General features: G+C 45.9%; 49 protein-coding genes, 2 pseudogenes and 1 riboswitch. Of the genes and pseudogenes, 43 read left to right on the plus strand and 8 right to left on the minus strand.

The window, feature by feature from the left end; translation table 11 throughout:
• Positions 1-75 precede the first annotated feature (75 nt).
• A complete protein-coding gene (locus ACOZB4_RS28630) occupies positions 76-405 on the plus strand; it encodes a four-helix bundle copper-binding protein (protein WP_379406147.1) in 330 nt (109 codons plus the stop codon).
• A 1,295-nt stretch (positions 406-1,700) separates the two neighbouring features.
• Here the strand turns inward: ACOZB4_RS28630 and ACOZB4_RS28635 are convergent.
• Entirely contained in the window at positions 1,701-2,906 is a 1,206-nt protein-coding gene (locus ACOZB4_RS28635; RefSeq protein ID WP_379405747.1) for an MFS transporter, read from the minus strand.
• A gap of 131 nt (positions 2,907-3,037) precedes the next feature.
• Between ACOZB4_RS28635 and ACOZB4_RS28640 the strand changes: the two genes are divergently transcribed.
• From ACOZB4_RS28640 to ACOZB4_RS28730, 19 genes are all read left to right on the plus strand, one after another.
• Complete coding sequence (locus ACOZB4_RS28640; protein ID WP_379405749.1) at positions 3,038-4,276, plus strand: aminotransferase class I/II-fold pyridoxal phosphate-dependent enzyme; 1,239 nt, start codon at positions 3,038-3,040, stop codon at positions 4,274-4,276.
• On the plus strand, positions 4,276-4,716 hold the full coding sequence (locus ACOZB4_RS28645; RefSeq protein ID WP_379405751.1) for a hypothetical protein: 441 nt from the start codon (positions 4,276-4,278) through the stop codon (positions 4,714-4,716). Before ACOZB4_RS28640 ends, ACOZB4_RS28645 begins: the two co-directional genes overlap by 1 nt.
• Before the next feature lie 60 nt (positions 4,717-4,776).
• Complete coding sequence (locus ACOZB4_RS28650) at positions 4,777-5,598, plus strand: DUF6597 domain-containing transcriptional factor (RefSeq protein ID WP_379405753.1); 822 nt, start codon at positions 4,777-4,779, stop codon at positions 5,596-5,598.
• 117 nt (positions 5,599-5,715) lie between these two features.
• On the plus strand, positions 5,716-6,141 hold the full coding sequence (locus tag ACOZB4_RS28655; protein ID WP_379405755.1) for a VOC family protein: 426 nt from the start codon (positions 5,716-5,718) through the stop codon (positions 6,139-6,141).
• 32 nt (positions 6,142-6,173) lie between these two features.
• A riboswitch (purine riboswitch) is annotated at positions 6,174-6,273 on the plus strand.
• Between the two features lie 68 nt (positions 6,274-6,341).
• On the plus strand, positions 6,342-7,505 hold the full coding sequence (locus tag ACOZB4_RS28660; RefSeq protein ID WP_379405757.1) for an MFS transporter: 1,164 nt from the start codon (positions 6,342-6,344) through the stop codon (positions 7,503-7,505).
• 427 nt (positions 7,506-7,932) lie between these two features.
• Positions 7,933-8,406 (plus strand): MarR family transcriptional regulator, encoded by a 474-nt coding sequence (locus ACOZB4_RS28665; protein WP_379405759.1) that lies wholly within the window; start codon positions 7,933-7,935, stop codon positions 8,404-8,406.
• Positions 8,390-9,061, plus strand: coding sequence for a nitroreductase family protein (locus ACOZB4_RS28670; protein ID WP_379405761.1), 672 nt, complete (start codon positions 8,390-8,392; stop codon positions 9,059-9,061). Before ACOZB4_RS28665 ends, ACOZB4_RS28670 begins: the two co-directional genes overlap by 17 nt.
• Positions 9,061-9,507: a nitroreductase family protein gene (locus ACOZB4_RS28675; RefSeq protein ID WP_379405763.1), complete on the plus strand. Its 447-nt coding sequence runs from the start codon at positions 9,061-9,063 to the stop codon at positions 9,505-9,507. The genes ACOZB4_RS28670 and ACOZB4_RS28675 overlap by 1 nt, the downstream gene beginning before the upstream one ends.
• Before the next feature lie 229 nt (positions 9,508-9,736).
• Complete coding sequence (gene hprK / locus ACOZB4_RS28680) at positions 9,737-10,654, plus strand: HPr(Ser) kinase/phosphatase (RefSeq protein ID WP_076321691.1); 918 nt, start codon at positions 9,737-9,739, stop codon at positions 10,652-10,654.
• Between the two features lie 158 nt (positions 10,655-10,812).
• Positions 10,813-11,607 carry a DUF2935 domain-containing protein gene (locus ACOZB4_RS28685; RefSeq protein WP_379405766.1) on the plus strand — a complete coding sequence of 265 codons (795 nt, stop codon included), beginning with the start codon at positions 10,813-10,815 and terminating at the stop codon, positions 11,605-11,607.
• 265 nt (positions 11,608-11,872) lie between these two features.
• On the plus strand, positions 11,873-12,262 hold the full coding sequence (locus ACOZB4_RS28690) for a YkvA family protein (RefSeq protein WP_379405768.1): 390 nt from the start codon (positions 11,873-11,875) through the stop codon (positions 12,260-12,262).
• A 292-nt stretch (positions 12,263-12,554) separates the two neighbouring features.
• Complete coding sequence (locus ACOZB4_RS28695; protein WP_379405770.1) at positions 12,555-14,048, plus strand: arylsulfatase; 1,494 nt, start codon at positions 12,555-12,557, stop codon at positions 14,046-14,048.
• 131 nt (positions 14,049-14,179) lie between these two features.
• Complete coding sequence (locus ACOZB4_RS28700) at positions 14,180-14,833, plus strand: SprT family zinc-dependent metalloprotease (RefSeq protein WP_339265446.1); 654 nt, start codon at positions 14,180-14,182, stop codon at positions 14,831-14,833.
• Between the two features lie 516 nt (positions 14,834-15,349).
• Entirely contained in the window at positions 15,350-15,604 is a 255-nt protein-coding gene (locus ACOZB4_RS28705; RefSeq protein ID WP_076321686.1) for a CUE domain-containing protein, read from the plus strand.
• A 205-nt stretch (positions 15,605-15,809) separates the two neighbouring features.
• Complete coding sequence (locus ACOZB4_RS28710; protein ID WP_339293528.1) at positions 15,810-16,448, plus strand: L,D-transpeptidase family protein; 639 nt, start codon at positions 15,810-15,812, stop codon at positions 16,446-16,448.
• A gap of 379 nt (positions 16,449-16,827) precedes the next feature.
• Positions 16,828-19,392 (plus strand): LuxR C-terminal-related transcriptional regulator, encoded by a 2,565-nt coding sequence (locus tag ACOZB4_RS28715; RefSeq protein WP_422759712.1) that lies wholly within the window; start codon positions 16,828-16,830, stop codon positions 19,390-19,392.
• 156 nt (positions 19,393-19,548) lie between these two features.
• On the plus strand, positions 19,549-23,994 hold the full coding sequence (locus tag ACOZB4_RS28720) for an S-layer homology domain-containing protein (RefSeq protein ID WP_379405774.1): 4,446 nt from the start codon (positions 19,549-19,551) through the stop codon (positions 23,992-23,994).
• 198 nt (positions 23,995-24,192) lie between these two features.
• On the plus strand, positions 24,193-25,014 hold the full coding sequence (locus ACOZB4_RS28725; RefSeq protein ID WP_379405776.1) for a GNAT family N-acetyltransferase: 822 nt from the start codon (positions 24,193-24,195) through the stop codon (positions 25,012-25,014).
• Between the two features lie 204 nt (positions 25,015-25,218).
• Positions 25,219-25,362: a hypothetical protein gene (locus tag ACOZB4_RS28730; RefSeq protein ID WP_379406165.1), complete on the plus strand. Its 144-nt coding sequence runs from the start codon at positions 25,219-25,221 to the stop codon at positions 25,360-25,362.
• Here ACOZB4_RS28730 and ACOZB4_RS28735 read toward each other — a convergent pair.
• The 4 genes from ACOZB4_RS28735 to ACOZB4_RS28750 form a co-directional block, all read right to left on the minus strand.
• The gene (locus ACOZB4_RS28735; RefSeq protein ID WP_379405778.1) at positions 25,307-25,699 is read right to left on the minus strand and encodes a YxeA family protein; all 393 of its coding nucleotides are present in this window, start codon (positions 25,697-25,699) and stop codon (positions 25,307-25,309) included. The two genes, ACOZB4_RS28730 and ACOZB4_RS28735, sit on opposite strands and share 56 nt — an antisense overlap.
• Positions 25,700-25,771: 72 nt before the next feature.
• Positions 25,772-26,503, minus strand: coding sequence for an ABC transporter permease (locus tag ACOZB4_RS28740; RefSeq protein ID WP_379405780.1), 732 nt, complete (start codon positions 26,501-26,503; stop codon positions 25,772-25,774).
• Between the two features lie 11 nt (positions 26,504-26,514).
• Positions 26,515-27,264 (minus strand): ABC transporter permease, encoded by a 750-nt coding sequence (locus ACOZB4_RS28745; RefSeq protein WP_379405782.1) that lies wholly within the window; start codon positions 27,262-27,264, stop codon positions 26,515-26,517.
• Positions 27,264-28,187, minus strand: coding sequence for an ABC transporter ATP-binding protein (locus ACOZB4_RS28750; protein WP_379405784.1), 924 nt, complete (start codon positions 28,185-28,187; stop codon positions 27,264-27,266). Before ACOZB4_RS28750 ends, ACOZB4_RS28745 begins: the two co-directional genes overlap by 1 nt.
• A 151-nt stretch (positions 28,188-28,338) precedes the next feature.
• Between ACOZB4_RS28750 and ACOZB4_RS28755 the strand changes: the two genes are divergently transcribed.
• Genes ACOZB4_RS28755 through ACOZB4_RS28765 form a run of 3 tightly spaced genes read left to right on the plus strand, consistent with a single transcriptional unit; the run spans position 28,339 to position 30,440 of the window.
• The gene (locus ACOZB4_RS28755) at positions 28,339-29,052 is read left to right on the plus strand and encodes a response regulator transcription factor (RefSeq protein ID WP_379405786.1); all 714 of its coding nucleotides are present in this window, start codon (positions 28,339-28,341) and stop codon (positions 29,050-29,052) included.
• Entirely contained in the window at positions 29,052-29,543 is a 492-nt protein-coding gene (locus ACOZB4_RS28760) for a hypothetical protein (protein WP_379405788.1), read from the plus strand. The genes ACOZB4_RS28755 and ACOZB4_RS28760 overlap by 1 nt, the downstream gene beginning before the upstream one ends.
• A 27-nt stretch (positions 29,544-29,570) precedes the next feature.
• Positions 29,571-30,440 (plus strand): sensor histidine kinase, encoded by an 870-nt coding sequence (locus tag ACOZB4_RS28765; protein ID WP_379405790.1) that lies wholly within the window; start codon positions 29,571-29,573, stop codon positions 30,438-30,440.
• A gap of 152 nt (positions 30,441-30,592) precedes the next feature.
• Here the strand turns inward: ACOZB4_RS28765 and ACOZB4_RS28770 are convergent.
• Positions 30,593-30,988, minus strand: a pseudogene (locus ACOZB4_RS28770) (helix-turn-helix transcriptional regulator); the annotation flags it as partial.
• A 245-nt stretch (positions 30,989-31,233) separates the two neighbouring features.
• Between ACOZB4_RS28770 and ACOZB4_RS28775 the strand changes: the two are divergent.
• The 20 genes and pseudogenes from ACOZB4_RS28775 to ACOZB4_RS28870 all read left to right on the plus strand — a co-directional run bounded on the left by ACOZB4_RS28775 (position 31,234) and on the right by ACOZB4_RS28870 (position 57,074).
• Positions 31,234-32,607, plus strand: coding sequence for an extracellular solute-binding protein (locus tag ACOZB4_RS28775; protein WP_379405792.1), 1,374 nt, complete (start codon positions 31,234-31,236; stop codon positions 32,605-32,607).
• Positions 32,608-32,906: 299 nt separating this feature from the next.
• The gene (locus ACOZB4_RS28780; protein ID WP_379405794.1) at positions 32,907-35,180 is read left to right on the plus strand and encodes an FIMAH domain-containing protein; all 2,274 of its coding nucleotides are present in this window, start codon (positions 32,907-32,909) and stop codon (positions 35,178-35,180) included.
• 188 nt (positions 35,181-35,368) lie between these two features.
• Complete coding sequence (locus ACOZB4_RS28785; protein WP_339290338.1) at positions 35,369-35,968, plus strand: short chain dehydrogenase; 600 nt, start codon at positions 35,369-35,371, stop codon at positions 35,966-35,968.
• Between the two features lie 375 nt (positions 35,969-36,343).
• Complete coding sequence (locus ACOZB4_RS28790; protein WP_422759713.1) at positions 36,344-37,192, plus strand: hypothetical protein; 849 nt, start codon at positions 36,344-36,346, stop codon at positions 37,190-37,192.
• 214 nt (positions 37,193-37,406) lie between these two features.
• A complete protein-coding gene (locus ACOZB4_RS28795; protein WP_379405797.1) occupies positions 37,407-38,435 on the plus strand; it encodes an alpha/beta fold hydrolase in 1,029 nt (342 codons plus the stop codon).
• A gap of 93 nt (positions 38,436-38,528) precedes the next feature.
• Complete coding sequence (locus ACOZB4_RS28800) at positions 38,529-39,002, plus strand: heme-binding protein (protein WP_339265416.1); 474 nt, start codon at positions 38,529-38,531, stop codon at positions 39,000-39,002.
• 274 nt (positions 39,003-39,276) lie between these two features.
• Positions 39,277-40,065: a DeoR/GlpR family DNA-binding transcription regulator gene (locus ACOZB4_RS28805; RefSeq protein ID WP_379405799.1), complete on the plus strand. Its 789-nt coding sequence runs from the start codon at positions 39,277-39,279 to the stop codon at positions 40,063-40,065.
• Entirely contained in the window at positions 40,062-41,213 is a 1,152-nt protein-coding gene (gene nagA / locus ACOZB4_RS28810; protein ID WP_379405801.1) for an N-acetylglucosamine-6-phosphate deacetylase, read from the plus strand. Before ACOZB4_RS28805 ends, nagA begins: the two co-directional genes overlap by 4 nt.
• Positions 41,214-41,358: 145 nt before the next feature.
• On the plus strand, positions 41,359-42,063 hold the full coding sequence (locus ACOZB4_RS28815; RefSeq protein ID WP_379405803.1) for a hypothetical protein: 705 nt from the start codon (positions 41,359-41,361) through the stop codon (positions 42,061-42,063).
• An 11-nt stretch (positions 42,064-42,074) separates the two neighbouring features.
• On the plus strand, positions 42,075-42,767 hold the full coding sequence (locus tag ACOZB4_RS28820; protein ID WP_379405805.1) for a CD3324 family protein: 693 nt from the start codon (positions 42,075-42,077) through the stop codon (positions 42,765-42,767).
• A 207-nt stretch (positions 42,768-42,974) separates the two neighbouring features.
• Positions 42,975-43,640, plus strand: coding sequence for an ABC transporter permease subunit (locus ACOZB4_RS28825; protein ID WP_422759714.1), 666 nt, complete (start codon positions 42,975-42,977; stop codon positions 43,638-43,640).
• Between the two features lie 335 nt (positions 43,641-43,975).
• A complete protein-coding gene (locus ACOZB4_RS28830; RefSeq protein ID WP_379406148.1) occupies positions 43,976-44,278 on the plus strand; it encodes a discoidin domain-containing protein in 303 nt (100 codons plus the stop codon).
• 137 nt (positions 44,279-44,415) lie between these two features.
• Positions 44,416-45,582, plus strand: a pseudogene (locus ACOZB4_RS28835) (glycosyl hydrolase family 8); the annotation flags it as partial.
• A 51-nt stretch (positions 45,583-45,633) separates the two neighbouring features.
• Positions 45,634-47,091 (plus strand): DUF7594 domain-containing protein, encoded by a 1,458-nt coding sequence (locus ACOZB4_RS28840; RefSeq protein ID WP_379406149.1) that lies wholly within the window; start codon positions 45,634-45,636, stop codon positions 47,089-47,091.
• A gap of 378 nt (positions 47,092-47,469) precedes the next feature.
• The gene (locus ACOZB4_RS28845) at positions 47,470-49,965 is read left to right on the plus strand and encodes a GH39 family glycosyl hydrolase (protein ID WP_379405809.1); all 2,496 of its coding nucleotides are present in this window, start codon (positions 47,470-47,472) and stop codon (positions 49,963-49,965) included.
• Between the two features lie 201 nt (positions 49,966-50,166).
• Entirely contained in the window at positions 50,167-51,408 is a 1,242-nt protein-coding gene (locus ACOZB4_RS28850; protein ID WP_379405811.1) for a PTS sugar transporter subunit IIC, read from the plus strand.
• A gap of 1 nt (position 51,409) precedes the next feature.
• Complete coding sequence (locus ACOZB4_RS28855) at positions 51,410-53,704, plus strand: beta-glucosidase family protein (RefSeq protein WP_379405813.1); 2,295 nt, start codon at positions 51,410-51,412, stop codon at positions 53,702-53,704.
• 263 nt (positions 53,705-53,967) lie between these two features.
• Positions 53,968-54,561 (plus strand): RNA polymerase sigma factor, encoded by a 594-nt coding sequence (locus tag ACOZB4_RS28860; RefSeq protein WP_379405815.1) that lies wholly within the window; start codon positions 53,968-53,970, stop codon positions 54,559-54,561.
• Positions 54,521-55,471 (plus strand): hypothetical protein, encoded by a 951-nt coding sequence (locus ACOZB4_RS28865; protein WP_379405817.1) that lies wholly within the window; start codon positions 54,521-54,523, stop codon positions 55,469-55,471. The genes ACOZB4_RS28860 and ACOZB4_RS28865 overlap by 41 nt, the downstream gene beginning before the upstream one ends.
• Before the next feature lie 196 nt (positions 55,472-55,667).
• Positions 55,668-57,074 carry a PQQ-binding-like beta-propeller repeat protein gene (locus ACOZB4_RS28870; protein ID WP_379405819.1) on the plus strand — a complete coding sequence of 469 codons (1,407 nt, stop codon included), beginning with the start codon at positions 55,668-55,670 and terminating at the stop codon, positions 57,072-57,074.
• Between the two features lie 106 nt (positions 57,075-57,180).
• Here ACOZB4_RS28870 and ACOZB4_RS28875 read toward each other — a convergent pair whose 3' ends face one another.
• Together ACOZB4_RS28875 and ACOZB4_RS28880 are read right to left on the minus strand one after the other, a co-directional pair.
• Positions 57,181-57,360 carry an H-type small acid-soluble spore protein gene (locus tag ACOZB4_RS28875; protein ID WP_076321652.1) on the minus strand — a complete coding sequence of 60 codons (180 nt, stop codon included), beginning with the start codon at positions 57,358-57,360 and terminating at the stop codon, positions 57,181-57,183.
• Between the two features lie 11 nt (positions 57,361-57,371).
• Positions 57,372-57,542 (minus strand): hypothetical protein, encoded by a 171-nt coding sequence (locus ACOZB4_RS28880; RefSeq protein WP_379405822.1) that lies wholly within the window; start codon positions 57,540-57,542, stop codon positions 57,372-57,374.
• Between the last annotated feature and the right edge of the window lie 129 nt (positions 57,543-57,671).

Raw genomic sequence — 57,671 nt, forward strand, 5'->3', positions numbered from 1 at the left:
CAAGTTATGGTTAATTACATACAACCTTGAAAAAAGGTAATCCTATGAGCGCTAAGACCGAAAGGAGAATGGATGATGTCACATGAACAAGTTCAACAATGTATCGAGGAATGCTTGCGCTGTATGATAGCCTGTAACCATTGTTACACCGCATGTTTGGACGAACATGATGTGGCGATGATGAAAGAATGCATTCGCTTGGACCGGCAGTGTGCGGATATTTGCGGATTTGCTGCTCAAGCGATGTCCACGAACAGTATGTATGCCACAGAAATATGCAGGATCTGCGTCGATGTCTGTGAAGCATGCGGCAACGAGTGTAAGAAGCATGACATGAAGCACTGCCAGGAATGTGCTGAAGCATGCTTCCGATGTGCGAAAGTATGCCGGGAGATGGTTGCCTAAGTAAGGCATCCATCGAACAGTAGGACGACGCGGGAAGAACCGCTATATGCGGGAATTGGCCCGTTATGGGTACATGAGGACAGAAGGGGCTCCGGTATATACTGGAATTCGCCCGTTAGAAGATCATGAGGCCAGAGGATTCGTTATATGCGGGAATCGGCCTATTTTGGGGTACATGCTGACAGAGGGGCTCCGGTATATACTGGAATTCGCCCGTTATGGAGAACACGGGGACAGAGGATCCGTTATTTCGCCGAAATCAGCCCATTATGGAGTTCATGCGGACACAGAATCCGCTATTGCACCACAATCACGGGTTAATCCCCCAATTATCTCGCAATAGCGGATCTCATGTCCGCATATTACTGCGAAATGGGTGATAACAAGGAAATAGCGGAACCAGTGTCCTCAAATATCGAAACTCGATAGACATTAACGATGCCGGGTGGCAAATCATAATGAGGGATTCGGTACACGGTTATCGCTGCTGAACTGAATAACAATTATAAGCAGAAATCGGACAAATTGGGCAGATGCAGACAGAGGATCTGCTATTTCGGCGAAATCAGCCTACTTTGGGGCACATGCGGACAGAAGAGTCCCGTCATATGCTGAAATTCGCCCAATATGGAAATCATGGGGGCAGAGGATCTGTTATATTGCAGAAATCGGCTTACTTTGGGGCACATGCAGACAGAGTAGTCTCCGCTATAAGCTGAAACTCGCTCATTATGGAAATCATGAGGACAGAGTATCTGTTATACGCGGGATCGGATTATATTGAGCACATGCAGACAGAGTAAACTCCGCTATATACTGGAATTCGCCCATTAGGAGATCATGAGGACAGAGAATCCGCTAATCTGCCGAAATCAGCCCATTATGGAGTTCACGCGGACACAGGATCCGTTATTGCACCATAATAACGGATTCAGCCCCTAAAGATCCCGCAATAACGGATCTCTTGTCCACATATTGCTACGAAAAGCGTAAAACCAAAGAAATAGCGGAATCAGTGTCCTCAAATATCGCAAATCCATGGACTTTAACAATGCTGGATAGCGGTATCGTAATAAGGAAATCTGTACACGGCTAACCGGCATATAGTCGACAGTCATTCAAGCATGCCTGATAAACTGAATAACAGTAAAACAAAAAGCTTACGCCGTTATATAACGGGTAAGCTTTTTGAATTTAACGATTAATGAACGCTGATCTGGAATGTTTCCCATCCCGATACGATGGTCTGGTTGTCGACCATAGAAAAGAATGAGAAGGATTGAAAAAAGGGCGTTCTACGAAGCCTTTGCCGATGCCAGAGGCGTTAAACCCATATGCTCTTGATCCAGCTGATGGCAGCGGGAGGTAACGGCAAATGCTCCGATTGCGAACACAACGGCAGCCCAAGGCAGATATTCGAGACCAACGTTATCCACGACAAGGCTGCCCAGTAGAGAACCAACGGCGATGCCCAGATTGGATGCGACCGGCATAAGTGTAGAAGCGAAGTCCTTGGAGCCGGCTGAAGATTCATCCGCTAGGTCAATCAGGTATAATTGAACGGCGGTACTGAGCGCAAAGGAGAAGCAGGCGACCAGCATTAACGACATTAAGGCCATCCACGGGAGTGATAGGGTAAGAGCAAGCGCCATCATAATCATCGCTTGGATGATGAAAATCACTTTCAATTTTACCCTTGAATTTCCTTGCGCTACCTTGGCCCCGAGCCAATTACTAAGAATGGTGAAGGCGCCATAGGCCAGCAGAACGGTACTGATCCATTGCTGCGGAATTCCCATTACATTCTCTAAAAGCGGCCTTATGTACGTGTATACGATAAATACAGAGCCTACGCCAAGGACCGGAATGAAGAAGGCAAGTCGTATCCGCTTGTTCTTGAACAAGGCAAATTGCTGTTTCATGGAGCTTACGCTAATGGTATTGCTCTTGGGCATGACAACCATCATCAAAACTAGCGGGATGATCCCGACCAATGATGTAACAATGAAAGCCGTTTGCCATCCGGCCATCTGGCCGATTTGCGTTCCGACAGGAACGCCAAGGACATTCGCAATCGAGAAACCTCCGATGATCCAGGCAACCGCACCAGCCCTGCGGGAAGCGCTCATATGCTCGCTTGTTGCGGCAATGGCCAGCGATAAAGTTAATCCGCACAGAATCGCGGTGATGATGCGAATGAATAACATGACGGGGTACGTGGTGGCAAAGATGGTCAAATAATTAAACAATAACACCGTAATATACGCTGTCAGAATGGTAACATGCCGAGGAATACGTCCAAGCAGCGTGACCGCAAACGGCGTTCCGATGGCGTAAGCAATGGCAAAGCTGGATACGAGGACACCGGCAGCAGCAAGCGAAATGCTGAGACTTACACTGATGTCTTTTAATAATCCAACAATGACGTATTCGGTAGTACCAAGTACAAAGGCTGCAAAAGTAAAGGCGATAATAAAGATGGTCTCTCGTGTTCTGGTCATGGTTGTCTCTTCTCCTGAATTCTCTTTTTGTATGCTTCGATCTTACGTTATGAAAGGCTTTTCAAGTCAAGCCTGAGATGAGGATTTTAAAGCGATGCACCTCCAGCTTCATGCTATAATGTAGGGAAAAAGTGGAGTGGGTGGATATCTTGCCGAATCAAACTTCAAAACGCAAATGGCGTGCAGACAAACTATCGCAGATTGGTTCTTCCATATTCGCCGAGGTCAGCGAGTGGAAACAAGAGGCTCTTCAAGAGGGAAGAGATATTATCGACTTGAGCATCGGCAGCCCTGACCGTGGTCCTTCTGCGGATATCCGTGAGGTGCTTAGCCAAGAAGCGCTGAAAGAAGATAACTATACATATCCAGGTACTAGAGGAGTCGCGGAGTTTCGAGAACAGTCAGCGGCTTGGATGGAATACCGCTTTGGTGTAAGTGTCAATCCCGATACCGAAATACTCGCCTTGATGGGATCTCAGGATGGATTATCGCATCTGGCTCAGGCCATATGTAATCCGGGAGATGTGGCCATTGTACCGAATCCGGGTTACCCAATCTATGCCGGAGCGCTTGCGATTGCAGGCGTTAGGCCTTGGTATCTTCCGCTGAAGGAAGAGTTTGGATTTGTGCCGGATCTGGACAGCATTCCGGAGGAGGTTTGGGCGAAAGCGACATTCATTCTGTTGAATTTTCCGGGGAATCCGATTGCGGTCCGGGCTGATTATGCTTTTTTCGAAAAATTGGTCGGGTTGGCAAAACAATGGGACGTACTGATCGTTCATGATCTTGCATATTCCGAAATGGGTTTTGACGGCTATCGCCCCATGAGTATTCTGCAGGTTCCCGGCGCGATCGACATCGCAGTAGAATTTCACTCCTTCTCGAAGAGCTTTAACATGGCAGGCTGTCGCATCGGCTTTCTTGCCGGTCATGAGGAAGCAGTGGGCGCGCTGCGGGAGTACAAAAGCAATATTGATTTTGGTGTATTCAAGCCTGTACAAATTGCGGCTGTCCATGCACTGCGTCAAGCCATGGCATCTGGCCATGAGGAACAGGCTGTCGCTTCACTATATGAGCTTCGGCGTGATGTCCTCGTGGCATCACTTGCCGAAGCAGGATGGGTTGTACCTAAGCCTCAGGCCACGATGTTTCTATGGGCCCGGCTCCCTGAAGCTTTTCGTGATGTTCAATGGAGCTCGCGCCGTTTCGCCCGCGAATTACTGCTTGAAACCGGCGTAGCGGTTATTCCTGGAGATGCTTTCGGTTCCGAAGGAGAGGGCTATGTGCGAATCGCGTTGGTGCAGGAAGAGCCAGCTTTGCACGAAGCGGCACATCGTATAGGGAAGTTTATTCGGGGGCTTAAGTCGTAATGAAATGGCTTGGAGTTTCCTTTGTCATGTTCCTGGGGCTGGCGCTGTTCCCACAGAGTGCGGGCGAACACATTCAACATCCTGTATCGTACATAGAGGAAGTTGAGGGCGATACAAGCCATGCTCCATATAAGGTACAATTCATAGACTTAGATAAGTACCAAAGTATCGGAGCATACGAGAATACGTTTACCGCCGTACCAAATAATGGAAAAAAATTAACCGTTAAGGTTCGTAATAGGAACAGCTCGGGCACAGTGATTCTGAATGTCTACCGAGGAACGGAGGAATTCGGATATATGGATGTCAAAGCCGGCAGGGAGGGCATCCGAACATTTGTCATGAATGATGGGAGCGGAGTAACGGGGGATTGGAAGGTTTACGCTACGACACGTGACGGTCATGTGATGAACCTCCAGGTTCAAGCAGGGCAGCATTAATCAATGCTGTAATTCAGTTGTTAGTTACTTGAGTCATTCGCTATCCAACGTTAATAAAGGGTGAACACATTGCGGAACTATGTCCCTATACAAGCTCCAACGATAGAGAATCCGTCTCCGGACTCTTCTTACACCTATCACGAATATCTGCCAAGCCCGGCATTAAGTCCTTATGTGGCCTGTTATTGGACCTTGGATTATACAGCTTCGCCACTTCAGCAGCCGCTTCATCGCATTCTTCCTGACGGTTGCGTCGATATTATATTTAATCTGAAGATACGGGATGCTTCAACCTCCGGCTTTATTACCGGACTGATGTCATCTTATGAAGCCATGAGATTGACGCAGGATCAGTCATTGTTCGGTGTCCGTTTTTTTGCGGAGTCCGTCCGCCCATTCATACGTTATCCAGCTTCCGATTTCCGGGAGGGTCCTGTGTTTTTAGAGGAAGCCTGGGGGCTGGATGTGAATCAGCTGAACGAGGAAATGGTCACAGCACTGGATTCCGCCAACCGAATGGATGTGGTTGAAAGGTTTTTAATGAGCGTCTTAGGACAGAATAACGTCTGTTCCGAGCCGCTGCTAGAGCATGGCATGCAGTATTTGTACGCTGCTAAAGGAAGAATAACGGTTCGTGCCTTGGCCGAAAAACTTAATTATAGCGAGAGAACCATAAGAAGAGCATTTCAGAAGGAACTCGGCGTCAGTCCGAAGGAAATGTCGGAGATCATTCGTTTTCAAAATTTGCTGCAGGAGTTACATCAGGCCAAGCCGATCCGATTTCCTGATATTGCTGCCCAATACGGCTACTATGATCAGCCTCATTTTATTAACAACTTCAGGCGTTTATATGGCATGTCACCCGTACAGGCTTTGAAGTGATCAATGATGGAATTGTTGATGTGTAGAAGCACGTTGTCCGTTTTTTACAATCATTCAATAGAGTCATCGACGAAAATAAGTATGAGGTAACGATGATGCATAGGAGGTAATGCCATAATGAAAGCACGTATATCCGTACTTACAATCGGCGTCGATGATCTGGAGCGGTCATTGAAGTTTTACCGCGATGGACTCGGACTCCCGACCGAAGGGATCATTGGGACGGAATTTGAGCATGGGGCTGTAGCATTCTTTGAATTGCAAGCGGGCGTGAAGCTGGCGATATGGAATCGCAAAGATCTGTCAGTTGAGGCGAATGTTCCTCTGTCCCCTCCGAGTTCCTCAGAGTTTACCATCGGTCACAACGTCGGCAGTAAGGAAGAAGTGGATGAGGTGATGGAGCAAGCCAGAAGGGCGGGTGCAACGGTAACCGTGCCAGCACAAGACACATTCTGGGGGGGCTACTCCGGCCATTTTCTCGATCCGGACGGACATTTGTGGGAGATTTGCTGGAATCCTGCTTGGGAGCTTGATATTTCGTAACGGATGTGATAAATTAAACAACGATTGTTTTGAAACTTAATAAAATATTTGAATGTATAACCTCATTAATATGGTCTGAGGGTCTCTACCAGGAACCGTAAAATCCTGATTACAGAAAATGTTTCTCATTTTTTGTAATCAGGATTTTTTTTGTTGATTATAGGCAAATACGACATCGAAGAAGGGGGATTCTATTCCAGATGAATCTGAAAGTATTAATTCTAGCGATTTCGACGATATCCGTCGGGTTGGTTGAACTTATTGTTGGCGGAATACTGCCGCTCATCGCGGATGACTTGCATATTTCACTCGGCACGGCTGGGCAGCTGATTACCGTGTTCGCCCTAGTTTATGCGGTAGCAGGACCGGTTCTCCTTGCCCTTACGGCAAGAGTGGAGCGGAAACGGCTTTATATGATTTCCTTATTTGTTTTTTTTATCGGTAACTTGCTGGCTTATGTAAGCCCGAATTTTACGATGCTATTGGCTGCTAGAATATTAACTGCCATGAGCACAGCGCTGATTATCGTGTTATCGTTGACCATTACCGCCAAGGTGGTTGAACCTGAACATCGGGCGAAAGCATTAGGCGTTATTTATATGGGAATCAGCTCATCGTTGGTGCTTGGCGTGCCGCTCGGTATTTTGATTAGTGAAGCTTTTGGATGGAGGGTACTGTTTCTCGGTATCGGCATTCTGTCGATTGGCTCCATGATCTTGATTTATATGTTTCTGGATCGGATCAAGCCTGAAAATGTCACGCCGTTATCCGTTCAGATCAAGGCGCTCGGCAAATCGAAAATCGCCGGAGCGCATCTCGCTACCTTATTCATGCTTGCAGGGCACTACACGATTTATGCATACTTCACGCCGTTTCTTGAATCCGAACTTGGGCTGAGTCCATACTGGATCAGCATCTGTTACTTCCTGTTCGGACTATCCGCAGTCGGCGGTGGGGCCTTTGGAGGCGTACTCGCCGACCGGCTGGGGTCGCATAAGAGCATTGTAATCATCATTACATCATTCATGTTGGTGCTGTTCCTATTACCGTTCTCCACATTCTCGATCGGCGTATTTTTGGTCGTGATGATGATATGGGGTGCATTAAGCTGGAGTCTGGCCCCTCCGCTGCAGAATTACTTGATTCAAGTAGATCCGGGCTCGTCCGATATCCAGCAGAGTTTCAACAATTCCGCGCTGCAGATCGGAATTGCCCTGGGATCCGCTATCGGCGGCCTTGTGTTAGAGCAGGGAGGTACCGTATCCAGTACGTCTTGGGTAGGTGGAGGAATTGTCATGGTGTCGCTAATCTGCGCCGTTTATTCCTTAACGAGACCTGCGCTTGCATTGAAGACAAGCAAATAGCCCATTATTGCTCATTATCAAAAGACAGCTGCGATGACGCAGCTGTCTTTTTTCTCCGCTAGAAGCTCCGCTAGAAGCTCCGCTAGAAGCACAAGGCATAAACGCGTTCTACTGGCGAAGATCCTGCTGCATTAAAGGCTGATATGTAGAATGGACGGAATTGACATCGGATCAAAATAACCTTAAAATAGAATTGTTTCATATGAATGAATATTTCTGTGTTATTTCGATTCGTTTCCCATTTTACTGATTATTTATTTATTCAATGGAAACAATATTCTGATCTGAAGGGGGCGATATGGACTGGAAAAACTGAAATCATCATAACTTTCCGAGGTGTAACTTCCCTGGTATGCTCATATTGTTTCTTGCGAAACTAATTTTGGTTATAATGAAAAAAACAATGAGTCGAGGAGCTTGCATAATCATGAGTACGAGCAAAATAAAAAACGTTATCCATGAAAATTTCATTCAATTTCTGCAGCAAAAAGAACAATATGAGAACCGGTTAAGCAGCGCTTTTATCGAAGATCTCCGGAAACTAATAGAGATAGAATCCACACTAAACATAACGGAACTACATACCATTGCGTGTATTGGTGAGCAAGAACCGATTAATGTTACTTCCATTGCCGAAACGATGAACCTGAGCAAAGGGAACACCTCCAAGATAACCAATAAATTATTGAAGGCGGGTTGGGTTCGCAGGGCCCAGCTCAATGATAACAAAAAAGAAGTGTACTTCCGGCTAACAGCGGCCGGGAAAAGGCTTTTTGCTATTCATGATGAGCTCCATATCAAGGAGCAGCAGAGGATGATCGATTTTTTGGACAGATATAGCGAATCCGAGCTTGATCTTATGAAGCGATTATTTGGAGATTTGGTTGACTTTTATCATTAAGAATATGTTCGCCGATGCGATACTTGAAATCTTGAAGAGTTATTCAAGCGAGCAATGGCTGGGGGTTGAATGCATGAATTTCGTGAAGACGATCAGAGAACGAAGAAGCATCCGCAAGTTTAACTCCATTCCCGTGGACCAGGAGCTGGTGATCGAATTACTCTACGCTGCGCGGCAGCTTTATCCGTCCACAGAGGAAGTGGCCTTCCGAAGCGTGTATGCGGGGACGGCGGATTCGAAGGAACGTTTGGCTGTCAGTATGCTGGAACCGCTGGTGAAGAACAGACTGGTCAAATGGCTGCCGGAAAAGGTTCGGGATTTCGTTCGGAAGAGGGTCACCGATATACCTGGCCATCTCATCATCATTGCCTCTACGGATGCGGACAGAAGGAAAAGAGATATGAATTATGCAGCGGTCTGCGGGATCATGCAAAATTTTCAGCTTCTTGCCTGGCAACGTCGGCTCGGTACGCTGTGGGATACAGAACCGATGATGCAGAGCAAAGAATTATTCGAGCTGTTGAAGCTGCAGCCTAATGAGAGACTGGTTGGTATTTTTCATCTCGGATACTTCGATAAGGCCCCAAGAGGCAGAGCACGTACACAAGCTGAAAAGAAATGGACAATGATATCGAGTCGAGGAGGGGCCATTTGATGAGTTATAGCGCTAAACCTGTTTCCGAAAATCATATTCTGGAATTGTTAAATGTTGCTGTATGGGCTCCTAATGACGGAATGCGGGAACCTTGGCGGTTTATATTTATTGGCTCCGGCAACACAGACATGTTATCTGATTTACAGGATCAGGCTCCGGCCTATCTGATATTGGTTATTAAGGAAGATCAGGATCCTCATAAAAGAGAAGAAGATTACGCAGCAGCAAGCTGCCTCATACAGAATTTCCGTCTGCTCGCTCAGGATCACATGCTCCATGTGCGAATGACGATGAATGACTGGATTTATGATAGAGCTTGCACCCGTCGATTTGGTGTTCAGGATGGCGAACGGATCGTTGCCGTTCTGGAAATGGGATATCATGAACAATCCATGGAGCCTGTGAAGGTGGAGAGCACACCGGACCTTACCTTTGAGTTGTTGTAGATGGATGCCATGCAAGCCTACGATAATGATCACATTATATACTCACAAGAGTCGCCAAATAGGCGACTTTTTTTGATGTAAACTCATGTTTGGAGGCAGTCATGGTCGTCCTGGATCTAAATTAGCCGGAAGGGTGGGTGTCTCGTAAATGGAGACAAAGAGGCAGGAAAATACTTGTTGCTCGTTGAATATATCCGAATACATACTGCAACCGCAGGAGGAGAACAACATGAAGTCGATCACCGTTCAAAGTCTCACGGAAATTTTTCATTTGGAAGTACTTGCAGGAGCCAATCGCATGGATCGCATGATTACCCGTCCACAGACGCATAGGCCTGGGCTGGAGTTTGTCGGGTATTTCGATTTTTTTCCTATGGAGCGAGTGCAGGTGCTCGGTCGCAAAGAAATCAACTATTTATTGACGCTTAGCATAGAAGAACGCAAGTTGCATATCGGGAATATCGTCAAATATCATCCGCCGTGCTTTATTGTCACGTCAGGACAGCAGGAGATTCCTTATCTGACGCTCTTCTGTAATCAAGAGGGCATACCATTATTGCGGACGACAGAGACAACAACGGAATTTATCGCTAAGTTAGACAGCTATTTGGTGAAGACACTGGCACCGGAGATGTCGATCCATGCGGTATGTGTGAATGTATCGGGCATAGGAATCCTGCTTCGGGGTAAATCCGGGATTGGCAAAAGTGAGACAGCCCACACCTTGATCAGACGTGGTCACCGGTTTGTGGCTGACGACATTGTGGTGCTTAAAAAGCTGGGCCCTTCAACACTTCTTGGCACACATAATGAGACAACACGCGAGTTTCTGGCGCTGCGCAGCATCGGCTTAATTAATGTCGTTCGTCAATACGGACGCACGGCGTTCCAGGACGAGACGCGAATTGTGCTCGATATTGAGCTGTCGCCTTGGCGGGAAAATTCCCTAAACAACGAGCTTGAGGCGGTACCTCAGTTTACAGAGTATTTAGGCATTCAAATTCCGCATATCGAGGTTCAGCTTCAACCGGGACGCGACGTTGCCAGTCTGATCGAGGCGGCGGCCAACAATTGGTATCTTAAACAACTCGGATACAGCGCGGCTGAAGACTTTATGAAACGGATCGAAAACGAGATGCAGTCGTGAGCCGGCTTTACGAAAACAATAGAAAACTTCTTGTCCCGTATTTTTCATGAAGTGATGCTCGAGTCGACGAGTAATGTTCGATTAACCCTTCAGCGTTCTACTCGGCTGTCAGTAGCATATATTTTCTGAGAATAACGCTATTGGGAGGGGCTTGATCAATGAGTGATCCCTTGTATGAACACCGGTTTTGGTTACAGATTCTTGGCGACCACTGTCGTTTTATTTTTACTGCGCTTTCACCCAAGGAAAAAGGGGATATCGCCACAGCCGAGTCCTTAATGGCTAAATTTGATATGCTGCTTGGGGAGTCGCGGCGACCCGATGCCACTACATTCATCGAGAAACTGACGAAGGATGCCTATAAAGCCTCTTATGAACTGCGAGAGTTCAAGCTGAATTTGCTGGAACGACAGCTTGCAGGCAAAATTGATTTTCTCCTGACACCTTCCTTTGTCAACCATATGGTCAATGAATTGGAGGAATATCTTCGGATACTACAGGCGTTACAAGAAGGTAAGGGCGTACCTCTGTTCCATCCTTTGCATTATGATATGTTGTGGCTGCAGGATGCATATGGTCATGCAGCAAGCCTAGCGGCCGATCTAGATTTTGTTGAAAAGCCGTTAATTGCAAAAAGTATGGCGTTTCAGAAAGATTTTGAAGGTTTTTATCTAAAGGCAGTAGAAATGACGGGGTATTTAAGGACCCATATAAAAGATTTCCCTGCGCTGCGCAAATTCCATGCTGACGTAGATCTTGAAATGAGAGTGTTCATGCATTTTCTGGCGGAACTCGAAGATTTTGAACTGCGCGGGGAGGTGCTGGATCGGATTAATCCGCTGATGCCGGATCATATGTATCGTGAAGAGTGTTACTATTTGTCCAAGTTGGCTGCTTTGGGTGAAATACAGAACCCGAACTGCGATCCGACAAAGCCAAGAGTCACTGGTTGAAGAGTGGTGCCCGCATGCCTTGCATTTGATCGAAAGCCTGTCACTCGATGTATGCTGATCAATAAAAAGATGGCGGTGCATCTAGAACTGACCAAGGTTGCCTCGAATAAGCAAAGTCCTTACGAAGTCGTCATATTGGCGGCTTTTTTGCTATAACGACCAGGAGTTTGCAGTCATAGCCACCTAACTAACCAGTAGAAATCAGTTAGCTGCTGGACAGGATTGCATGGTAATATGAAGTAAAATGTTTTGTAGGAGATCGGATATGGTAGCTAGGATAAAGAAATGGGCTTGGATGTTAAAAAGAAAGATCTTTTTACTTTATTTTGCCTATAAGGATAATCGGACTCCCTGGTACGCCAAAATATTTGCCATATGTGTTGTCGCTTATGCCTTTAGTCCAATTGATTTGATTCCGGATTTTATCCCTGTACTCGGCTATTTGGACGATGTAATATTAGTCCCCCTTGGAATTGCGATCACATTAAAAATGATACCTAAAGCCGTGGTCCAAGAGCATGAACTACAAGCCGAGGAACGGATGAAGCGCGGTAAACCGAAAAATTGGTTTGCAGGTAGTATGATTATTGTAATATGGATAGCGGCTGCGCTATGGATTTCACTTATTGCATATCGGCATGTGTTGAATCAATAGGATGCGAAAGCTTCAATGGATCAAGGAGTAGTTTGCTAGCAACGAAATGATAGGAGTCGTACGATTGCGGCTCCTTTCTACTTTTTTTCAGGTATCTCATCAACGGTTTCTTCAACAGGGACGTTAGGATTTCAACAAAAGGATATTAATGATTTCGGACGAATACTTTTAATAGAACATCTCGTTTTTGGGTAACTGCGATGACTTATTAGTCAGTGGGTGCCGTCCCGATAAAAGTGGAGTTGACCAAATTTTGAAGAATTCGCGGGGTGTAGTTGGGAGGGGGAACGTGATGAATTCAAGTCAAAACCAAGGAAGGCCAAATGTTCTACTCATTACAGTCGATCAGATGCGTTTTGATTGTCTCAGCATAGCGGGTCATCCTGTCGTTGAGACGCCCAATCTGGACGAGCTTGCGAGGACTGGTGTACGGTTTAGCCGTGCCTATTCTGCCACACCGACTTGCGTACCTGCAAGGGCAGCCATATTCACCGGCCAATCACAGCGGGCTCATGGCCGTGTCGGCTATCAAGACTGCGTGCCATGGGATTATAAGAGAACGCTGCCTGGGGAATTGGCCGGTGCCGGTTATCATACACAGTGTATCGGCAAAATGCACGTCTATCCGGCACGGAATCTGATGGGGTTCCACAATGTCATGCTTCACGACGGTTACTTGCATCACAACCGCAATTACCACAGTATTCCAATGCAGGATCATTACGATCAAGTCGACGATTACTTGCAATGGCTCCGTGAGAGGGTGCCCGGCGCGGATATGATCGATCTCGGTCTGGATTGCAACGCATCGACCGTCGCCCGTCCTTGGCATTTGGCAGAAATGCTGCATCCGACGAATTGGGTGGTCACGCAGTCTATTGATTTTCTACGTCGCCGAGATCCCGGGAAGCCATTCTTCCTGTGGATGTCTTTCGTCAGGCCCCATCCGCCGTTCGATCCTCCGCAGGCGTATCTGGATCTGTATGAGGAGGCCGATATTCCGGAGCCGCCGGTGGGTGACTGGGCGCAAACGGAAGACCCCGATCTGGCTGGGTACTCTCCTACGACAGGGAGGGGACTGGTACCGAAACGCCGCTTGCGTAAAGCGATGGCTGCCTATTACGCCCTGATCACGCATAGCGATCACCAAATTGGCCGCTTCTTGCAATCGTTGAATGAATATGGCGAGCTGCAGAACACAGTCATCCTGTTTACATCGGACCACGGGGAGCTGCTTGGAGACCATCTCTTATTCCGGAAGTCTCTTCCGTATGAAGGGAGCACCCATGTACCGTTTATCGTCAATGATCCGGGCAACCGATTAGGCTTGCAGCGCGGCATGGTGTCGGATCAAGTGGTGGAGATGCGGGATATCATGCCTTCGCTGCTGGAAGCGGCTGGCGTGCCAATACCGGATACAGTCGAAGGAGAAAGCATCTGGAGACTTGCCTCAGCAGAAGAGAAAGAAGGGCAAAGCGTTCGGTCTTGGCGCCACCATCTGCATGGCGAGCACGCACAAGGAATGCAGTCGAATCACTGGGTGACTGATGGGAAGGAGAAGTACATCTGGTTCTCCCAAACGGGTGAGGAGCAATTCTTTGACCTGATTGATGACCCGCAAGAACTGCATAATGCAATTGCGGATGAAGAACGCCAAGAACGTATCCGATATTGGCGCTCTGTTCTCATACAGGAGCTTGATGGTCGTGAGGAGGGCTATACGGATGGGCAACAACTGATCACAGGCCGGAAACCATCAGCAATATTATCCCATATTAAAATATAGCTGCATTTTTTTGAGTGTGCTTTATTCGAGCCCATAAAACACGCAACAGGTTGAATCTTACCACAAATAGAGGAGGATTCGGTTCCATTCTGCTACAATGAAGATAAAATCTTTTAGAAACGAAGTTGAATATGAAAATTGAACTAGGACAACAACAAATAGAATGTCATGTAGAATATGGCCCACGCAAAAAGATCTCAATCCAAATTGATCCCTCAGGGCTTGTTACGGTGAAGGCACCGAATCATACAGGTGATGATGTGGTCCTGAACGCAGTGAGGCAGTATGGGGATAAAATTTTGAAACAGCTGCAAGCGATTGAGGAAGCTCGAACTGCTCCGAAGGTCAGAGCATACGAAGAGAGTGGCAAATTCCTTCATCTTGGCAAATATTATTCGCTTGATGAGTTAATCGAAACGCATGGGCTTACGGAAGAAGCGCTCCAGCATGAACTGAAGAAGTTTTACTTCGCCAGCTGTAAGAAGGTGATCGGGGAACGGATAAAGATCTATCAGAAGCAGTTGAAAGTTACGCCTAAATCCTTCACCGTTGAAGAATCGCGAACGAAGTGGGGCAGCTGCAGCTCGACTAAGCATCTTACCTTCAATTACCGTCTCGCGATGGCGCCTCTTGAGGTCATTGACTATGTGGTCATTCATGAGCTCTGTCATCTCATTCACATGAATCATGATCGCTCCTTCTGGCGACTCGTTGGCAGCATGATGAAGGATTACAAAGCGAAGGAAGCGTTCCTTGCGAAGTATGGACACGCCATGACATTATAATGCGCTGGAGAAGAATGTGAACTGAAGCAGTTAGCATGAACGTAAACAAGTAACTGAGAATATTCCCAAACCGGTACGAATCATGATCGAAAATAAACACATATGCATGCTTAAGCCGCCAATTGGGTGGCTTTTTTTCTTATCCAATATCGAGCTTGGGCGGTTTAATTACAGACTTTATAATGCATCCCGCACACTGGAGAAACTTGAGTGCCAAAAAAGAACCGAACTTAGGTTGGTTATGAATCGAAGGCGCCCTTATAGGCCTGAACCAGAAACGCTCTCAGTTGTTCCTGACCAATTCCTGGATCAGGTGGCTTGTGAAGAAATCATAAGGGAGAGTGACGTTTATGATATCTTCACAGCTTCAACACATTTAATATGTATGATAAAGGAAGAGTCATTACTGACCCGAATATCAGTAGGAACATGCCAGCTATGAAGGTTATTTTATTAATCATCCTAAGCAAGATTGAATCTTACTGGGCATGAAGGTCTTGAAAGGAGGTGAACATCATGAACTCCAAGTTCATCGCGATAGTAGGTGCTGCTGTTTTGACACTTGGCATCGGAACTGCGGTCTATGCTTCGGAGGTAGCTCCAAGTACCTTTAAAGACATGATTCCATTCATGAAAGAAATGCATCCCAATCTCAGCGATTCCGATTTAGAGCAAATGTACAATAATTGTCACGGAAACTCGAACACCCAAGGCATGATGCAAAATAACTCTATGATGCCAACAGTAAATTCAGGCTCAATTTATAATTGATTTGAACCAGCAAAAAAGACTGTCTATGCACAGTCTTTTTTTTGTTTAGATTTTTTTGTTTTGTCATCGAAGGAGGAGAATCGACAAAAATGAACTGTATAAAATGACGTGATTGATTAAATATTAAAGATGTTTGATCAATATGAAAAATAACTTAACTTGGTGAAAATACATGATACCAACTAATCAAAAATTAATTCTAATCATGTTGGCAATCCTAGGAGTATTTCATTTAACTACTCCTGTCTTGCCGATTATACATGATCAAAGCGATCTTGAGATTGCAATTTACCCCGAACGTCACAAATTACTTGTACGAGAACATGGGCAAGTAATTAAGACCTACTCTGTAGCTGTTGGCAATCCGTCAACTCCGACTCCAGTGGGAGATTTTAAAGTTGAATATAAAGGAACGAATTGGGGACCCTCATTTGGCCCACGTTGGATAGGATTAAATGTACCGTGGGGGAATTTTGGAATTCACGGTACGAATAAGCCCTATTCAATTGGTCAACACCTTAGCCATGGTTGTATCCGGATGCATAATAAGGATGTTATTGAACTGTACGAATTAATTCCGATTGGAACCAAAGTAACGATATACGGTCATGTACTTGGAGACACAAATCAAAATCCGAGGGATTTAGCTGAAGGGGATGTTGGTGGAGATGTGCAGCTTATTCAATCCCGTCTAAAAAGTGCAGGATATTACAATGGGGAATGTGACGGGAAGTTCCGCTTCAATACAACCGAGTCACTTAAGAAATATCAGAGGGATCATCACCTTATTCCAAATGGTGTTGTTTCTCGAAAGGTATATGAAGAGTTTGGCTTGATTGAATAAATGAGAATCCAAGGTAAACAGCCCTCATTCTGCTTAAGCAAAATGGGGGCTGTTTGTTGGCGGCAAAAACGGATTCACGCGACCATCACAAAGATCAACCCATTCATAATCGTCCATGCTGCTTTACTTAGATGGCATATTGAGTGATTTCCAAGTATCGACTCTATCAAGAAAACGAGTTGTTCCCAAAATACAGGTGCAAAAGTTCTTAAACTAAGATAATCTGAATTTTAGATATCCTTCATTTTATAAAACATGTCACACATATACTTGGTTATCCCCTGATTCTGGAAATTTTTATTGACAAAACCTAAGAAACGGCCGATAGAGGCTAACGAAAAGAGGCTGCATGATACAAGAGAGAGAGGAAAGCCATTTCTTGCTTTCAACTAAATTGAAACTGCCCCAGCCCCTTTATCAATCAGTGCCGCGTCCCCGGCTGCTTGCACGATTGAATGCGGGACTAAACCGCAGGGCGACATTCGTGACGGCTCCTGCCGGATATGGTAAAACGACACTGGTCAGTGATTGGGCCAGACAACTGGACCTACCCGTCGGGTGGTTATCGCTGGATGACAAGGATAATGACCTCATCCGATTTTGGAACTACTTCATGAAAGCGATCGAACAGGCAATCGGCAGGTTGTCAGACTCCGTTCGTGCCGCGAACGCAATGCTAAGCCCGGGCCAATACGAGCCATTTATAGTTGCTCTGTTAAATGAATTGAACAGCCTGAATGAGCCGACTATTCTGATATTGGATGACTGGCATGTCATACATAATACGGATATCCAGGCGTCCGTTTCTTATTTTCTGGAGTATTTGCCTTCCTACGTGCATCTTTGTTTCTCAAGTCGAAGCATCCATGGATTTCTAAAGTCGAGATGGATTAGTCGGGACTGGATCCAGGAAATCCATACCCAGCAGCTGTGTTTCAATTTGCAGGAGACGGTGAATTTCTTCCAAAACGTTGAGAAGAGGGATCTGCAGAGAGAGCAGATTGAACGAATCCAATTTCAAACCGAGGGCTGGGTGACAGGACTTAGGCTGATCTCGTTGTCTATTCATGATGATGAGTGGATGGGAGCTTTCAAGTACGTACATTCCAATCCGGAACGCGTCGAGCTATATTTATTCGAGGAAGTGTTTGAATCGTTGGACGAGCCAACAAGGCAATTTCTGTTGAACGTCTCGATTTTACAGCGAATGAACGGTCAGCTATGTAAGGTTGTAGCTGGCGAACATGGTGCACAGATGCTAGCGGAGCTGGATAAACGCAACATGTTCCTCATCCCGCTGGATGAGAACAGGGACTGGTTCCGATTTCACCATGTATTCGGCGAGTTTTTGCTGAAGCAGCAGCGACACCTTGATTCTGCGAGGACAAATGTGCTCTTCCAATCGGCTGCAGCCTGGTGTGAATCGCAGGGACTGCTCGAAGAAGCGATAGATTACTACTTGGCCGGAGCCTATCATTCGGAAGCGATACGTCTGCTAGAACAGATGAGAAGTTTGATGGTCCGCAGGGAATTTTCGACCATGAAGGTGTGGTTGTCGGCGATTCCCGAGGAACTGCTTATGCAGTATCCGTACCTTTATTTTTCGTACATTTTTTCGTTATTGTGGTCCCAGGAGCTGGAGCTGTCGGAACGGTATTTACAGCTAGCAGAAAAGCATTATGCTGCTTCCTCAGCAAGCTGGAGCCCGGAAGAGAATAATCGCTATTTGGGATATTTGTATTATGTAAGGAATTTTAAAGCGACCCAATATGACATGGATATGATAAAAGGACTGGAGTATATCCATCTGTCACTTCAGCATAGTCCTAAAGGAACGGATCTGATCTTTGCATCTCCTCATATGCCACTTTCTCCTTCTATCTACAGGTCATACAATGGCAAGCGCGGCCAACATTTGCCTCGAGGCCTTTCGGATACCTTCTTTTTGAGCATGATCGAGTTCATGAAGCCAATGGACCTGCAGGATTCGGTCGTTGTTTGTTATGGAGAATTACTCTACGAACGCAACGAGCTGGAGCAGGCGGAGGCTTACTTGAAGCTGGGCTTACAAGGCACGAGTCAGGCGCATTATCAACCAGAGAAGGTATACGTTCCCGCGAGTCTTTTCATGTCACGTATCAGCAAATCCAGGCAGGACATCAGTCAAGCCGAAAAATGGTTGGAGGAAGCCTATAGAAGGGCGATTGAGGATGGCGCTAAGGAAGCCCCCATCTTGCTGGATGTCGAAATGGCTCGTCTTCGAGTGGATTCTGGAGACTTATCTGCAGCTATTGAATGGAAGGATCGCTACAAGGTCTCGTCGGATGATCCGGTATCCGTATATCAGCTATTCGTCTATATCTTCCTTGTTAGAGTATTGGTGGAGACCGGCAACACTCAGGAGGCATGGGCGTTATCTGAGAGATTGCTGCAAATTGCGGTAAAAGGCCATCGTCCGATGGACGCTTTGGAGATCCAAGTGCTCCAGGCGATGATGCTGCAGGTGAGGGATAAGCCGCAACAAGCACTGCTCAAGCTGGAAGAGGCGCTTACATTTGCGAAGCCTGATGATTATATCCGTGTGTTTGTTGATAAAGGCCATCTGGTAGCAGAGCTGCTAGCGGAATATGTCCAACATCGTCAAAAAGGGAATATTCGAGATAAAAATGCGCCTTCACTTGCCTATGTGCGGAGAATATTGTCCGCTTTCGGAGGAACAGCCGGATCTCCGGTACAAGGCAAAGCAACATTAGAAAAGCTTCTGACACCGCGAGAATATACGATATTTCGTTATATGGAGGAAGGGATGGACAATCCGGCAATCGTTGAAACGCTTGGCATCGGAATGGGGACCTTGAAGGCACATATCAATCGCATTTACAGCAAGCTGCAGGTGAAAAACCGAGTCGAGGCGATTAAAAGAGGTAAAGAGTTTCAGGGTTAAACACAGAAGTTTCAACAGCAGGCTCGCCGGATGGCGGGTCTCTTTTTAATGTGTGAAGTATAACCGGGCCTATAACCGGGGTTAGATTCGAACTATCGAAAAATCCAATATAATGTTCATCGTGACAACTGAATAACGAAAGGAAGAAAAGATCAGATGAGACGCATCTTCTGTATTTCGATGGCATTATTTCTCGTGATAGGCATCATCCCGTTTCAAGCATTCGCTTCGAATGATGCAATGTCCGGTGATGGGACCGCGAACAATCCTTACGTCATTACAACGTTAAATCAATTAAACGCCGTGCGTAATGATTTGAATGCTCATTACAAGCTCGGAGCGGATATCGATGCTTCGGAGACAGCAAATTGGAGTAACGGGGCTGGCTTTATGCCTATAGGCAACGACGGAAACGGGAATAGCCCGTTCACCGGTGTCTTTGATGGAGCTGGACATGTCATCCGTAATATGACCATTCATCAGCCCAAGATTGACATTGTCGGCCTATTCGGGATGGTAGGCTCCAACGGGGTGATAGACCATATCGCTCTCGAAGGAGGTTCGATCATCGGAAACAACCATGTAGGCGGGCTTGCAGGGCGTAACACTGGAACGATTGAGCAGTCCTACGTTACCGGAACGGTTAGAAGCCAGATGGGCACCGTCGGAGGGTTGGTCGGATATAATGGCATTCATGGTAAAATAACCTCTTCTTACTCTACGAGTGCCGTCATCGGTACCGATTATGTCGGTGGCTTGGCAGGGCGTAATGACGGGACGGTGAGTGACTCCTATGCTGCCGGTACGATCAGTGGCACCTCTATAGTCGGAGGGTTAGTAGGGGATAATGAAGGTGGGGAAATACTCCGGTCATACGCCACGGGTGCCGTCAGCGGGAGCGCTGAACATGTCGGCGGCCTGGTCGGTTATAATATTTCTGCTCTCATTAGTCAGTCATACGCCACGGGAGCTGTACATGGCGGGAATGCTGTCGGCGGTCTTGTGGGCAGCACGGACCACGGATCGATCATTCAGTCATACGCCACTGGCAGCGTCAGCGGGCGCGATCATATTGTGGGTGGTCTGGTTGGGAGTAATAGCGGAACTTTTAGCGACAGTTTCTGGGATGCCGAAACGGTCGGCTTGGATAACGCCTGCGGATACGATACATACGGATCTTGTAAAGCGACCGGCCTCACTACCGCACATGCACTAACCCCATCGAGTTACTCGGGCTGGGATTTCAACAATGACTGGTTTATGGTCGAAGACTCGACACGACCATTCCTTCGCTCCGAATGGTCGGCCGCAATTGGGAACTCGCATCAACTGCAACTGATGGCCATGGATCTGTCAGCGAATTACACACTGGCGCAGGGTATTGATTTCGACACAACGTTCACTGACAACAGTCGCTCCGATATGTGGGCGACGAGTACAGGGAACGGTTTCGGCTTTGAACCAATCGGTAATGACAGCACTCCGTTCACAGGTACGCTCGACGGCCAAGGATATGATATTACGGGCCTTTATATCAACAGGAGCAGTTTGTTGAGTGTCGGTATGTTCGGTCATATTTCTGGCGGTGAGGTTCGAGACGTTCATTTAAAGAACGGGGATGTCACCGGCGGCCTTCAGACAGGCATGCTGTCGGGACAGAACGGCCCCAGCAGTCAGATTATGAAGGTCCATGTTTCAGGGAATGTTACCGGAGCAGACAAGACGGGTGGTCTGATCGGGAATAACGACGGAATGATCGGCAGTTCTAGTTCGACTGCGACGGTCAATGGAATGAACGAAGTCGGTGGACTGGTCGGAAGGAACAGCATAGGGAGTGTTACTGAGGCTGTGTATGCTACCGGGAGCGTTAGCGGAAACAGCCATATCGGTGGATTGATCGGCTTGAATGCGGGTCTGGCAAATAAGGCGTACGCAACGGGTCAAGTTGATGGTCAATTCAATGTCGGCGGGTTGGTCGGACTCCTTGATATGAATAGCCAAGTTAACCTGTCCTTCGCCGCTGGGACTGTTACCGGAATGGATTTTGTCGGAGGCCTCGTGGGGCGGAATGAGAGCGGCAAGGTCAATGATTCGTACGCAATCGGTTCCGCTTCCGGTCGTTCCGATGTTGGCGGACTCGTGGGAAGGAATATCGGTGACATCAGGACCACTTATGCCGTCGGCGGTGTAACCGGCAGCGGCGAAGTCGGCGGGTTGGTCGGACGGGAATTCGGCACGGTTACAGCGAGCTTCTATAATAAGGAAACGACCGGACAATCTGATACTGGCAAAGGTGAACCGCGGGTGACGTCGGAAATGAAACAGCATGCACTCTTCGATACCGAGTGGGACTTCAGCGGAATATGGGTGTTACAGGAGGGAGCCATGTTTCCTGTTCTACAAGGAATTGCAGCGAACCTGGAATGGGACGCTGCTCCACCAACCGTCACCAGTGCGAAGATCAAACGTGAGCATCCGAATAACGTCATCGTGACCTTTGATGAAGAAGTCACCCTCACTGACGCCGGAGGTATTACAATTACAGCGGATGGGAGGCCTGCTACTATTACTCGGGTGAGCGGATCGGGAACTCATACGCTTGACTTTAATGTAGATAAAGCATTTGAAGAAGATCAACAGGTTCTCCTGTCCTACGATAAACAATCCGGAAATATTTCCGACCACGCAAACAATGCGTTGCTCAGTTTAACGGATCGAATCATCGACAATCTGACCCTTCCCGTTGACCATACACCGCCATCCATCTCCATTACGATGACCACGGCGGATGGAATGGAATATGTTGATCGCACGTGGAGCAATCAAACGGTTAACGTAAGTGCAGAAGTATCTGACGAGTCTGGCGTCACTTCATTTACGTATTCGCTAAATGACGGAGTGTCGTGGAGTTCTTATTTATCAGATATCGTCCTTCGTGATGAAGGTGTTCATACAATTTCGTTCAAGGCCGTCGATACAGTGGGCAATGAATCGATTGAACGACGTACAGTCTGCATCAGCACAACGGGTATAACTTTGACGCCTACACTAGTGAAGGCGGACGGAAGTGAATATACGAGCGGCGAATGGGCTAGGTCGAGCGTAACCTTGAGCGTCTATGCCGAATCGGGAGTCAGCGAGATCTCTAATCTGACCTACACCTTGAACGGGGGGCCTTCACAAGCCTACGAGAACAAGGCCCTCATTGAAATATCGAGCGAAGGCGAAACTAACATTCGTTTTGAGGCGTCCAATCAAGCGGGCAATACGTTATTCCTGGACATCACGGTGAAAATCGACAATACGCCGCCATCGATTACGATTCACCCTAATGGAAGTGAAATGCAGGCAACATCGGCAACACCGAGGGTAACGGTCATTGATTCAGGAAGCAGCATAGATAAAGCCTCGCTGGAGTTTCATTGGACGACCGATTCGTCCATGCCAGCTACAGGCTGGAGACCATTTGTGAACGAGGCTACACTTATGAAAAGTGGTGTTGACGGTGATTGGTACTTGCATGTAAGAGCACAGGACCAAACAGGTAATGCGGTTAACGTCACGTCCAGCCGATATCGTTTGATAACCCAGACGACGAGTGAAGCAAGCGATGCAAATCTCACTAACGATAGCCATATATATTCACTGCCGAGCAACACCTTTCTTGTAGGCTTGGAAGGGAGAACCATTGCTTTTGAGGGTGGGCAGATTCTCATTCCTGCTAAAGCACTGAAGAGGCCATTTTATTTATCCATAAATCTAAAACTTCTAGATGATGAAGAATTTTCCCTATCCGCAGGAGAACAATTTGCTAGTAAAATCGTGGAGTTCAAGAAAGATGTATCCGGAAAATTCGATACAGAGGTAACCATCCGCTTGAAATTTGACGCCAACGCCATACAAAAAGGCCTTCACGTGCTCCAACTCCGTCAGTTTAACGAAGATACGAAGGAATGGGTAGCGCTGGATAACGTCAACATTGACTGGGATGAGGGGATTATAAGTGGTACAACCGACCACTTTACTTCATTTGCGATTTTCGCGAGAACGATAGTGCCAGCTGAAATCGGTGTTACGTTTACCGATGTGAAGGGTCATTGGGCACAAAAGAACATTGAGAAACTCGCAGGAAAAGGCGTTGTGAACGGTTATACAGACGGAAGTTTCAGACCTGATCGTACGATTAGCCGAGCAGAATTAGCAGCAATCCTGGTTCATGCATTGGGGCTCACTAGTAAAGGTAATAAGGAGTTCGCCGATACAACGAATCATTGGGCGAGGGAAGCCATTTCAACAGCGTATTATTACGGAATCATTCAAGGATACGATTCGGTTACCTTTGGCCCCGACGATTTCATTACGCGCGAAGAAATGGCACAAATGGTGGTTCAAGCTTTTCAATTGGACCATGCGCGTACCAACAAAATCTTTACCGATCAGGATAAGATTGCAGCTTGGGCACAGGAAGCGATGATGATTGCAGTAGATCATGGAATCATGAAGGGTTATCCAAACGACATGATAAAACCCAAATCTCATGCTAGCCGCGCAGAAGCGATTACCGTGATTTGGCGCGCCATGGAGACAAAAGGCTTGGATTAACGAGTGTCGAATAAGGGAAGGACTTGCTGGCATTTAGCCACAAGTCCTTTTTTCTTTGTCTAGTCAAATGAATGCCCTCACATCATGTGAGTATGGTAAAGTAGAACTTAACGGACAGATGATGTTCGTCTCCCGGCTAGGTGTTTCGAATTTTTATAGCTTTAGTTTTATTGATGCGACAGTTAAAAGGAGAAAAATATGTTAACGACACAGCAACTACAAGACATTGAACAATTGCAAAAAGAGTGTGAAATTCATGATCATGTACAACTGAAGCTTAACTGGGAAATGCTAAGAGATCGCCAAACGGAGCCGCTTGATTTTTTTCATTATGAAAACGGCGAACTTATAGCGTTTTTAGGTCTGTATGCTTTTGGTTCTACTGTCGAGGTATGCGGCATGGTAAAACCAAGTGAACGTCGAAAGGGGCATTTCGGGCGGTTGTTTCACCTGGCGATGGAAAAAGTAAAATCAAATGGATACAAGAAAATCTTGTTGAACGCGCCTGTGGGATCAGATGCGGCAAAATTCTTTTTGAATACACAAGGTGCTGAATATGCATTCTCGGAGCATCAAATGGAGTGGAGCGAAACGCCGCTGGAGGAGACAAACGATATTCTTCTGAGGCAGGCAACCGAAGAGGATTTCGAAATGAGCGTTCGTTTGTCCGTGACGGCGTTCGGATTGGACGATGATGACGCCAGAAAGATGGAAAGACATCATTTCGCGGATAACACAGATATGATTATGATTGATGTAAGGGAAGAAACGGTTGGAAAACTTCGGGTGAGTCGTGAAGACGGGCAGGCATGGATTTATGGTTTCTCCATTTTGCCGGAATATCAGGGCAGAGGAATAGGCAGAAAGGCGCTTCGCCAAGTCGTTAAAAAGCAAAGCTCCGCCGGATATACGGTACACTTAGAAGTCGAAACGAAAAACGACCATGCTCTTAGATTATACGAGTCGGTTGGATTCAAATCAGTGCATGTACAAGATTATTATAAATATGAATGCAGATGAAAAAAATCGATATATGTGCAAGAAAAGTCGCCATTTGGGCGACTTTTTCATTCTAACCCGATAATTCCAACCAAACCGGGTAACACCCCACCTCCATCGATAAAGCCGATTCCAAGAACAATGGGCACAAAGGATACAAAGGTTTGTTAAATGCTATTCAAAACGTAGAAGATAAACAGGCAGGCGCCCGTTTTAGCAAATATTTTGCTTACCGAATATGCGGCCAAGCTGACGGACCAACAAACACAACATGAAGCCATTATTGAAAAAGATAAGGCATTGAATGCAACTGTCAAGTGGGAATCAGAAAGTCAGACCGTTGTTGTTTATGAAGAGGAAGCAAAATAGGTAAATTTCTTTGCCGCTGATCTGGAATGAGATCAGCGGCTTTTTGTATTAATAATGTCTTCGTTAAGAAGGGCATTTCGTCTACCGTAACTTCTTCCCAGTAAGTTACACCTCGAATGATTGAGACATACAGCCTCAAATAAGCTCCGTTTGGAATCGGTTTGCTGGTAGAGAAGGATAATTCCTTCGCTTTCCCTTCCTTGGTATATCCAACCATTACATAAATATATGAGTCACTATTCCCTATGCTGTGGAAAGCCCGATCCACGATAGTATAGTAGATGTTTCTACTCGTCAGATGATTTGAAGTCAATGGGACAGTTGACATAAAAATCACAAAAATTGCAATTCAAAATGCGGGGATGGCAAATGATCTTTTCATATTCAATGCTCCTTTTTCTCTATGAATTTAGGATGAAGCGATATCTTTGTATTTCAAGCGGCGGATGGACCATGCTCCGAATAGCAGAATAAAGGTGCTGTTCATGAACATAAAAACGAGGCTCTCCGCAAGGGTTAGTCCTTTTTGACTCAGGACGCCCATGCCTATGGTCAACAAAGAGTAGGGAAACAGCATGCCAAAGTTCAGCACATACAAGCCGAGTCCCAGAAAAACGGCGCAAAGGCTGATACCGATAGGCGTAGCGAAACTTCTGATCCTTATGGACAACCCCAACTGCAGTGCCGCAATGGAAATGGAAGCGAACCATCCGCGCAGGCTCCATACTAGGGTTTCCATCGGGAACGGACCCGGAATGGAGAATAACCGGCCAGCGGCCCAGTACATGAACATAAAGAAGGTCTGGGCCGCGAAGATCAGCAGGCTGACGGTAAGCAATTTGGCAACAAACAGGCTGGAGATGGACATCGGGGAAGCAAGAACCATATTCCAGTTACGGTTTGCATGTTCCAATCGGCATACGAAGGCACAGCAGATGGCAATCAGAATGGGCAGAAAAAACTCTCCATAAAACAAACTGACTTGTGTCCACAGGCTGTACCAACCGTTCTGCAAGGCCGCTTGGTTGAAATAAAAGTTAAAGCATCCGATCAGCAGGCTGAATACGGGCAGTATCGCCAGTACCAGGCCGATGCGGGAATGTCGAAGTTTGAGCCATTCGGCGGAAATGCTCCTTAACATGGGGTTCCTCCTTAGATCTCTTGTTTTGAAGTGTGAATGATCCCTGCAAAATAGAAAACCGCAGCCAGAAGAATAGAAGCAATCAGCAATCCAGCAGGCAGCGTGCCGGATAGATATGAACCTGAAGTAGAGCTGTACACATAGGTAACTGGACTTAAATCCATGTAGTAGGACCAAACAAACAGGTGACGAATGCCGGACGGAAATAGCCCGGATGTCGTTCCGATAAAGCCGCCCAGCATGCCCAAACATAAGGAGAAAGCCTGATTCCGTACCGTAAGGGACAACCATTGCTGGAGAGCGATGATGACGAATGTTGTTACCATCGTTCCGATGGTAAATTGGACGAGCAGGGAAAGCGGTAAACTCCCGCCAATGCCTTTGGATTTGCCGAATCCCACGATGAAAACTGCCTGCGCCATAATACCGTAGAGGATCAGGCTGTTCGCACATATGTATTTTGCAGCGTAGACATGATTCCGACCTATATTGGTTGTCATTAACATTTTCCATGTGTTTCCCTTATGCTCCATGTCACAAATGCGGGAAACCACAATAGCTGAAATAATAGGAAGAAACAGACCGTTCATGGAAGAGATGCTGAAGATCAAGGCTTCCCAACTCGCATTAGCAGCGCTCCTTGAAATGGAAATACTCATGGACATGGATGCCCAGACCATCTCTGCAGCAAGAAACAGCGTAAGCATGACCCAGATCCGTTTGCGGCGAATTTTGAAATACTCCAGTGATAGAGCAATCATTATAGGCTCCGCTCCCTTCCGGTCAAATCAAGGAAAATGTCTTCCAGGCTCTTTTTATGCTCCTCAATCCGGATGACGGGAAGATCTTGTTCCACCAGCACCCGATTTATGCGTGAAACTTCCTCGTCCGGGAGATGTTCAAACACAAGCTGTTTCCCCTGGATTTTGGGTAAATATCCTTGGGTTAGCAGAATCTTCGCCGCTCTTGTCGGGTCCGTTGTCTTGAAACGAATGGTGGCTTTGTTGCTGGTTTGGAGGTTCTGCATCGTCCCCTGAAACAGCAGCTTACCGTCATTGATAATGCCTACGGATGTTGCAATCTGCTCTATCTCCGACAATAGATGGCTCGATAACACCACGGTAATCCCGTATTGTCCGGGGAGGGATTTGATTAACTCACGGATTTCGCCGATACCCGCAGGATCAAGGCCGTTCGTTGGCTCATCCAGAATCAGCAGGCTGGGAAAGGCGAGCAAAGCCATGGCAATGCCTAGCCGTTGTTTCATACCCAAAGAGTATTGGTCTGCCTTCTTATGCTTATGGTTTTCGAGTCTTACAATTCGGAGTACCTCGTCTATATTCTTGCTCGGGACGCTGCGGAGACGCTGCATGACCTTCAAATTCTCAAGTCCTGTCAGATGGCCGTAATATGACGGAGATTCGATCAGGGAACCGGTCTGGTTCAGAATGGACGGGCGATGATTGTCCAAGTCTTTGCCAAACACTTTGACCTTGCCTTCGGTAGGCTTAATGAGCCCGAGCAGCATCTTAAGCGTGGTTGTTTTGCCAGCTCCATTCGGGCCCAGGAAGCCGAAGATTTGTCCGGGTTGCACTGTTAGATTCACCTGGTTTACACGGTGTGTACCACTGTAAGCTTTGGACAGGTTATGGGTCTCCACGATGGGGGGCGACGTAATTAACATTGATTTCAACTCCATTTCATAAAGGTCTCTGTTGTCACTATAGAACAGGATTCTTGCGTTCCGCTGAAGTTAACCTTACATTTACCTTAAATAGATTAGGAAAATATCGGCTGCATGCATTCGTCATGTATACTAAATTGGGTGATATGAAATGGACTTGATAAAGAATAAAAAAATACTGATTGTTGACGACGAGCCTGAAATACGGGAAATGATTGAACGTTTCCTACGAAGAGAAGGCTTCTTCCGGATCTATACTGCCGGCAATTTCTCGAATGCCCTGTCTGTATGTAGATTGGAGAAGCCAGATGCGGCCATATTGGATATCATGCTGCCGGATGGAGACGGCTTTTCGCTGCTTTCATCCATCCGGTCGTTTACGGACATGCCTATACTGTTTTTGTCTGCGCGAGGTGAAGATGAAGATCGGCTGCTCGGGCTAGGCTTGGGCGCTGATGATTATATGGTCAAGCCTTTTTTGCCCAGAGAGCTTATTCTCCGACTGATGGCTATTTTGAAGCGGGTTTATGCCTCCAACATCGTAGAACGGTTACCTGTATTTCGGTTAGGTGCTCTAACGGTAGATTTGGATAGCGCTGTCGTACTAAGGGAGCACAAAGAATTCCCGTTGACTGCTAAGGAGCACTCCATACTGATGAAGCTGTATGAGAATCAGGGCCGGATCGTAACCAGTGACGCTTTATGCCAAGCCGTATGGGGTGATGAGATTTATGGTTATGAGAACACTTTGATGGTGCATGTTCGACGCATTCGGGAGAAAATCGAGGAAGATCCATCAAATCCGGTGTATTTGTTAACCGTGCGTGGACTCGGGTATAAACTCATGACACAGGAGTCCCGATAATGGATGGCGTTATCCGGATATTACGGCGGTTTGTCGGTTCGACGATTCTGGTTTCCTTTCTTCTGTTACTGTTCAATCTGGTATTACTCGGTTCATTGATTTTCCAGGAAAACCACAAAGGGCCTTCCCCTGAAGCAATTGTGCAAAAATTGGCCAACGAATTGGTTCTGCAACAGGGAAACTATGTGCTTGGCCATGAGGGGATTCAACTGCTGGATACGCACCAAACTTGGGCCATGTTGATGGATCGGGATGGGCAGGTACAGTGGAGCGAACGACTGCCTGAGGACATTCCAAGGTCCTATGATGTAACGGACGTAGCCAAGTTCTCCCGCTACTATCTAATGGAATACCCCGTATATGTATGGGAACGAGAAGATGGATTGCTGGTATTGGGATATCCCAAAAACACCTACGGAAAATATCAAATCGACTTCTTGGTCGAGTGGCTAAGGTCCCTACCTGTACGAATTTTGTTGTTACTGTTGTGAAATGTAGCCCTTGCACTGTTGGTTTCCGTGCTAATTGGAACGCGGGTCATCCGGGGAATAAGGCCGTTGATTCATGGTATCCATGCTCTTTCCAAGGAAGAGCCGGTCCAGGTGGATACCGGGGGGATATTCAATGATGTGTCCCAAAGCATCAATTCGACCTCTCAGATGCTCCAAGAGAAGAATGACGCACTCAAAGCGAGGGACGTTGCGAGATCGAACTGGATCGCAGGCATCTCCCATGATATCCGGACACCGCTATCCATGATCCTGGGTTATGCGAGCGAGTTGGAGGACCAGCCGGAACTGTCTGCTGAGCATAAACAACAGGCTGCAATCATCCGTCGCCAGGGGGAACGCTTGCGATCTTTGGTGAGTGATCTGAATTTGGTATCGATGCTGGAATACGATATGCAGCCATTACAGTTGAAGTCGATCCGTCTTTCCGCGTTGGCTAGACAGGTCGTATCCGACTTTTTAAACAACGGCCTCGATGAGAGCTATGACATTTCTCTTCATGTGATGGACGAGAGTCTGATCGTGAGCGGGGATGAACGTCTATTGTATCGGGCGATAACGAACCTGGTACAGAACAGTATCAGGCATAATCCGGACGGATGTAAAATTGAATTGAAAACGGGTCCGGCAGACGGGGTGTTTTATAGCTTTGTGGTATCGGACAACGGAAAAGGCATCCCGAAAGAAGAACTAAAGGGCGTGATTTTACTTCCCTATACTTCTGGACGAACACGCCCGAACCGTCAAGGACATGGACTGGGATTACCCATGGTGGAGAGGATTGCCAAGGCTCATCAGGGAGAACTGATTCTGGAGAGTGATCGAGGGGAAGGACTTACAGCTGTTGTAAAACTGCCCGCTTCTAAGGTTGGAGAGTAAGCATTGTATCTAATTACTAACATATTCGTTAAAAAACCGCGAATATCGCGTACATAGACGAACGGATGATTATTAAATGTGTTGGGCATCGTTTATTATTTTAAGCGTAGAGGGCATTAGAGGCAGGACGAGAGAAAGCAGCATGAGAGATTGACCCTCGTGCTGCTCTTCTCGTTTCCTCGAATCGAAATATGAAAGGATAACCGAGGATAGGCCTTCAGGGTAACGCCTTTGTCGCGCGCTGACATTGGCATCACACCGTGCATTTTTTTAAACGCTCTAGAAAATGCCTCAGGCGATTCGTAACCATACTTTAAAGCGATGTCGATGACCTTTGTACCGCTCTGCTGCAGTTCAAATGCGGCAAGGGTGAGCCGCCTGCGCCTAATATACTCTGAAAGCGACACATTTGTTATGAATGGAAACATTCGTTGAAAATGGTATGTTGAGCAGCAGGCAATTCTAGCCACGATATCGTAATCAATCGTATCAGACAGGTGTGTTTCTACATATTCCATTGCGGTGTTCATACGATCCAGCCAATCCATACAGACCATCCTTTCAAGATTGAGTATAGGGGATTGTAACCAATGTAACCTAGCAATCCATGCACCGAAATATCATGTTCGAGATGATATGAATAAATCCTTTTTTGTTGATTGTTGATTCAACGATTATTTGCCCAGGTACAGTTTTCATGGGATTTAATTTTGCCAAACGAGTTGAAGAGTGAGTATACTATAAGAATGGATTGATGTAGCAAACCAGTTATGGTAAATAAAGGTGGACACATATGGCTAAATCCGACCGGTATACTTTTCAAAATAAAATGAAGCGCATGGTCACCGATCTGCGCCAAAAAATTAAAAGCGGCGCTTACGCTCAAGGCGATTATCTTCCGTCGGAAATGTCTCTGATCGAGCTGTACGGTCTAAGCAAAAATTCGGTCCGGCAAGCGCTGGATCAGCTGGTTCAGGAAGAATTGATCGTTAAAGTGCCCCGTGTGGGCACCCAAGTGGTTGCTTCTACCGGACAAGTCCGGAAGATTCGTTTCGGTATGTATCCTTCTCTATATGCAGAGGCGGAAATGGAGGCCCTACTTGCCCTGTTCCAGGAACGGCACCCGGATATTTTTGTAGAAATCGTGGACCTGCCGTATGAACATGCGGAAAGCATCGCGAACCTGATGCGACTTGGCATTGTGGACGTGTTGTCCGTCAACATGCAGGATATGATGCATTTCCAGGAGAGCGGAAGTACCGGTCTGTTTCTCTCACAGCAGCCCTATGCGTCAACCTACACTTTTTTGCATGCTCCGTTCGTGGATGCCGAAGGCAAGCTGGCGGCAAAGCCGTTCATTCATTCTCCCGTGATTTTAGCCTACAACAAGGAGCATCTTCGGGAAAAACGACAGTTTGAGCCGGACAGTGGTTGGAGCTGGGACGATCTTCAGCGAATGCTGAGGGAGCTGAAAAGCCCCGGACGTTACAGTCTGGCCCTGCAATTGTATTCACTGAACCGATGGCCCATTTTCCTCATGCAGAATAGAGGCGATACGGAGATTGATTCGTCATGGAGCCGGGCGATCGAGGGTTTGTCCTGGCTCCGCGGGCTGATTCACGAGGACGGCATGTTCCCGTTGGCGCTGGCTCAAGGCGCTTTTGAAGCGGAGAATCTGTTCCGTGAGCAGAAGGTCTCCGTCATTTTGACGACGTATTATCTGCTCAACCAGCTGAAGGGAGCGTCCTTTACTTATGACGTGGCGCCTCTTCCGCATTTTGATAATGGAACAACACTGCTATTGGGCACCGGGATCGGGGTAAGCGCCCACTCCAAAGAGCAGGAGCTGGCCCAAAGCTTTGCCGATTTCCTGGCCTCTAACGAGGTGCAGGAATACATCCGCAGGCATTCGTACAGCCTACCAGCAAACCGCTATATTACTGAGAATGTGGATCCGGAGATGGAGGGACGGCCCTCCCGTCTCAACCTGCACCGAGAAATGGCTCATCTATATAAGACCTGCAAAGATATACGACTAAGCCTGGATGAGATGCTGCTGTTCCGCGAGCAGTTGAAGCAATACTTCTCTTATCTGATCGATGAGGAAGAGCTGATGTCCGGGCTAGGAAGTAAAACAACAAGAGACAAATGGATTCATAAGCTGTGACCACCGTGGTCACGGCTTTTTTTTTTACTTTCTCGAATTTACAAGTTTTCAATTGAGGCTGAACGATTTTATCATTCTAAGATAAAAACCAGATAAGAACCAGTTGACACTATATAGGGGATATGCTAAATTCTTTGCGAGTATATGAACTACATAAATACCAGGACTTCATGATTCAACATTCTTAGTCGGGGAGGGATGCCGCGATCCTTACTTGGTAAAACGATCAAGTTTACCTGCACAGGTCGGACAGTTATTTGATTTACAGTACATTCCATAATAGAAATGAGGATGAATTAATGAACATAACCCACAGCAGGCTTCACGTGAAGAAGGCACTCCAACGCCTGTGTTTCGCGATTTGTGCCACGTTACTGACTGCGGTTTTCTTCCCCACAAGTGCCTCGGCGGACATTGGGAAAACTTACAGTAATCCTATCGATTTGGGATCTCCGATGCAAAGCGTTGCGATTTATGACGGGGCATTTGGAATTCAGGACGGGCGCGAGGTTATGTATACAACGGTATCCGGCAAGCCGGCTATCTTTCATGTCATTGATCTGAAAACCAAAGAAGTGCTGAGCACGCACCCGTTAACGGGATCCGAAAGCTCTTGGACGCATATTACGACCCCTGACGGGACGGTGTATATCGGGGGGAACGGCACACTGTACTCCTACTCTCCGGTGACTAAACAATTGAAAGTTCTGGGCGGCATCGGTGAGCAGGTCGTATATGGCTTGTCTCATGATGAGCAGGGCCGGGTCTACTTCGGTTCTTATCCCCATGCGAAAGCGGGCCGCTACGATCCCGCTACAAGGGAGATGAAGGACTACGGCATTGTAGGCACGGGCCAAAGCTACAGTCGTTCCACTGCGTATCATGATGGATACCTATATATCGGTATCGGGATAGAAGGCAGCATTGTGAAGGTCAATGTGGAGTCTGGCGAGAAGGAGACCATCCAGATTCCGAGCTACAACGGAGCGGTTGACATCGGCATGGTGAACCAGTTGGATGTTGCGGGCAAATATTTGGTTGCCGGCATCAGCAAAGGAAACAACGCGCTTTTGTTCTATGATCTGGATCTGCAAAAGTGGAGCGAGACATACCACTTGAACAATAAAGGCATTCGTCTCTCTTACGGACCGGAAGGCAGCAATAAAATCTATTTCGTGCAGAATAACCATTTGATGGAAGTGGATTTGAATACCCTTGCTGCTGTTGACACCGGTTTGGTGTACGGAACGTTCCTGCGCAATACGGCCTGGGTTGAGGTTCCAAACGATCCGGATCTTCCAGGTGTTTCTCTTGCAACCGTTCAATTCGGCGGCAGCGTAGCCTTCATGAATCTTACGACCAAACAGGTCAAGGCGATTCCATATCCGGTGAAAGGCAACCCGATTCCTGTCCAGACGATGGAGAACGGTCCGGATGGACGTCTGTTCATTAGCGGATACCCTGGCGGAACAGGGTCTGCGTATTCGATTGAGACAGGAACCTTCGAGAACTTCCCTATGGGTCAGTCGGAAGGGATGGTGTCCATGAACGGCAAGATGTATATGGGCGTTTATCCTGGGGCGGATATCTTTGAATACAATACGGAAAATCCGACACAGCGTAAGAGCCTGTTCAAAATTACCGGCCAGGATCGACCGTTCATCATGAGAGCCGCGGAGGGCAAGCTGTTTATCGGTACCATTCCGGATTACGGCAAACTCGGTGGATCCCTAACCATTTATGATCCGGCCAACGGCAGCAATTATACCGAATACAAGAACGTCATCAACAATCAGTCGATTGTCGGCATTGCGGTGAAAGATGGCAAGGTCTATGGTTCCACCACCGTCGCTGGCGGACTGGGCATCACTCCTTCAGAACCGGCGGCCAAATTGTTTATCTGGGACATCGCGACCGGCAAAGTGGAGAAGGAATGGGTACCTTCCATTGAAGGCGCTTCTCCCACGCCTCATATCATCAGCGGTACGAGTTTTGGTCCAGACGGGCTGCTGTGGGCGGCTTTTGACGGAACGCTATTCGCCGTAGACCCGAACACCCAGGAAATTGTAAAAAGCAAAACGATTTACGAAGGTGTTGAGAAATACGGCAATTGGCGTCCGGTATATATTCGCTGGAGCGAGGACGGCCTTATGTATCTGACGCTTGCCGGTCATGTCACCGTGGTCAATCCGGAAACGATGGATTACCAGACGCTGGCAGAATCCCAGCACGTGAATTTGGGACACGACGGCAACATTTACTACACGAACGATACGCAGCTGATGAAGATTGAAGTGTCTGATGCGGCGGCACCGGATAGGCTGGGCTCCCTGATGGACGATATTCAGTCCTGGAAGTTGCAGGGTGATATCAGCCATCCGCTTAGCCAGCAGATCGGCAATGCTCTGAAACAAGCAGAGCTAAAGCATAAACAGGGCAAGAAAGATCAGGCCGTGAAGCATCTGAGTGATGCGCTCAAGCATCTGAATAAAGCCAAAGCGGGAAGTATTACGGAAGAAAAGCGTTCGGAAGTGGAGCAGCGCATACAAGCGGTCATTGGTGAATGGTCTTGATTTTAGCAGAGAATCGGTTTAAGTAGATATTCTTTGCAGGAAAAACATCTACGAATAGAAAGTCGCCCATTGAGGCGACTTTTTATGTCTTATCGATGATGTGTTAATATAAATATGGTTTTTAAGATGCGCTGAATGGATATTTTCAAATGGTGCAAGGTTTTTTGTAGATGGAAAGGAGAGCAAACATGAAAATAATCATGGTTGGGGCAAGCGGTACGATTGGACAAGCAGTCGCCAAAGAACTAGGACAACATCATGAAATTATTCGTGCTGGAAGAAACGGAACAGACGTAATGGTTGATATTACATCGGTTGATAGCATCAAAAACATGTATGAGCAAGTTGGGAAAGTGGATGCAGTCATTAGTGCAACAGGCGGTGCTCATTTTGCTTCTATTACCGAATTAACGCCTGAGTTAAACGAAATAGGGATTGAAAGTAAACTTAAAGGGCAAATCAATTTAGTCCTTTTGGGAATGGACTACATTAATGACAGCGGAAGCTTTACTTTAACAACGGGCATCATGATGGATGATCCCATTCCTCAAGGTGCATCAGCGGCCATGGCCAATGGTGGTGTTAAAGCGTTCGTTAAATCCGCCTCCATTGAAATGCCTAGGGGAATCCGTATAAATAGTGTTAGCCCTAATGTTTTACAAGAATCACTTGGAAAATATGGCGAGTTTTTTCCGGGCTTTGAAGCAGTTCCTGCTAGTCGCGTAGCCCTTGCTTTCAAAAAAAGCGTAGAAGGAGCACAAACCGGACAAAATTATGAAGTTTATTAATCACATATATTGAAAGCCGCGGAAATCGCGGCTTTTTTTGTTTTAGCGATATCGATTAATCTTGGAAGACTAGGACTTCATGTTTTAAGCTCGAACCAGTTACTACCGAATGCCCAAAAGTCCCTCTTGCTGGGCCTACAAAAGAATGAAAGTTTGGGCTGTTTTGTATGACCAACCGAAGCACACCTTTCGGACGAATTCCGACAAAACTTTATAGACGAAAAGAATCATTTTTTCGGGAAGTTTGATGAAATGGGTGTACGCTGGGGGTTGGATATAATACGATCAGTCAAAGTGTTTTTGTACATAAACACGAATGAAATCGAATCATACCGATAAATGGAGGGAAACACTGTGAAATTATTAGGGACGATTATGATTATAATGGTGAGCATCTTCTTGCTCGGCATGGGTTGTACGGATCAGGAAAAGGAAGTGGAAACGACACTTGGACAATCCGAGCAAAACGGCGACGATATACGCATACCGCACAATGAACGGCTTCATTTATCCACCGACAAGAAATGGATCGAGGAAGAAGGGCATCAGTCCGATCTGATTCGTTTGCAATGGACGGCGGAAAGGGCCAAGCCGGCGATTGTCTGGGTTGACGAGAATGGCAAGGACAAGACGGCGATCATTTCCCATGACAAGGCAAACAATCCGGAGCAGCAGGATCATAAGCATATCTCGTTCGAGACGACTATGTCGCCGACTGGTCAATACCCCAACCAGTTGTTTACCCGGTTTGAAATTCCGTTTGACACCGACGTAAGCGAGATCCGTACGCATTCGTCCAATTTCAATGTCATGAGTGGTATCTTGCGGGTAGCCGGCGAAAGCGGGACGAACCGGGATATCCAGTTAAGTGCAGCCGGCAAGGATAATGAGACGACACCGAGATGGGCCGTACGGGCCGACAGTTTAGAGGAATCGGGTGACAATGCGGGAGCCAACCTGCAGTTCGTCCGTTATGGAGATGACGGCAAAGTTCTCGATTCCCCACTCACCGTGCAGCGCAGTGACGGCAATATCGGAATTGGCACGAATGAACCCGACACCAAGCTCGATATAAACGGGGATATGCTGCGTCTTCGCGAAAAGTATACGCCCGCTTCGTCCACTGCTGCATGCAGCCAAGGACAGATCTCTTGGGACGACCAATATGTATATGTTTGCGTTGCCCAAAACAATTGGAAAAGGACCGAACTATCCTCCTGGTAGTTTCTGCGCCGCTGATCTGTATCAAGATCAGCGGCTTTTTTTGTTATTAGCTATGTTCAAATGCCGCTGATTTCTTCAACTAGGGTCTAGGTCCAATTCAGTCTCAGGAAGGATTTGGAGTAAACGAGCCTAAGGTACAATGAGATGTAATGAAATCTACATTGGATCTTCCGCAATTTACTTCAAGCTTTAAGCTGAAAGGTGTCCCAAGACCATGAGAAAATTGAAAAAAATATTAAGAATTATCGGGGTAACACTAATAGGGCTACTCATAATAGCCCTAATTTTTCCTACATGGACATCGTCCATCAAAGGCGAAAATAGTATTAGCATATTAGAACAAGTAGAGATCAATGGAAGCAAGCAAGAACTGATGATACGCGGCGATGACAAGAACAATCCCGTTATTTTATTTGTCCACGGAGGACCTGGAGCTCCGGAAATCCCTTATGTCGCGGCATATCAAGACTTGTTGGAAACCCGGTTTACGGTTGTTCATTACGACCAAAGAGCCAGCGGAAAATCCTATCATTTTTTTGAGGATTACGCTAATCTTTCATCGGAGTTGCTGGTAAATGACTTATTGGCTTTAACGGATCACGTTTCGGAACGTCTGGGCAAAGAAAAGATAATTCTCATTGGACATTCTTATGGTACGTATATTGCTGCACAGGCGGCCCATAAGGCTCCCGAAAAATATGAGGCTTATGTCGGGATTGGCCAGATGGGGGATACCTTAACAAGCGAGATGGACAGTTTGACCTACTTAATCAGCCAAGCTCATCAGGCCGGCAACGCGGAAGACGTCTTATATCTGCAAGGCCTAACCGATAAAATCAAAAAGGGCGAAATGTTCACTCCCCGAAATTATGTCGTTCAATATGGCGGAGCTTCCAGACTTATTGACAGCCCCGACGGCAATAGCCTTGGAATGCTATTAAGCAGCGAGTATAACTTAATGGACGTCATTCGATATAACGTCGGGATATCTTTTTCTCAAAAGGTTTTGTTGGAGGAGGTTATAGAACATCCGTTGCCAACGCTTGTAACGAAACTTGAAATACCGTGCTACTTTATCATGGGCGATTATGACTATATGACATCCTCTCATGCAGCAAAAGAATATTTCGATATGCTTGGAGCCGATCAGAAGGAGTTTATCGCGTTTGATCAATCTGCGCATTATCCGCACTTTGAAGAGAAGGAAAAGTTTTTTGAATGGGTATCCAAGACATTTCTTTAGCATTCATTCCGGAAGTACTGGTATTGGGCAATTCACCACTATAGGCATATGACAATATAATGCAGTATTTCTATTTAGTAAAGGGGAGCTATGATGTATAAACTCACTTTAACAACTGCGAAGAAGTTATTGGAAATTGCTGAACAGCGTGCCAGACAAATGGGACTTAACTCGGACATAGCGATCGTAGATGAGGGCACAAACCTAATGGCTTTCTATAGGATGGACAATGCCAAAATAGCAGGTATCGATATTGCCATAGGTAAGGCTTGGACCAGTGTAGCTTTGCAAATGCCAACAGCGAATTTAGCGCAATCCGCGCTTCCTGGTGGAGCAACCTTCGGAATTAATACAACGAATCAGGGGAAAGTCGTTATCCTCGGCGGAGGAATTCCTTTGGTTCATGAAGGTAGGATTGTCGGTGGCATTGGTGTAAGTGGAGGAACAAGCGCACAGGATATTGACGTTGCCAATGCAGCAGTGCAAGCGTTTGAAAATATGAGAAGTAATGATATCCAATATGCAAACGCACGGATTGGCACTGTAAATCAATCGTTTACTTATTAACGGCGCTCATGTTCGATTGTAAGGGGGGGCTGCTTCTGTGCAAGAAGCGGCCTGTCTTCATCCTATTTAAGAGTATAAATGGACTCACGGTGCGATAGCCGGAATGGAAAATATCATAGGACTAACATATGTATACTTTTAAAACCTCGATAATCGTGGTTTTTTTGCTTTTTACAAGAATAATAATAAACTTACAAATACTTATTGTTTATTTTGAATTACTTATATATACTTATTAAAGGAATGAAAATACTTAAGCAAGGAGGGATAAGATGTGTTCCAAGAGGAACGTTTAGTAAACATCCTGGATTACTTAAAACAGCATAAAACGATGAGTGTTGGTGAGATATGCTCGTTCTTTCAAGTGTCGCGGGATACCGCACGCAGGGATATTGTCAGACTAGTTCAAGAAGGCGTGGTCGTTCGAACGCACGGAGGGGTGGCCTTGCCTGAACTGCAAAAGGAGCTTACTTCTTACCAGGAACGACTGATTGATGAGCCGACGAGCAAGAACGTGATCGGCGAGCATGGCGCTAAACTGATTCGGGACCACGAAACGGTATTTTTGGACGTATCTACGACCGTTCAATTTGTTGCGGAGCATATTCAAGCGAGAGAGATAACAGCGGTTACGCATTCCATCGATAATGTAGGGATACTCTCCAAACGGGAAGATCTGAGCATCTACGTGCTCGGCGGTTATCTGCATACCCAAAATCGATTATTATACGGTCCTTCCGTCATTGATAAAATCAGTGAAATCCGTGCCGATAAAGCGTTCATCGGTGCGACGGCAATCCAGCCAGACGGACTCTATTATCCATATGAAGAAGATGTCCGGGTGAAAAGGGAAATGGCCCGGCGCTCGGATCAGGTCATACTTGTTGCGGATCATACCAAATTCGCGGTGAAATCGAGGTTCAAGTTGGACTTTGATCACGTGGATATTATTGTAACTGATCAATCGATTCCCGTTGAAATACAGGAAATATTAGACCACAAAAATATTACACTTATAGAATGTCAGACCCATAACCAACAGGATGGAGTTGAGTCGAAATGAACAACCAAATCATTCAACATGTCAAAGTTCACCTGCCTCATCAAATACTTCCTTCTGCAACCGTCTGGATTGCGAACGGGAAGTTGAAGCGAATAGAAGCGACGCAAGAACTGGAAACAATCGAAGCTGATGCTGAACTAATTGATGGCAAAGGAATGTGGCTCATACCCGGGATGATAGATGTTCATATTCATGGGGCCAATGGCTATGACATGATGGACGGAACCGAGGACAGCATTCAAGAAGTATCACGCGCTTGTGCTGCAACCGGATGCACTTCGTTTCTGGCGACTTCCGTGAGTTCGACGATAGAGGATCTGCTCAATATGATTCGCAGCTTAAAATCTGTAATCGGACGAGAACAAGGGGCAAAGATTGCCGGCATTCACTTGGAGGGACCTTATTTGAATCCGAAGCGAAAAGGGATGCAAAACGAGAAATATCTTCGCCACCCGAATCTGGAAGAAATAAAGTTAATTTTTCAAGAAGCGGGTTCGCTCATTAAAATGGTTACGATCGCACCAGAATTGCCTGGAGGCTTGGAACTCATATCCTATCTGAAAGAGCAGGATGTTGTGATTGCCGTAGCCCATTCCGATGCCACATACGAGGAAGCGAAGCTGGCTTTCGCAGCCGGTGCGAGTCATGTAACCCATTGTTTTAACGGCATGAGACCGATTCACCATCGAGACCCCGGACTGATAGTAGCCGCATTCGAAGAACCGCATGTCAGCCTGCAAGCGATTGTCGATCAAATCCATCTTCATCCAGCCATTGTCCGATTAATGCACCGTCTCAAAGGGCCTGAAGGCATGGTGCTGATTACAGATGCACTTCAGGCGATGGGATTAGGTGATGGCAATTATATGTTTGGTGGTCATCACGTTACCGTTTCCGAGGGGATTGCAAGGCTTGCGGATGGCACTTTAGCATCGAGCACGGTGACTATGAATGAAGCGTTACGTCTGACCGTGGCTAACGGAATTTCAATGGAGGACGCCGTGCACATGGCTTCAACTACGCCTGCCCGTATTCTGGGTTTATCTCACAAAGGAAAAATCGAGGTAGGATACGATGCGGATCTCGTCCTGATGGACGAAAGGTATCAAGTGCAGTGGACGATGATTGAGGGTAAATTGTACTGTTAGAATTGAGGTAATCACAAGAGGCTGGTGTAAAGTTGACTAAACCTATTCGTTGCCTATATCCGATACATGGCCAATGTTATCATTACCCCATATCAGGTGCGCAGCTGATGTGTATAACCATTGTTGATGTAAAGGAGATATGAACATGAGTAAAGACAGTATAATTAAGTCCATGCTTTCGGATCAGGTAAGTATGACACCAAATGGATTTGTCGCAGATGAATTAAGCCCAATTCAGTTTGCAGATTGTTACGAGTTGTTTTTTGACAAAGTCTTGGAAATTAGTGCAGCGGATATAGCAGGAGTAGAAGGCTATGGTGAGTTCAACGAGGATTGCAAAACAGAGTATAGCACCTGCAGGCAATTTCTAATCGACACATTTGCAGAAGATAAAGAAGGATACTGGTATAATTGGAAGGAACTCTTTGATACAACGATTTTAGATCGTGACTTTGTCGAAAAATACTTGATGGAAATGGACACTAGAATTGATTATTGTGAAGGCAAACGTTATTTAGTTAATAATAATACGTTTTTTGAAATAATGATCACAGATGGAAAAACGACGGTCGGTTTCCCAGACTGGAGCAGATCCGGCATATGCGATTTCCTTTTAGATTTTGTCATTATGGACTTAAATAAGCCTTATTTAAACATACCTGAATTGTTATTCGAGTATTGCAAAAAAAGGAACATTGTCATACCGGATTTTAAAGAACGATTTTTATGTATGGCGTATTACAAGGGAATCGATGTTTTGCGGTGGCATGCGTCGATCGATGACATAGAATCTTGCAATTCTATTATGAAATCTATCGGTCAACTGAAGGATCGAATATACGCCTTATAAAGGGTGATCCTATGAAATATGAAAATGCCAGCGATATCATACCTGAGAAGTTATTGAAAGAAATTCAGAAATACGCTGCTGGAAAACTTCTTTATATTCCTACTGGAGAGGAAAAAAGGGGTTGGGGCGAGAAGTCGGGTTACCGAAATCAATTACAAAGGCGTAATATTATGATTCGCAATAAGTATGCCAATGGGGTAACGGTTTCGGAACTTGCGGATGAGTATTTTTTATCTTTGGATTCCATTAAGAAAATCATTTATTCGAAGAAAAATGACCAACAATTCACTTATGCTCCAACTGTACGATCTGCTGTACAGTATGCGAATATCGGAATGCTCGAAGAATGGATTCATTGTTATATGCTCCACTCCCGAAATGCTGCTCCTAGTTCACATGATTTTATGAGAAAAGAGTATTTGTATTTCGGTGTTGTTAAATTTCCTTTGCGTCTCATCGAGTTTAATGGAATCATGCCCGGGAAAGACTGTACCGATGAAGCAGACTCAGCTACTCTTCCACCACTTCTTATTCAATATAAAGAAGGCGAATTTTATTGCATCGAACAGAAGAAAGTATTAGCTACACTAAAACAACGCAAAGTAAATGCTTATCCAACCATAATTGTACTGAAGGAAACAACGAATTATAAAAGGTTTATGAAACACTATGAAAATGTTTTATTTTATATTAATCAAGTATGACTTTGCTAAACGAGCCACCTCATTGTTAATGAGAGATTCATACGCGCAGCGTCAAACAACAGACAGCGGGGGCGTCCCAGGTCAAAGGACCTTTTGGGACCCCCTTTTTTGCGTTTAAAAAACTTAAACAGCTTTTTCGTGCGTTTTGGAATGGCTGCAAGCTGTTCAACAACCCGGAATACCTTCCTGTACAATTTCGTTTTTATTGTGCTGAACCTGGTTTTAGCCGTACTGGTAGCGCTGCTGATTAATGAAATTAAGGATAAAGCGATCAGCCGGTTCTATCAAAGCACATTCCTGCTGCCGCATATCATCTCGATGGTCGTGGTTGCCTATCTGGTCTACAGCTTTTTGAATGTGGATAGCGGTCTTGTGAACAGATTATTAATCCATTGGTTTGGTTCGGAGGCGGTGTCTTGGTATGGAGAACCCAAGTATTGGCCTTACATCCTGGTCATCGTCAATGCATGGAAGAACGTAGGTTATCTATCCATCATCTATTTTGCTTCCATTATCGGAATAGACAAAGAATACTATGAAGCTGCCACGATTGATGGTGCAACCAAGTGGAAGCAGATGACCCGGATCACCATCCCGCTTATTTTGCCTGTCATCACCACCATGACTCTGCTTGCGGTCAGCGGCATTCTCCGGTCGGATTTCGGATTATTCTATCAGGTTCCTATGAATACAGGCGCTCTGATCCCGACAACAAATACCATCGATACCTTTGTCTATCGTGCCATGATTCAATCCGGGGATATCGGCATGTCGACAGCAGCTGGATTCTATCAATCCGTCGTTTGTTTAGTGCTCATCCTGGTAGCAAATTCGGCAGTAAGACGCATTAATAAACGTGACGCTTTATTTTAACAAAGGGGGAGAGATAGAAATGGTGAAGGAATGGAGTTGACCACGCTGGTTGGAACCGTCGTAAGCCTGTTGATAACAGCGCTTTTTGCTTATCCGTTATCCAGACCCGAGGTCTATGTGATCGGGTACACTAGTGTCCCTCCTACTTGAGCTAAATTCATAGCCGATTACATGACAACCTTAAAAAAACAACAATACACCTTAATTTAGTCCCTTTCCGAATTTGAGAAATGGGATTAGAACTAAGATACCATACAATAATTTGTATACATCCCAGAATGTGGTTTTTGTAACTCCGTGAAAGGGGGATTGCTTATACCGAGTGTTCAAAAAGCATTAATAAAGTCAAACTCATATGGGAAGACGCCTATGGGAAAAGCTACAAAATTCAAGTGTCGACGGATACGGCAGCGCCTGTAAATTGGACGGAGGTATACTCCACTTCAACCGGTGACGGAGGGATGGACGAAATCTCATTCGCAGCACGGGATGCCAGATATGTAAGGATGTATGGCACGGCAAGAGGAACATCTTACGGGTACTCTTTGGACGAGTTTGAGGTGTACGGTTCCGCTGCTTCAAGCAGCGATACGGATCCCCGCGATATGATCAGCAATGACGCAGGGCTTATCTTTTAGAAGTAACCATGGTCACAGGCAAGATGCCCGAAACCAATCCAATAGGAGGAATAGGAATGTATAAAAAATGGTCCATTCACGTACTTTGCCTCGTCCTTTTGATGTCGACTTTTCTCTCACCGGTGTTTGTACAAAAAGCCCATGCAGCAGGCGAGCAAAAGCCATTTCCCCAGCAAGCAAACTTTGCTGGAATTACGAAGCCTAATCATCTCTCGCAGTCGCAATTGAATGCAGACGTTATCGCTTACTATAATTCATGGAAATCCAGCTATTTGAAGAACAACTTGTCCTCCTTGCCCGGCGGATATTATGTGAAAGGCGAAATTACAGGAGAACCTGGCGGGTATAAGGCGTTGGGCTCTTCCGAAGGTCAAGGATACGGCATGCTCATTACGGTGTTAATGGCAGGCTATGATCCGAATGCCAAAACCATTTACGACGGCCTGTTCAAAACGGCCAGAGCTTATAAAAGCAAGGGAAATCCTAACCTGATGGGCTGGGTCGTAGCGGACTCCAAAAGCGCGCAGGGAGATTTCTACTCGGCGACCGACGGGGATCTGGACATCGCTTACTCGCTCATTCTTGCTCATGATCAATGGGGTTCCTCCGGTACAATCAATTATTTGGCGGAAGCCAAAAAAATGATTACGGATGGAATCAAGAAAAGCAATGTCACGACTAACAACCGGTTAAATCTGGGCGATTGGGATAGCAAAAGCGCACTGAACACGAGACCTTCGGATTGGATGCTCAGCCATTTAAGAGCTTTTTACGAGGTTACCGGTGATTCAACGTGGTTGAATGTCATCAATAACCTGTACAACGTCTATAGTTCATTCAGCGCCTCCTATTCGCCGAACACGGGGTTGATTTCGGATTTTGTCGTTGACAATCCTCCAAAGCCCGCTCCACGAAATTATTTGGAAGAGTTCCCGGAAACGGACGAATACAATTATAATGCCGCTCGGGTACCACTCAGGATTGTGATGGATTATGCGCATTATGGTGAAACGAGAGCTAAATCGATCACCGATAAACTGGCTTCCTGGATTAAAGGAAAGACGAGCGGCAACCCTAACAATATTAAAGACGGGTATAAATTGAACGGAACGGTGTCTCCATCGGCAAGCGGGGCGGAAGGTGTGTTTGTGGCTCCGTTTATTTCGGCAGGAACCCCGAATAGCGGCAACCAGGCCTGGATCAATAGCGGCTGGGATTGGATGAAAAGTCATAAATCCGGCTATTACAGCGACAGCTTCACCCTCTTAAACATGCTGTTCATTTCAGGTAACTGGTGGAAGCCAGGAGGGGGAGGCAACCCAGTAGATACGCAAGCACCAACGGCTCCGTCGAATTTGGCGGTTACTGCAAAGACTTCGTCCAGTATCTCTCTTTCATGGAATGCTTCTACGGATAATGTAGGGGTTACGGGTTATGAGATTTATAACGGCTCAGCACCAGCGGCTTCCGTTACAGGAACGAATGCGACCATCAGCGGCTTGAGCGCCAACACGGCCTACACCTTTACGGTCAAAGCCAAAGATGCCGCCGGGAATATATCGGGCGCAAGCAATGCAGTGACAGCCACAACAAATAACGATACATCGTCCCCGAATCTTGCCTTGAACAAGATGGCCGTTGCAAGCTCAAGCGAAGCCTCGGGCTTTGAGCCTGCTAAAGCTTTTGACGGCAGCCTGGCAACGCGATGGGCAAGCGCAGAAGGCGTTGACCCGCAATGGATTTATGTCGATCTCGGGGCAGTGAAGAACATCAACCGAATCCAATTAAATTGGGAAGAAGCCTATGCGAAGAGTTACAAGATTCAAGTATCTGTCGATAACGGGACACCTACCAATTGGACGGATGTATTCTCCACAACAACCGGGAATGGCGCCATAGATGATATTGCCATTTCGAACCGAAATGCGAGATACGTGAGAATGTACGGCACGGCCAGAGGCACCCCTTACGGATATTCCTTATATGAGTTTGAAGTGTACGGAACAGATTCTATGGGCAGCTCGGATACGGAGACACCAACGGTTCCAACGAATTTGGCAGTAACCAACACGACCTCCTCCAGCGTTACGCTTTCATGGGGGGCTGCAACGGACAACGTAGGCGTTACCGGTTACGATGTTTATGAGGGCGCCACGTTGGCTGCCATCGTTACCGACACGACAGCGACGGTTAGCGGGCTAAACGCCAACACGACCTATACATTTACGGTTAAAGCGAAAGATGCAGCCGGCAACGTCTCGGCTGCAAGCAACGAAATCAGTGCAACCACTAGCGGGGATACGGTGAACCCTGTCAAACTTACAGCGATCGAGGACAGCTTCGTTCGTGGCGGTACGTATGCCGGGGATCAATATGGCTCCCAGAATACGATGACTGTAAAGCTGCGCGCCTCTAATGCCTCTTACGATCGAGCAGGATACTTGAAATTTGATACTACCTCATTAAGCGGGTCTGTAAGCTCTGCTATTCTCAAAATCTATGTAACCAATATTCATAGCAATACGAGCTCCTATACAGTGGAAGCCAGGGGTATCAACAATGATGCATGGTCTGAAACGTCGATCAACGCAACGAACCAGCCGACAGAAGCCGGGTCTGCATTGGGGACCGTGACGGTAAGTCAAAAAGGTGCCTATGTGAGCTTTGATGTCACTTCATTTGTGAACAGTCAATCGGATGGAGTCGTAAGCTTCCGCATCGTCGGTCTAGATGAAGATATGGGTGCAGATTATGCGACCAAGGAACATTCGGATACGGCCATTCGTCCTGTTCTTATCATTAACGGAGATTAATGAATACATTAAAACCACGATCAAGTGAAATCTTGGATTAAGACACAAGGGCTGCCATTTGGGCAGCCTTTCACTTTGTTAGTCATGAACCATAGGATTACAGACATCCTTTCAAGAAACGGGACACTATGATGCCGATTAGGTTTTTATCTAATCGGCATCAGCTTTCTTTACAATGAAACTAAACTAGTATAATAACATTTAGTGCTCCGGATAGCCTGTGTTCTAATGTATGTAAAAGTCGTAAACTATACATGCTATCATGATAAGGTTCTATAATTTATGATGATATTTGTAATCTATGAGTCACTTTATCATCCGTTCGATATGTACAATAAAGATATATCGTTTTCAGTTCATATGAAATGAGGGCCCAATATGCGTTACCTTTATGAATTTATCGAGCATCAAGATGATATGCCTTTTAAGCTGTTTGTCAACAGTGTGAAGCAGGTTCCATTTCACTGGCATAAAGAGGTGGAGATTGTCTATGTTCTCCAAGGTTCTGTTATCATGCATCTTGACCAGAAGCAGTATACCCTGCATCAGGACGATGTCATTGTGGTGAACAGCATGTCGATCCATAAGTTTGAACAGAATAGCCCTGACAATATTTTATTAACGCTTCAATTTGGCCCGGAGTGGCTGCATAATAATGTTTTTATTTCCTGTAATTCTACGACAGAGGCTGAGCCGATCGGTTTCCGATTTGACACAATCAAGCAAGAGCTTGCAAAGATGGTGTGGGAGATGAACAAGAAGTCTCCAGGCTATCGAAGCTACACGATGGGAAGGCTGCAAACCTTATGTGGGCATTTATTGCGATATTTTTCGGAAGGAATCAATCCGGAAGCTGAAGATGGCAGCAAGAGTTATGACTATAAAAGGTTGAATCGGGTTCTTACCTATATCGATCAAAATTATAAAGAGAAGATTACGCTGCAGACGATGGCGGAACAAGAACACTTAAGTTTGCATTATTTTTCTCACTTTTTCACCGATAAAATCGGTATTCCTTTCCAAAAGTATTTAACGCTGATTCGTTTGGAGAAGGCCCAGTCGGAGCTTTCCGGAAGTGAAAAGAGCATTACCGAAATTGCGATGGATTGCGGTTTTGCGAACGTAAAGCTATTCAATAAGTATTTCAAAGAAAAGTACGGTTGTACACCAAGCTCGTATCGTGAAGCCGCTGCTCCGCTTCAGGATAAGCCTAATCGAAAACCGCTTACATATGAAGAGTCCTCTAGTGGGGACTATTATGAATTAGATACGATCAATGCGATGGGGTCGTTATATCGATATCTGGAAGTGAAGTCGGATCAAGAACAGGAGAGGGTGAACCCTCTAACGTCGGTTGTTACGGATCAGGAGCAAATTCGGATTCAGCCGGGAATGTTGTCAACAGGGTACAAAAAGCACTGGAATGTTACCACAACAGCGGGCAGGGCAGTTGAAGGGCTGCGCGATGACTGGCGTCGGCAGCTTTCCGAGCTTAAAGCACGAATTCCTTTTGAATATATACGTTTTCATGGCATCTTTAATGATGAGATGATGGTATACAACGAAGAGGATGACGGTACTCCGGTCTATAATTGGGCTTATGTTGACAAGCTTTATGACTTTCTTGTTGAGCTGGGAATCAGGCCGTTTGTGGAGCTAGGCTTTATGCCGACCTTGCTCAGCCGTTCCAACGAAACGGTATTCTGGTGGAAAGGGAATATTTCCCCTCCAGCTGATCAGGCAAAATGGGAGGCGCTTGTTCGTGAGTTCGTTCGGCATTGCTTAAATCGCTACGGGGCCGAGGAAGTAAAACAATGGTACTTTGAAGTATGGAACGAACCGGATTTATCAGGCGTTTGCTGGGCAGGAAGCAAAGAGGAATACTTCTCCTTTTATGAATCTACCATTCGAGTGATCAAGTCGGTTCTTCCTGAACTAAAAACAGGCGGACCTGCTTTAGGTTATGGTTCACTTTGGAACGACACATGGGCCGAGGAGTTTATGGAATATTGCAAGAGGCATCATGCAGCGATCGATTTCTTTTCTTTTCATATCTATTCGGAGTATCCTCAGCTCAAAGCGGAGCAGAATATGTTAACGAAAATGATGCCTCCAACTTTTTATAAAGAGAGCATCCATCGACTGCAGGAAAAAATGGAGCTTGCCGCTTTCCGTGATTTGGAGCTGCATATTACCGAATGGAACTTTTCCCTCTATGACCGGCATCTGTTACACGATACCATGTTTATGGCCCCATTCGTGATGTATCATGCGATGAATACACTGGGAGATGTGCAGGCCATGGCTTTTTGGTGCTTCACTGATGTGTTTGAGGAAAGTCTTGTTCCATCCTCTCCGTTTTATGGAGGTTTTGGTTTAATGAATCGGGATGGACTTAAGAAGCCGAGCTATTACGCCTTTGAGCTTCTTCAGAAACTGGGTGAAGAGATAATCGTTAAGGGTGATGGTTATGTAGGTACTCAGAATAAAGACGGGAGCATACAACTTCTGCTGTATCATTACGTCCATTTAGATCATATGTTTTCAAGCGGGGACTGGTCGGAGATGTCCAATCATAACCGTTACAGCGTGTTCGAAGAGAAAGGCAGCAAGGTGTTTCAAATCAATATTTCTCATCTACCGGGAACCTATAAATGCACAACCTATCAGATGGACCGGGATCATGGCTCCGTTTTTGACGAGTGGGTTCGCATGGGAGCACCCGAAATCTTGACGGAGGAGGAACTTGCGTATCTTCACGGAAGAAGCGGCCCGGTCATCCGGACAGAGATAATACAGGATCAAGGTTGGCAGAAAGAAATCAATCTTCCACCGCATGGTGTGCTATTGCTCACATTAGAGAAACAGTTCTAAACACAATCTTCAAGAACACCTCCTCCATGAGAGGGGGTGTTTTTTGCTGTCGATTCCAAGTAGATGCCATTAGCCGGATCTAAGGATAAGAATTGGACAAAAAACGCCCATAGGCGAGGCAATTTACAACGAGTAAGCGTTAACAAAAGTACCTATACTATAGCTATGTGCACAACAGAATTACAGGAGGGGAATCAACAGATGAAGCGTTTTATGAGATGGATGACGGAATCATTTGCGCCAAGATTGGATGCGATTACAAATAACATTTGGATAGCATCAATACAAGAAGCCATTATGGTTGCCATCCCGATGATTTTTATCGGTTCTATTATTACTTTGATCTCAATTTTGCAAGACTTCATTCCTGGCATGCCGGATTTGACGCCAATCACAACATTCAGTTTTGGCCTTCTCGGTTTGTTTATTGCATTTCTGACGCCGTATACGGTTATGGAGAAAAAGGAGAGGCACAAAATCAAGCTGCTCGCAGGAATGACCGGCATATCCTTATTCCTCATGCTGCTTAATCCCGTCGTAAACGAAGACGGAACCGTTCAGTTCATTCTTGAGCGTTTCGGTCCTGCGGGTATGGTTACGGCACTCATTGTAGGCGTCTTCATCGCCGTCATCATGAATGTCTGCGCTAAGTTTTCTTTCTTTAAAAAAGGGTCATCCATGCCAGAGTTTATTATGGATTGGTTTGACTTCCTGGTACCGATTGCCGTGATCATGGGCATAGGCTGGGTTCTAGTATATCAGCTCCACTTTGACATCTTTGGACTGATTGTGAGCGTGTTTGAACCTATTAATGCTATGGGGCAAAGCTTGTTCGGGTTTATCCTATTTAACTTTATTGGGGTTGTACTATATTCCTTCGGAGTTAGCCCGTGGGTTCTGATGCCAATATGGTATGCCATATGGATTCCGGCGATTGAGGAAAATGCCGCATTGGTTGCGCAGGGACTGGATCCTGTCAACATTAATACATTTGAAACATTTTTCTCCGGATGGCTTGGAATCGGAGGGATGGGTGCAACATTGCCGCTTGTTATCTGGTTCCTGTTTGCCAGATCCAAAAAGCTGAAAACCATTGGTAAAGCAACATTAATTCCTTCCCTGTTTAATATTAACGAGCCTGTTGTGTATGGAGCGCCAGTTGCCTTCAATCCGCTATTGATGGTGCCTATGTGGATTAATGGTCTCATTACGCCCATTATCGTCTACTTAGCTCTTGATATGGGATTTGCACAAATACCAAGTAAAATCTTCCAGCTGTGGTATACGCCGATCGGTATATCAACTTACCTCATGTCCGGATTCAATGGACTTATTCTACTCGCCGTTGTCTTGCTGATTGTGTTCGCCGTATGGTTTCCGTTTTTTAAACTGTACGATGCGCAAGAATTGAAGAAAGAGCGGGAGTTACAAGAAGAAGCTTGATATGAAAGGGTGGATACAAATGAAAGCATCGATCAACGAATTGATAAAGGAAATGACACTTACTGAAAAAGCATCCCTGTGCGCGGGATTAAATATGTGGATGACCAAAGGGATCGAGAGACTTGACATTCCGCCGGTTCATATGTATGACGGAACGAATGGGATTCGAAAAACGAACAGTGACGATGAAATGGGGATCACGACAGAGAATGTTCCCGCAACTTGCTATCCCACGGGCTCCGCTATCGGTTCTTCGTGGAATCCTGAACTGCTGCACGAAGTTGGGGAGGCACTTGGTAATGAATCCAAAGAGATGGAAGTAGAATTGCTGCTCGGCCCAGGAATCAACATGAAGCGGACTCCGCTTGGGGGAAGAAATTTCGAATATTACTCCGAGGATCCCTGTCTGACAGGCGAACTCGGCGCTGCTTTCATCAATGGTCTCCAAAGCAAAGGAGTTGGCGCTTCGCTTAAACACTTTGCTTGCAACAATCAGGAATTCGAGAAAATGGTGACGAGTTCAGAAGTGGACGAACGGACGCTGCGCGAAATTTATTTAAGTGCCTTTGAGCGAATTATTAAAGAATCGGATCCTTGGACCGTCATGTGCTCCTATAATTTGCTTAATGGCTCGTATACTAGTGAGAACGAGCATTTATTACATGATATCTTGAGAGAAGAATGGGGATACGAGGGCGTCGTGATCTCAGACTGGACAGCTGTGAATGATCGGATCCGTGGGCTGAAAGCAGGACTTGATCTCGAAATGCCGGGGCCAGCCGGTTATAACACGAATGCGATTATCAAAGCCGTGGAGAGCGGAAATCTTGCAGAAGAGCAGCTCGACAAAAGCGTTGCCCGTATACTAAAACTCGTAGAACGTGTAACTGGTATTGAAGAATCGGCTCCGGTATCTGATATGGAGTACCACAATCTTGCGAGAAAAGCTGCAGCAGAAAGCATTGTGCTCTTAAAGAATGAGAATGGCATTCTTCCGATCCATGCAGAGTCAACCCATTCCATTGCAGTTATCGGCCGTTTCGCCAAAAAACCTAGAATTCAAGGAGCAGGCAGCGCAAAAGTAACGCCGACGCGCGTTGATATTCCATTTGAAGAAATGAAGGCGTTGGCTGGAGCTTCCGTTGAGATGAGTTATGCTCAGGGCTACCCTGAAGATGACTCCATTCATGTGGAGATGATCAAGGAAAGTGTCGCATTGGCGGCGAAATCGGATGTTGCAGTTATATTCGTTGGCCAGCCTGAGTACGCCGAGTCCGAGATGCGTGATTTGAAGGGCATTGATTTGCCAGAACAGCAGATTCTGCTTATTCAAGCGATTGCAGCCGTACAACCTAAATGTATTGTGGTGACCAGCAGTGGTTCAGCCTTGGCGATGCGTCCATGGGTTCAGCATGTTCCCGCTGTCATTCACTCATGGCTGTCCGGACAAGGTATGGGTAAAGCAATTGCTGAAATCTTGTTTGGACAGGTGAGTCCTTCCGGTAAACTGTCCGAGACGTTTCCAGTTAAACTTTCTGACAATCCTTCACATATGAGGATCCGTGGTGAAAACGGCAAACTGTATTATCGAGAAGGGCTGTTCGTCGGCTATCGATACTACGATAGGAAGGAACTCGCTCCACAGTTTCCGTTTGGCCATGGCTTATCCTACACTTCATTTGCCTATAAGGATATGAAGGTAGCTCAAACGGAGACAGGGATCACAGTCTCTTTCTGGCTGGAGAATATCGGAAACCGAACAGGGAAAGAGGTCGTTCAGCTTTACGTCCACGACGAAGAATGCACATGGACACGTCCAGAGAAAGAATTGAAGGCATTTTCTAAAATCGAGTTGGCTCCTGGGGAGAAACAGCAGATTGTCTTTGAACTTGAAGAGAGAGACTTTGCTTATTACAACACCAAATATAACCGCTGGGTAGCGGAGAGTGGTTATTTCCAAATTGCACTCGGCAGCTCTTCTCGTGATATCAGAATCACGGAGCGACTGTATTGTGATTTTGGGAAGGAAGAAGTATCATTTCATAAATTCAGCTTGGTTAGCGATTGGATCAACGACCCCACTGCGAAATCCGTATTGGAAGAGTGTCTGAACGAGATGAATCAGCATGTCGTAGAGAAGATTTACCTCAATGAAGAGTTCATCGGATTTTGGGAAGACTGTCCAGTCATTAAGATTTTGCAAATGTATGGTCAAACCTGGATGGTTGACCGCTCACCGGATGAAATCATTGAAGAGCTTATAAGTCGAGTCTATCAGCGACGCGGTAACATGTAAGACAAGATAATATTCCTTATAAAAGCTTGGGATCTGAAAAAGGATTCCAAGCTTTTTTAGTGTTCAAAATGGCGCAACGACCATAATTAGGCCCTGTAATGCAGATTGTCAGAGAAGCAGCTCTGATGCAGCAGTTGTGCAGAACATGGCGATCCACCTGAACAAATTACTTGAGGAGTTCGTTTTAGACTGTAGTGATTTATTGTGCTGTCACATTATGGGTCGAGTTGTTCGTTGTATAGAGTGAAAGGGGGGGAGAGGGCTTGAATGACGCGGAGATAAGTCAGATCATTGCAGATGTGTTGGATGGGGGGACAGAACAATTCGAGAAAATCATGAAGGTTTATCAAAAACCGATTTTTCTCTACTGTTATCATATGCTGGGTAATCATGCCGAGGCCGAAGATAACGCACAGGAAGTATTTTTGAAAACATTCCGCAGCTTGCGGAAATATACTCAATATGAGATGGATTTTGGCGCATGGTTATACAAGATAGCCTATCATCAATGTATTGACATCATCCGTAAGCGAAAGCTGGTGAAATATTTACCTTTCTTTTACCAGGATGATAAAGAAAATAATGATGTCGATATGCATATTGAAGCCAACTATTTTGATGAATCCGTACATCAGGCCATGGCGAAATTATCGGCGGAAGAGCGTAATTTGTTAATCTTACGTTGTGTCGAGGATAAGAGCTACCAGGAGATCAGTTTGATTCTCGGCAAGAACAGCGCAAGCCTTCGTAAAAAATACGAACGTACATCTGCAAAATTTCGAAAGTATTATGCTCAAGTAAAGGGAGTGGGAATGTATGAATATGGACAGGGAACGGGATTTGAAAAAACTGTTTGATGACCCGCGCATTCCCGACGTCGACCTGACAGGAAAAGTAATGAATACACTATATGCTCAGCCAAAAGAAAAGGAGAGGTTTTTTGTGAAATATAAAGTTGCTTTAACTGCGTTTGTAGGTATGATGTTAATGGCATCGACGGGTTATGCGGCCGTGCAGTATCATTCTTTGAACAACAAGGATGGCGAAGTCGTATATGAGACTAAATCGACCAAAGAGTACGAAAAAACAGAATCGAAAGATGACGTAGAGCGATTCGAAGCGTTTTATGATCTTAAAGAGAAGTTGTTAAAGAACGGACAAGCCGCGCTGTTCTACGTTGCTGCCAATAACCCGAATCATCAGACAGATCTGGGAACGAAGGTGACTAGCTTCGATAATCTTACTCAATTGCGCGATAAGATTACGGATAAATCCATTAAGATCGCAGATAAAGTCAATGGAAATTATACATTCCAAAAGGCGGACGTGCTCTTTAAAAATGTTCAGGAAGTAAATCCGCCTTCTCCGGAAGAAAAAAAGAAAATGGCAGAAAAGCTGAGAAAGCAGGCGGAAGAATCCAATCAGGGATATGCCATGATGCCGATTGAAATGACAGATCAGTTTTTCCTACTCTTTGCTACGTATCAAAATGGCGAAGATAAAATCGGGGTTAATATCACTAATCTGAGTGGAAAGAGCAACCCTACAACGTATATTGACGAGAACGTTGAATTTAAGCAGGAGAAGGTTCAAGTGAAGGGAGTAGAAATGCTGCATACAGAATTTGGTCCTTCGCAGAGTCACGAGCTGAAATGGGTATACGAGAGCCCAGATAAAAAGGTAAAATACGCCTATACTATAAGTGGGGACATAAATAAAGTAAGCAAAGAAACTTTGATGAAAATTGCCGAAAGCTATTTGGAATAATAAATTTTAACCAACGGGAATCTTCTCCAATGCGAATTGGGGTTGATTCCCGTTTTGGGATGATAAACAGTTTTCTATGTAGGCAATTACTTAAGGGAACTTAAAGATTATTTATAGTTCGCTTGGAACTTTATGCCTTCTCTGAGCGTTGTATTTGTCGTGAAGCAAGAAGCCATAACAAATGGGAGGGCTATTCATGCTTAGAATTGAAATGAAACGATGGAGTAAACTCCTCAAAGGTCAACTACTCCGGCTTATCATTGCAAGTATTGCCGTGGGCTTACTTACTGTCCATGGCGTGTTGGCAGTACCACCTTCGCAAGTGAATGCAGAAGCAGCCGATATTTCGTTACGCAACTGGTATCCTTCCTCAGTCTTCAAAGTACCAGAAGTAAAACCTTCTTGGACGGTGAAGGTGGACAACTATCTGGATATGGATGACGAGAATTATCTGGGTCGCCAGGCGATTGCTGAAGATGGCAAGGTGTTCGCATTCACCGGGAAAAAGCTGATTGCCATCGATGCGAGTACAGGCAAGCGGTTATGGAGTTACGGTAAGGACCTGAAGCCTTACGTTGTATTTCATAATGGCGTTATTTATGGCCTATCGGGAGATCAGATGCCATACGCTTTGAATGCAAAGACAGGCAAATTGAAATGGCAGTCGAACACATCCATCTACATGGATACTCGGCTTCGTACGGAAGTGCTGGTTCCAACTGTCGATACGCTGTATGCAATAAAAGGGAGCAGTACCTTCGCGTTTGATGCAGCCACAGGAAAGTTACGGTGGAAAACGAACGAGCCGTCAGGAGAAGGACATGGCACTGATTATCTTCAGGAGGCGGATGGAGTAATCCTTCGGACGTTCTATATACAAGGAGCGCTCACTTCTCTTCAATTGACTGCCTATGACAAGAAGACGGGCAAGAAGTTATGGGACCATTTTGGTCAGGGAGAAGCGCTCCAAATTAAAAACGGTCTCGTGTATTCGGTTGACTATTATTCTCCATTGCTGACTGATTATCAGTCGCTGCCGGACCGCAAATGGATCGTAAATGTGTATAACCTTAAGACCGGCGTAAAGAAGAGCAGCCGAGAATATAGCTGGAAAATGCCGGGGGATCCGCCATATGAGTACGGCGGAGGCGGCTTATTTATAAACCAAGGGAAGTTATACATGGATCAGGGCAATAAGGTGGCCGAATATAATTTTGACACCTATAAGAAAGGTGAGGCTCCTCTGCGAACTTTTCCCCGCCCTTACGAAGGCGACTGGGAGTTGATCGGACTGGTTCAGGAACGGTTGATTTTCAAAGACCGAATGACGGGTGAACTGGCCGGCACCAAGCTGGCGAGCGGACAACATGTCGATTGGAGAGGCGATGCACCTGTTGCGCAGATTGACGTATATGGGAAAGGGTTATATCGGGCGCAGCGTAACGGCACATTACTCGGCATCAATATGTTGACGACGTTGCCGATTTTTAGAGTAACGACGGGTGCAGATTTACACGAGTCGACGCTAAAGACAAACGGTATGATCATCATCCAAGCGGGGGGTAAACTCCTCGGGGTAAAGGTACCGGCATCGTTGAAATAAAGGAATAGCTTGTGCTACTTGAATCATATTTCGTTTTAACAATAAAAAATCCCACCAACGAAATTGGATGGGATTTTTTGTTTAAGGTTGGGTGAGTGTTTCTATCTTATGGATGCTCGGTGAGACTGGATAAAGGGACGGTCATTTCCTGCTCCGAGTTTCCGATCGGATAGACCCGAGCGGTTTCATCCTCATTGACATGCTGTATAAAGATAGGGGTATCCTGATAAGTGACATTTTTCATAATGGCCGATTCCGAAATTTCAATCGCTCTTTGTTTGTTCATGACAGTTCTCCTTATTTCGAAAGATCTTTCAATGGATCAGCCTGACGGTGAGAGGCTTTTTGTATGTCTCGATCCAGCTTCGATGGTCCTTGAATTTCTTCGGCAGCCTCCATTTGATCATTCAGCTGTTGTTCTATTTGTCCGATCCCATGTGCTTCTTGATGCTGTTTGCTCTTCGCCAAAACGATCCCTCCATTTTGTAGTAAGACCTTTGTAATCTCTGCATTACTACAATGCACCAAAATAAACGAACTTATGCAGTTGTTCACGTGCATTCGCGAAGGGTTATCTTCAGAAATCATAAGAAGAGT

Origin of the sequence: Paenibacillus sp. NPDC058898 (assembly GCF_049316025.1) — a bacterium.
In the GTDB taxonomy this organism is placed as follows: Bacteria; Bacillota; Bacilli; order Paenibacillales; family Paenibacillaceae; genus Paenibacillus_AQ.

Bases quoted from the DNA above. Each gene is read 5' to 3' on its own strand.
- ACOZB4_RS28675 (WP_379405763.1), top strand. From the start codon at position 9,061: ATGAGTTATAGCGCTAAACCTGTTTCCGAAAATCATATTCTGGAATTG.
- ACOZB4_RS28695 (WP_379405770.1), top strand. From the start codon at position 12,555: ATGAATTCAAGTCAAAACCAAGGAAGGCCAAATGTTCTACTCATTACA.
- hprK (WP_076321691.1), top strand. From the start codon at position 9,737: ATGAAGTCGATCACCGTTCAAAGTCTCACGGAAATTTTTCATTTGGAA.
- ACOZB4_RS28745 (WP_379405782.1), bottom strand. From the start codon at position 27,264: ATGATTGCTCTATCACTGGAGTATTTCAAAATTCGCCGCAAACGGATC.
- ACOZB4_RS28740 (WP_379405780.1), bottom strand. From the start codon at position 26,503: ATGTTAAGGAGCATTTCCGCCGAATGGCTCAAACTTCGACATTCCCGC.
- ACOZB4_RS28815 (WP_379405803.1), top strand. From the start codon at position 41,359: ATGAGTAAAGACAGTATAATTAAGTCCATGCTTTCGGATCAGGTAAGT.
- ACOZB4_RS28785 (WP_339290338.1), top strand. From the start codon at position 35,369: ATGAAAATAATCATGGTTGGGGCAAGCGGTACGATTGGACAAGCAGTC.
- ACOZB4_RS28705 (WP_076321686.1), top strand. From the start codon at position 15,350: ATGAACTCCAAGTTCATCGCGATAGTAGGTGCTGCTGTTTTGACACTT.
- ACOZB4_RS28855 (WP_379405813.1), top strand. From the start codon at position 51,410: ATGAAAGGGTGGATACAAATGAAAGCATCGATCAACGAATTGATAAAG.
- ACOZB4_RS28700 (WP_339265446.1), top strand. From the start codon at position 14,180: ATGAAAATTGAACTAGGACAACAACAAATAGAATGTCATGTAGAATAT.
- ACOZB4_RS28775 (WP_379405792.1), top strand. From the start codon at position 31,234: ATGGCTAAATCCGACCGGTATACTTTTCAAAATAAAATGAAGCGCATG.
- ACOZB4_RS28665 (WP_379405759.1), top strand. From the start codon at position 7,933: ATGAGTACGAGCAAAATAAAAAACGTTATCCATGAAAATTTCATTCAA.
- ACOZB4_RS28755 (WP_379405786.1), top strand. From the start codon at position 28,339: ATGGACTTGATAAAGAATAAAAAAATACTGATTGTTGACGACGAGCCT.
- ACOZB4_RS28720 (WP_379405774.1), top strand. From the start codon at position 19,549: ATGAGACGCATCTTCTGTATTTCGATGGCATTATTTCTCGTGATAGGC.
- ACOZB4_RS28850 (WP_379405811.1), top strand. From the start codon at position 50,167: ATGAAGCGTTTTATGAGATGGATGACGGAATCATTTGCGCCAAGATTG.
- ACOZB4_RS28875 (WP_076321652.1), bottom strand. From the start codon at position 57,360: ATGAACAAACAAAGAGCGATTGAAATTTCGGAATCGGCCATTATGAAA.
- ACOZB4_RS28725 (WP_379405776.1), top strand. From the start codon at position 24,193: ATGTTAACGACACAGCAACTACAAGACATTGAACAATTGCAAAAAGAG.
- ACOZB4_RS28710 (WP_339293528.1), top strand. From the start codon at position 15,810: ATGTTGGCAATCCTAGGAGTATTTCATTTAACTACTCCTGTCTTGCCG.
- ACOZB4_RS28645 (WP_379405751.1), top strand. From the start codon at position 4,276: ATGAAATGGCTTGGAGTTTCCTTTGTCATGTTCCTGGGGCTGGCGCTG.
- ACOZB4_RS28820 (WP_379405805.1), top strand. From the start codon at position 42,075: ATGAAATATGAAAATGCCAGCGATATCATACCTGAGAAGTTATTGAAA.
- ACOZB4_RS28790 (WP_422759713.1), top strand. From the start codon at position 36,344: ATGATTATAATGGTGAGCATCTTCTTGCTCGGCATGGGTTGTACGGAT.
- ACOZB4_RS28690 (WP_379405768.1), top strand. From the start codon at position 11,873: ATGGTAGCTAGGATAAAGAAATGGGCTTGGATGTTAAAAAGAAAGATC.
- ACOZB4_RS28750 (WP_379405784.1), bottom strand. From the start codon at position 28,187: ATGTTAATTACGTCGCCCCCCATCGTGGAGACCCATAACCTGTCCAAA.
- ACOZB4_RS28760 (WP_379405788.1), top strand. From the start codon at position 29,052: ATGGATGGCGTTATCCGGATATTACGGCGGTTTGTCGGTTCGACGATT.
- ACOZB4_RS28660 (WP_379405757.1), top strand. From the start codon at position 6,342: ATGAATCTGAAAGTATTAATTCTAGCGATTTCGACGATATCCGTCGGG.
- nagA (WP_379405801.1), top strand. From the start codon at position 40,062: ATGAACAACCAAATCATTCAACATGTCAAAGTTCACCTGCCTCATCAA.
- ACOZB4_RS28870 (WP_379405819.1), top strand. From the start codon at position 55,668: ATGCTTAGAATTGAAATGAAACGATGGAGTAAACTCCTCAAAGGTCAA.
- ACOZB4_RS28635 (WP_379405747.1), bottom strand. From the start codon at position 2,906: ATGACCAGAACACGAGAGACCATCTTTATTATCGCCTTTACTTTTGCA.
- ACOZB4_RS28780 (WP_379405794.1), top strand. From the start codon at position 32,907: ATGAACATAACCCACAGCAGGCTTCACGTGAAGAAGGCACTCCAACGC.
- ACOZB4_RS28685 (WP_379405766.1), top strand. From the start codon at position 10,813: ATGAGTGATCCCTTGTATGAACACCGGTTTTGGTTACAGATTCTTGGC.
- ACOZB4_RS28630 (WP_379406147.1), top strand. From the start codon at position 76: ATGTCACATGAACAAGTTCAACAATGTATCGAGGAATGCTTGCGCTGT.
- ACOZB4_RS28655 (WP_379405755.1), top strand. From the start codon at position 5,716: ATGAAAGCACGTATATCCGTACTTACAATCGGCGTCGATGATCTGGAG.
- ACOZB4_RS28800 (WP_339265416.1), top strand. From the start codon at position 38,529: ATGTATAAACTCACTTTAACAACTGCGAAGAAGTTATTGGAAATTGCT.
- ACOZB4_RS28845 (WP_379405809.1), top strand. From the start codon at position 47,470: ATGCGTTACCTTTATGAATTTATCGAGCATCAAGATGATATGCCTTTT.
- ACOZB4_RS28795 (WP_379405797.1), top strand. From the start codon at position 37,407: ATGAGAAAATTGAAAAAAATATTAAGAATTATCGGGGTAACACTAATA.
- ACOZB4_RS28865 (WP_379405817.1), top strand. From the start codon at position 54,521: ATGAATATGGACAGGGAACGGGATTTGAAAAAACTGTTTGATGACCCG.